Genomic DNA, 57,671 nt, shown 5'->3' on the forward strand with positions numbered 1-57,671 from the left:
ACGATCAACACGATGGTGGATCAGCTCAGTTCATTCGCCTCCGAGGTTACGCGTGTAGCCCGAGAGGTAGGAACCGACGGTAAGCTGGGCGGCCAGGCGCATGTGAACGGGGTCGGCGGAATCTGGAAAGACTTGACCGACAACGTTAACATCATGGCGACCAACCTCACCAACCAGGTGCGCGGCATCGCCAAGGTCGTAACGGCCGTCGCCAACGGTAACCTGAAGCAGAAGCTGATGGTAGACGCGGCGGGCGAGATCTACGATTTGAGCGAAACAATCAATAACATGATCGATACACTCGATACGTTTGCTGACCAGGTTACGACCGTGGCCCGCGAGGTAGGGGCCGAAGGAAAGCTGGGCGGTCAGGCACATGTGCCGGGGGCTTCCGGCACGTGGCGTGACTTGACCGATAACGTAAACTACATGGCGTCCACGCTGACGACTCAGGTGCGCCAGATTACAAACGTCGCGACCGCGGTGACGAAGGGTGACTTGTCGCGGACTATCGATGTCATCGCGGCGGGCGAAGTCGGAACACTCAAAGATAACATCAACGAGATGATCCGCAACCTCAAGGAAACGACGCGGATCAATACGGAGCAGGATTGGCTTAAAACCAACCTGGCCCGGTTCAGCCGCCTCCTGCAGGGTCAGCGCGACCTGTACGAAGTGTGCCGCATGATCATGTCGGAGCTGGCTCCGCTCGTTTCCATGCAGCACGGCGTGTTCTACATGAACGAAGCGAACGGCGAGGAGCAGGTGCTCCGCATGTTCTCCAGCTATGCTTATCAGCAGCGCAAGCACTTGTCCAACGAATTCCGTCTGGGCGAAGGCCTGGTCGGCCAATGCCTCATCGAGAAGCAGCGCATTCTGCTGACGAACGTGCCGGAGGATTACGTGGTAATCGGCTCGGGCCTCGGCGAAGCCGCACCGCTTAACATCGTGCTTCTGCCGATCATGTTCGAGGACCAGGTGCTTGCCGTAATGGAGCTGGCTTCCTTCCGCCGCTTCACGGAGATCGACATCGCGTTCCTCGACCAGCTGACCGAGAGTATCGGAATCGTGCTGAATACGATGCAGGCGAACATGAGAACCGAAGAGCTGCTGTCCCAGTCGCAGTCTCTCGCGGAAGAGCTTAAGAAGCAGCAGGAAGAGCTCCAGAACACGAACGACGAGCTGGAAGACAAAGCGAAGCTGCTTGTTATTCAGAAAGCGGAAGTCGAAAGCAAGAACAACGAGGTCGAGCAGGCGAAACGTTTCCTCGAAGAGAAGGCGGAGCAGCTTGCACTGACGTCCCGGTACAAATCGGAGTTCCTGGCCAATATGTCTCATGAGCTGCGGACACCGCTGAACAGCCTGCTTCTGCTGGCCGAGCAGCTTTCCGAGAATCCGGACCATAACCTGACCGACGATCAGGTGAAATTCGCGCGTACGATCCATGATTCGGGTCTTGACCTGCTCAACTTGATTAACGATATTCTCGATTTGAGCAAAATCGAATCCGGTACGATTACGCCGGACTTCACCGAAATCAAGCTTACCGAGATTACCGACAATATGGAGCGGACTTTCCGGCATATTGCTCAGGACAAGAAAATCGATTTCAAAATCAAGCAGGAAAAAGCGCTGCCGGAATCCATTATTTCCGACTCCAAGCGCCTGCAGCAAATATTGAAAAATCTGTTATCCAACGCCTTCAAGTTCACCGAGAAGGGCGAAGTCGTTCTCCTTATGCGCCGGGCGAGCAGCGGCTGGAGCCAGGACAATGAATCGCTGAACCGCGCCCGAATGGTGCTGGCCTTCTCCGTCGGGGATACCGGAATCGGCATCTCCGAGGACAAGCAGCAGATTATTTTCGAAGCGTTCCAGCAGGCGGACGGCAGCACGAACCGCGAATACGGCGGAACGGGCCTCGGTCTTGCGATTTCCCGCGAAATCGCGGGCATGCTCGGCGGTGAGATCACGCTGTTCAGCGTAGTGAACGTCGGCAGCACCTTTACGCTCTTCCTGCCGGTCGATCTCGATCCGGCCATGCTGGAAGCGGCCGCCGCTTATGTGCCTGAAGTGATCGACGTACCGGCGCCGCAGCCTAAGAAGTACGAATACGACCGGTTCGATACGACACAGCTCGTAGATGACCGTGCGAACATTGAAGCGGGCGACCGCGTGTTCCTGATCGTGGAAGACGACATGAAATTCAATGAGATTCTGCTGGATATGCTTCACAGAAAAGGCTTGAAAGCCATTATCACGCCGAAAGGCAACAAGGCGGTCGCTCTCGCCAAGAGGTACAAGCCGGTTGCCATTACGCTTGATCTGCGTCTGGAAGATATGAACGGGTCCTCCGTTCTGGATCAGCTGAAAGACGACATTGAGCTGCGTCATATCCCGGTAACGGTGATGACGATCGAAGACGACGCGACCGAGCTTCTGCAGAAAGGCGTGTTCGACTTCCTCTGCAAGCCGATCAAGAACGAAGATCTGGAGAATGCGATCGATAAGCTCAATGATTTCGGCAGCAAACCGTTCCAGCAGCTTCTGGTCGGAATGTCCGATTCGGAGCGCCGCAGACAGACGGTGGATCTCGTGAAGAACAGCGACATTAAGGTCAGCGCGACCGATACCGGCCGCAAGGCGCTGAACCAGCTGAAAACCAAGGACTTCGACTGCGTGCTCGTCGATACGGACCTGCCGGACATGGGCCCGGCCCAGTTCGTGCGAGAAATGCAGAAGAACGCCAAAAACAAATACAAGCCGGTTCTGATCAACCGGACCGAGAAGCTGACCAAAGAGGAAGAGGACGACCTGGAGGAGCTGCGTTCCATCGCAGTCATCAAGGAAGTGAAGTCGCCGATTCAGATTGTGGACGAAACGATGTTGTTCCTTCACCGCAAGCTGGAAAACCTCAATGACGGCCAGAGAGATATTCTGATTAAAAAGCACCAGTCCAACGAAATGATCGATTCGAAAAAGGTGCTCATCGTCGACGACGATATCCGCAACATTTTCGCTCTGACGACCATTCTGGAACGCCAGAACATGAAGGTTATATCCGCAGAGAACGGTCATGACGCCATCGAGATTCTTGAGCAAATGCCGGACATTAATATCGTTCTGATGGATATCATGATGCCGGTTATGGACGGATACGAAACGATGCGGGAAATCCGCCGCAGACCTCAGTTCCAAGACCTGCCGATCATTGCGCTCACGGCGAAAGCGATGAAAGGTGACCGCGAACAGTGTCTGGAAGCGGGAGCCTCGGATTACATTACCAAGCCGGTGAACAGCGCCCAGCTTCTCGCGATGCTGCGGGATTGGTTCCTGGCCCAGGACGGGCTGCAGCCGAGTCCGGCCGAGCTTCCGGGTTCCGAGCCTTTCGGATGGATGAAAGGGCAGTAACGTCAGTAAACGTCAAGTAAAGCCGTTTTAAGCCTTGTGCGTAAGCACAGGGCTTTTTTTATTTGCCGGAGCTTGGAGAGGCGGGTGGTGCTTTACTGAAAGACTCTGAACCTTAAGACCGCTCGGGGTTAGCTTCAAGGCTGCGGCTGTTGTAAGGAAGGCCGGCTGATTCTTTGGTCCGCTTCTCTTAAGTAGAAAAAGTCAAAAAACAGCGGATTATGTAACTTTTTGTTGGAAATATGTGTCTATAAAAGTAGATACTTTAGAAATTTAAGGTCCAAAGTCTTGTTTCAGATTGTGAGAGGAATCCGATGAATTTAAGAATAAAGAAAAATTGCTCCAAAATTAAGTTGAATTACGGATAATTACTTCATATAATAAAGTGACGGGTTTTCTTATAAATGCCGGCAGCGGTGCCGGACGGTCTTATAACTAACGGAGGTACAGCGATGGAAAAACACAGCCTGTTGGAAGCAGTCAAGGGAGGAATTATCGTATCCTGCCAGGCATTGCCGGACGAACCATTGTTCGGAAGCGAAATGATGGTCAGGATGGCGCTGGCCGCGGAGGCCGGGGGAGCAGTCGGCATAAGAGCCAATACGCCGGTCGATATCGCCGCGATTAAATCGAGAGTAAAACTGCCGCTTGTCGGGCTCTGGAAGCGTGACTATGAAGGCAGCGATGTATATATTACGCCTACCTTGGAAGAAGTGGAGGCCGTTTGGCGGGCGGGGGCGGATATTATCGCGCTGGATGCGACGATGAGGCCGCGGCCCAAAGGAGAGACGCTGAAGGAAATCGTGTCCGGGATCAAAAAACGGGCCGATGTTCTTCTCATGGCGGATATCTCCACCGTTGAAGAAGGGCTCTATGCCCAGGAAGCCGGCTTCGATATCTTGTCTACGACGATGTCCGGGTACACGCCGTACAGCCCGCAGCAGGAAGGTCCGGATTTCAAGCTGATCCGCGAAATGGCCGCCCGGGCCGACATCCCGGTATTCGCCGAAGGTCGTATTCATACCCGGGAAGATGCAACCGAATGCTTCCGCAGCGGAGCGCATACCGTCGTTATTGGAGGCGCTATCACGAGGCCTCAGCAGATCACAAAACGTTTTGTCGACTTTGTGCGTATACACGTTTAGACCGGTTCTGCCGGACGATTGCGCATTATCACTTTTTCTGATCAGGGGAGATCAATGGGATGACGAAAATCGTATTTGTACCGCTCGACGAGCGGCCGTGTAATCTGGAATATCCGAAGCGTTTGGCCGAAATGACCGATTTGGAGCTTGCCGCTCCACCCGTGTCCATCCTGGGCCGCAAGAAAACACCGGGGGATACGGAGGCTCTTAAAAACTGGCTGCTCCAGGAAGCGGAAGAGGCGGACTATGCCCTGGTGTCGCTGGATATGCTCGTTTACGGAGGGATCGTACCTTCCCGGCTGCACTATTTGACCCGTGAGGATGCGCTTAAGCGTCTTGAAGTGCTGCGTGAACTCAAAAGAACTAAGCCGGACCTGCGGATTCACGCTTTTAATCTGATTATGAGAGTGCCGGCCTACTCCAGCAGCGAAGAGGAGCCGGATTATTACGCGGATTACGGCCGCGAGCTGTTCTTGTACGGCTGGTATACGGACAAGAAGGAGCAGGAAGCGCTGACAGACGAAGAAGAGCTGATTTTCGCCGGCATTCTGGGCAAAGTTCCGAAGGATGTGCTGGAGGATTTCACCGGACGGCGCGAAATCAACGCTTTCGTCAACCGGACGGCGCTGGAGCTCGCGGAGGAAGGCATTATCGATTATTTGATCATCCCGCTCGACGATAATTCCCAGTACGGCTTCTCCCCGCTGGAGCAGAGAGCGCTAGCGGTCCTCTCGGAAGAGCTGGACCTGACGGACCGCGTTGCCATATATCCCGGTGCGGACGAAATCGGCTGTACGCTGTTTGCCCGGATTTTCTGCGAGAGCAAAGGCTATCTTCCGAAGCTGTTCGTCCGCTATTCCTCCACGAGGGGGCCTTTCTGCATTCCGAAGTACGAAGACCGCAGTCTGAACGAGAGCATTAAGGCGCACCTGACGAGTGCAGGCGCTTTTATGGCGGACAGCTCGCAGGGAGCCGACGCCGTGCTGATGGTCAATTCGCCGCCTGTAGGCGAATCGGACATGGCGGAAACGTCGCAGGCGTGGAGCCAGCGGCACTGGTCCTACTTCTCCGAGGTGAATTTGCGCGAGTTCGCCCAGGCGATGCGCGTGTATCTCGGAGAAGGGCGGACCGTAGCCCTGGCCGATGTGGCGGTCTGCAACGGCGGCGATACCGTGCTGCTCAAGCTGCTTGCCCGTCAGGGCCAGCTTGAGGGGCTGGCCGCGTATGCCGGGTGGAACACCTCCGGCAATACGCTGGGCACCGTCATCGCGCACGCCGTCATCGAGGCGTATTACGCGGGCGCGCGGGAAACTGCCGGCGGCACCGATGCTGACGGGGTGCCGGAAGGCCGTTTGCGGAGCGAAGCCCAGAAGCGGAGCAGCAGGGCCTTCTACTTCTACCGGCTGGTAGAAGACTGGGGGTATCAGGCCCTCATCCGCAAGGATGTGACGGCGAACGTGCTTCCGGCGTTCGGAGCGGGCTATTTCGGCATGGCGGGCAAGCAGCCGGAAATCGAAGCCGTCGTCGCGGAGAAGCTCCGTTCGTTTGCCGACGAGCGTCTTGCCGGGCTGACGCCCGGGCGGATCGAGCTCACCAACGTCCATCTGCCGTGGAACCGGATGTTCGAGGTGGGTTTTGATCTGCAGCTGGTGGGGGACAGCGGCTCCGATCCATCCCGTGAAATTAAAGCGACCGCCGGGAACTGACGGGAACCGGGCTTTTTTTGCAAAAATTTTCTGTATCACATATCGGATACGAACATCGGATGGGAGAATACGGCAAGCGTCTCGACCTTAAGGCCGGGGCGCTTTTTCGTACAGACCGACACACCGCCGTCATGCAGGAAAAACCGTACGCCGGCACTGCGGGATGCGAAGGGAAAGCAGGGAAGGGGCGCCGTAAACTTTGCAAAAGGATACCGGCTGACGGCCGTTTTCGAAGAAATATGGCTCATCTGCATACACAGTCTGTCCGTCCTCCGGCCGATGGCCTGCGCCAACTATCAGCCCGGTCTCGCCCTTCAAGCTGCCACCTAATCGAACCCGGATATTTCAAGGAATTTCTTAAATTACGGGGCAAAGCGGAATTGGTGTCCTTTTTTCCGGAACGGGCCCATACACTGTAACGAGGCCGAAATTCGCGCATCCAGCGGGAAACGGGTATAATGGGGGTATTAAAAAAGTCAGATTGTGCCCATGCAATCTTAACATCAAGGAGGTACCCTATGTCCGGATTTATCGGGAAGATTAAACAGGGCGCAGCCGAAGCGGGGAAAAAAGCGCAGCAGACGATCGAAGTTAACCGGTTGAAGCTGCAAATTGCGGCTAAGCAGAGAGATATGCAGAAACTGTATACGCAGATCGGCGAATTCGTCTACGAAGCGGGCAAGAAGCAGCAGCCTTATCCGGAGACGCAGGTCGCGGCCGTAACGGCTGAGCTCCAGGCTATCGAAGATGAGATCAAGGCGATGCAGGACCGCATCTACAGTCTGTACGACGAAAAATCGTGCGAATGCGGACACGTGGTCGCGGTGGATACCCGGTTTTGCCCGAACTGCGGGCGGAAATTCGAACCGGTTCAGGAGCAGGCGGATTTTACGGCGATTATGGAATTGAAGCCTTTCTGCCCCCAGTGCAAAGAAGACATCGAACCCGGTATGCAGTTCTGCACAACCTGCGGATACCGGCTGACGGAAGAAGAAAGCTAGGCTTGCCGGCAACCTGCGGCGGGCGTTACACATGCCACATGTTAAAGACGATACAGGCGACATGCCAAAAAGGATGAAGGGATTCTTTACGAATGCCTCATCCTTTTTTTATGCTTTTTTACTTCTCATCTTCGCAATCGTCCGCGGGATCTTTCGGCTGAGCGTTTCCCGTCCTGCGGGTGTCGGAACTGTTTCCGTATTCTTCTACCGTTTTCCAGGCGTCCACGTCGTCGATTTCGGAGCGGCCCGTATCGTCATCGTTCGGAGACTCCAGAATCGGTTCGAGAATTTCTTCTTCTACCGGTCGGTTTACGGAATCGTCTTCCGTACGTGTCTGCGAATGTTCAACGCAGGTAGAAGCCCACGGAATCGCCTCCAGCCGCTCGAACGGAATCGGCTCCTTGCATACTTCGCATACGCCGTAGGAACCGGATTCAAGCCGGCCGATCGCATGTTTAACGTCTGTAAGCTGCTGTTCCATATTTTCATCCACCGCCTGATCCCGGCCTCGTTCGAACGCTTCGGTTGCGATGTCGGCAGGGTGATTGTCGTATGAGGATAATTCTCCGGTAGAGTCTCTCAGGGAGTCTTCCTCCCGGTCGGACTCAAGCACGTGCTCCAGCTCGCTTTTTTCCTTGTAAAGCCGCTGCTCCAGCTTGTTTCTTTCTTCCTCGGTCAGTGCTGCCATCGGACATTCCTCCCCTTCGGATACGGTATATGGGCCGGTTCCCCTTGATGAGATGAACACCGCCCGATCGTATTTTTTTATTACCCGAAGACCCCTTTCTTTGACGCAAAAGGAGAGGATGGTAACATACGGGAGCGGACAGACGAAGCTTGCCGGAAGAAAAAAATTTCGGTTTCGTACGGTTCTTCGAGAGAAAATTTAGCTTGTAATTGGAAAATGGATAGGGTAAGGTAAAGATAACCTTATATGTTTCGGGAGCTGGATGAAGTCCGGCTGAGAGTGTGACCGCGAATGTCACTAACCGTATCTGATCTGGGTAATGCCAGCGTAGAGAGAATAACCCTGCCGACCAAGGCCGCACGGTATATTCCGTCCGGTCTTTTTTAGTTCACTGCAAACCTGAAGTTCTGCCGGTTGTTCCGGAAAATCTTGCCGACTTACGAACCGCCCGGCGGCGTAAGTGCGGGAAGACCGGATGAAACGAAGCGGCTCCGGCCGTTTCCGCCGATAGGCGGAGCGGCGTTCAGGCTCGCGTGTGCAGCGGTATATGGGAAACCACTTTCTGCGGAAAGTGGTTTTTTTGCGTCTATTGCGTCTGTTTGCGTTTCTTCCGCAGGGAGGCCATTCTCTTCGGGAATATAAGTTAGCCCGTACATAAAGCGAAAGGAGACAACCGAGATGATCCTATATCCCGCCGGACCGGAGCTTCACGCCATCTCGACCGGAAGGCAGAAGCCGGAGGTGCTTATACGGATCGCCTCCGCTATCCATCCTTATGTAACGGCCATTCATGTGCGTGAAAAAAACAAGTCTCCGCGGGAACTGTGGGCGCTGCTCGCCGGCCTGTCCTCCTGCGGGGTTCCGCCGGGGAAAATTGTCGTCAACGACCGGGCTGATGCGGCCTGGTTGTCGGGAGCGGGAGGAGTTCAGCTTCCGGGAAGCGGCCTGCCCGCCTCCGCCGTGAAAAAGGGATTCCCCGGCCTGCGAGTCGGCGTTTCCGTTCACGGGCCTCAGGAAGGAGGCGGCGCCGCGGGGGAGGGGGCCGATTATGTGATATTCGGCCATATATTCGCCACAGGCTCCAAACCCGGTGCGGCCCCGCGCGGCACGGAGACTCTCCGGGAGACGGTGCTGGCTTGCGCAGGCCTCCCGGTTATCGCGATCGGAGGAATTGTTCCGGGGAACTGCGCCGAGGTGATGCGTGCGGGAGCGGCGGGGGTGGCGGTCATGAGCGGCATATGGGAAGCGGAGAATCCCGCGGAAGCTGCGAAACGTTACCGGCATGAACTGGATTTTGCCCGGCAGCGGGAGAAAACAGGAGGAGAACTGGGATGAATCGGGATACGGATATTGTCGTAATCGGAGGTGGCGTTATCGGCTGCTCGATCGCCTACCAGCTGGCGAAGCGGGGAGTCCGTGTGACTCTGCTGGAAAAAGAGCGTATTGCCGGCCAGGCGTCAGGCGCGGCAGCCGGGATGCTCGGGGCCCAATCCGAAATGCACGAAGCGGGGCCGATGTTTGATTTTGCCCGCCGGAGCCGGGATATGTTCCCCGATCTGGCGGAGGAGCTGAAAGAGCTGACGGGCCTGGATATCGGCCTCACACGCCGGGGTATGCTCAAAGCCGCCTGGACCGATGGCGAAGCGGCTGCGCTCAAAGCGGACGCCCGTTTCCACCAGGAGGCCGGCGGCCGGGCGGAATGGCTCAGTTCGTGCGAGACAGGCTGGCTGGAGCCCGGGCTGAGCAAGGAGCTCCGGGGCGCGCTTCACCTGCCCGAAGAGGGACACGTGCTGGCGTCGGAGCTGTCGGCCGCTCTGGCCGCCGGTGCGGCACGGCTTGGAGCGCGGATCGTGGAGCACGCCGACGTGACCGGACTCCTGACGGAGTCGGGCCGGGTGATCGGCGTGCAGACCCGCGAAGGGAAAATCCGCTGCGCCGGTGCGGTGCTGGCTTCCTCGCTCTGGAGCGCCCAGATTCTGGCGCCCTTGGGCGTGGAGCTGCCCGTGTATCCGGTGAAGGGAGAATGCTTCTCCCTCACGGTGCGGCAGCCTCTTTTCGCGAGGACGATCGCCTCGGGCGGCTGTTACATCGTGCCCAAGCCGGGCGGCCGAATCATCGTGGGAGCCACGGCCCAGCCCGGCTCCTTCGACCGTAGCCCGCGCCTCGGCAGCCTGCTTTCGCTGGCCGCGCAGGCACAGCGGCTCGTCCCGGCGCTTGCGGATGCCGAGTGGGAGCGCGCCTGGGCGGGGCTGCGTCCCCAGACGCCCGACGGAATGCCGTACATCGGCGAAATAACGGCCTGCCAAGGGCTTTTCGCCGCTCTGGGGCATTACCGCAACGGCATTTTACTGTCGCAGGCGACAGGGGTGCTTGCCGCTTCGGTGCTCACGGGTGGGGCCGCCGCTGCCGAAGAAGCTCTGCCGGGCGCGGGCAGGCTGCTCCAAGCGTTCCGGCCGGACAGACGGGCGGCAGTGGAAGCCGTAAGACAGTAGGCCCCTCCTTTGGCTGGGAGCATAGCTCCGTATGCCAGTCCGGAGGCTGCATTTTGCAAGTGAAGGAGGCATTTGACGGATGAAGCTGCGCATAAACGGTGACGACATTACGGTGCCGGAAACGGTACATACCGTAGAAGGACTGATCTCGCACCTCGGTTTAAAACGCAATCTGCTTATCGTGGAAACCAACGGGCATATTTTGCAGGGGGAAGACCATGCGGATGCCCCGGTGGCGGACGGCGACCGGATCGAAATCGTTCATTTTGTAGGAGGAGGCTGACAAGATGCTGAAAATCGGACCTTACGAATTCAACTCAAGGCTGCTGCTTGGAACGGGAAAATTCCCGGATTTTACGATTCAGAAAAAGGCGGTCGAGGTTTCCGGAGCGCAGATATTAACTTTTGCCGTCCGGCGGATGAATATTTATGACCCGGAGCAGCCGAATTTTTTGTCCATGCTGGACGTAAGCAAATTTAAACTGCTGCCGAATACGGCGGGAGCCAAAACGGCCCAAGAAGCGGTCCGCATCGCCAAGCTGGCGAAAGCTTCCGGACTCTGCGACATGATCAAGGTGGAAGTGATCGGCTGTGACAAGACCTTGCTGCCGGACCCGGTAGAAACGCTGAAGGCTTCCGAAATGCTGCTGGCCGAAGGGTTTCTTGTCCTGCCGTATACGTCGGATGATGTCGTGCTGGCCCGCCGTTTGCAGGAGATGGGCGTACATGCGATCATGCCGGGGGCTTCGCCGATCGGTACGGGGCAGGGGATTATCAACCCGCTGAATCTCGGCTTCATTATCGAAGAAGCGCGCGTGCCCGTCATCGTGGACGCAGGCATAGGGGCTCCTTCGGACGCGGCGCTGGCCATGGAAATGGGAGCGGACGGAGTGCTGCTGAACACGGCGGTTTCCGGTGCGGAAGACCCCGTGCGGATGGCGTATGCGATGAAGCTGGCTTTGGAAGCGGGCAGAGCCGGATATGAAGCCGGGCGCATCCCCCGCAAGCGTTATGCTTCTGCGAGCAGTCCTTTGGAGGGAGTCAGCATAGGCTGACGGATTGATACGGGCGGGAGATTGGCATCAGGCCAACCGTTACCAGAAAAAGCACTCGCCTCTGAGATTGAATCCTGCAGCGACTGTGTGACTAACTGCAACTCTATAGTCGTGTAGACCTATACGAAAAAGCGGAATTATGTCGGTAACTGAAAGTATATGGAGGTGCAGCCCGATGAACATGTCCTTAGACAAAAAGCAGCGTCCGCCCGTGCCATCCCTTCAAGCTCCGCTCGTTCCTGCGGCGGCCACGATCGCCGGTTCCGACAGCGGTGGAGGGGCCGGCATACAGGCCGATCTGAAAACGTTCCAGGAGCTCGGTGTATTCGGAGCAAGCGCTTTAACGGCCGTAACGGCACAAAACACGCGGGGTGTTCACGGTGTGCACCCGATTCCTCCTTCCATGGTGACGGCTCAGATCGACGCGGTTGCCGGAGATATCGGGCCCGCCGCCTGGAAGACAGGCATGCTGTTCAGTGCGGAGATCATTGAAGCCGTAGCGGACCGCGCATCTTTCTACAAATGGTCGCGTCTGGTCGTGGACCCTGTCATGATCGCCAAAGGCGGAGCAAGCCTGCTGCAGGAGAATGCCGTGCAGGCGCTCAGGAGCCTGCTGCTGCCCTTGGCCCAAATTGTAACGCCGAATATCCCGGAGGCGGAAGCGCTGACGGGAAGGCGGATCGCTACGATGGCGGACCGCAAGGAAGCCGCCCGCCGAATTCATGCGTGGGGCGTAAATTACGTCGTGTTGAAAGGCGGCCACGGAGGAGACCGCGCCCAGTCGCTGGACCTGCTGTACGACGGCCGCGTGTTTACGGAATTTGCGGCTCCCTGGATAGAGACGAGGCATACGCACGGCACCGGCTGTACCTTCGCCGCGGCTTTGACAGCGGGGCTTGCCGCGGATCTTCCGGTGGACGAAGCGGTGCTGCTCGCCAAACGCTTTATCCAGGCGGCTCTCGCTAATCCGCTGAACATAGGAGCCGGACACGGGCCGACCAATCATTGGGGATACAACAGACCCGGACCCGCAAGTGATATCCTTAAACCGGTACCGGCTGCGGCGGGAGAAAGCGAGGGATGGCGCTTATGACCGAAAAGGCTGCCGATGAACGCTATGCCGGCAATCTGAGGGAAGCGTTGAACGTTTACTTCGTGATGGGAAGCCCCAACTGCGGCGGCAGAAATCCCGCTGCCGTTTTGCGGGCGGCTATAGAAGGCGGCGTCACGCTGTTCCAGTTCAGGGAGAAAGGCCCTGGCGCCCTGCAGGGCCAAGAACGGACGGAGCTGGGCAGGAAGCTCCTCGGCGTCTGCCGCCAGGCGGGAGTCCCGTTCATCGTAAACGACGACCTCCGCCTGGCGGAAGAGCTGGAGGCCGACGGAATACACGTCGGCCAGGAAGACCTGGCGCAGTTGGACCGGACCGGACTGCGCCAAAGATTTAAGGGGCGGATACTCGGCATATCCGCCCATAACCCCGCCGAGGCGCGGGAGGCGGTCCGCTGCGGCGCCGATTATATCGGCGCGGGCCCGATGTACGCCACGGCGACGAAGCCGGATGCCCGTGCCGTGCAGGGCCCGGGCATTATTGCCGCCATGCGGGCGGATGGCATTACGCTGCCGCTGGCGGGCATCGGCGGCATCACGCCGGAGGGCGCGGCCGCCGTACTGGCGGCCGGAGCCGACGGCGTGGCCGTCATCTCGGCCATCGGCGGCGCCGGCGATCCGCGCGAGGCGGCACGGAGATTTTCGCGCCTGTTTGCGGGATAAGCCACCGTATGCGGCGGTACGGGCATCATTGCGGCACACAAGGCTGCTTGACCGGGAAACGTGATTTTTTTAGCCGGATCTAAACGCATTCATTCAGGTGTAACAATTAAACCGCCGTTGAAGTCATAAATTCCTATAAAACGTGCAGAAGAAGCCAATAAAGTTCGGGAGGGATTTTTAAAATGACCAAGAGTACAGAAATCCAGGAGCCTAACGTATCCGCTTTTCCGGGGAGCCGCAAAGTTTATGTGGAAGGCTCTCGTCCGGACGTGCGCGTAGCGATGAGGGAAATTAAGTTAAGCCCGTCCTCCGGGCGGTTCGGCGAAGAAGAGAATGCCCCGGTCCGTGTCTATGACACGAGCGGTTTGTACACGGATACCGAAGAGGCGACCGATATCCGCAGGGGTCTGCCTGCGAACCGATACGGCTGGATTGTGGAGCGCGGCGATGTCGAAGCTTACGAAGGCCGTACCGTAAAGCCGGAGGACAACGGGCTGCGCAGCGAGGAAGCGCTGGCCAATACGGAAGTGTTCCCCGGACTCAGCCGGAAGCCCCTTCGCGCCAAGCCGGGGAGTAATGTGACCCAGATGCACTATGCGCGCCAGGGGATCGTTACGCCGGAAATGGAGTACATCGCCATCCGTGAAAATGTGGCGCCGGAATTTGTCCGGGATGAAGTGGCCCGGGGACGTGCCGTTATTCCTTCGAATATCAACCACCCGGAAAGCGAACCGATGATCATCGGGCGCAATTTCCTTGTGAAGGTGAATGCGAACATCGGCAACTCCGCCGTAGCATCTTCGATTGAGGAAGAGGTGGAAAAAATGACGTGGGCGACCCGCTGGGGGGCCGATACGGTCATGGACCTGTCCACGGGCAAAAATATCCACACGACCCGCGAATGGATCGTACGGAATTCACCTGTGCCGATCGGAACGGTGCCGATTTATCAGGCGCTGGAGAAAGTGGGAGGCAAGGCCGAGGAACTGACGTGGGAAATCTACCGCGACACGCTTATTGAACAGGCGGAACAAGGCGTTGATTATTTTACCATTCATGCGGGCGTGCTCCTCCGCTATATTCCTTTGACGGCCCAAAGAACGACGGGAATCGTTTCCCGTGGAGGCTCGATTATGGCAGCCTGGTGCCTGGCGCATCATAAGGAAAACTTCCTGTACACTCATTTCGAAGATATTTGCGAAATTATGAAAGCCTATGATATTTCGTTTTCGCTTGGTGACGGCCTGCGTCCCGGTTCGATTGCCGATGCGAACGACGAAGCGCAGTTCGCCGAACTGGATACGCTCGGAGAGCTTACACGGATTGCCTGGAAGCATGACGTCCAGGTCATTATCGAGGGACCCGGTCACGTTCCGATGCATCTCATCAAAGAAAACGTCGACCGGCAGATGGAGGTTTGCCAGGAGGCGCCGTTCTACACTCTCGGTCCGCTGACAACGGATATCGCCCCGGGTTACGACCACATCACGTCCGCTATTGGCGCGGCGATGATCGGCTCGTTCGGCACGGCGATGCTCTGCTATGTAACGCCGAAGGAACACTTGGGTCTGCCGAATAAAAACGACGTGCGCGAAGGCGTAATCGCCTATAAAATCGCCGCGCATGCGGCCGACCTGGCCAAAGGTCATCCGGGAGCGCAGGACCGCGATAACGCCCTGTCCAAAGCGCGGTTCGAATTCCGCTGGCGCGACCAGTTCAACCTTTCGCTTGATCCGGAACGGGCGATGGAGTATCACGACGAAACCCTCCCTGCGGAAGGGGCCAAAACCGCCCACTTCTGCTCCATGTGCGGGCCGAAATTCTGCTCGATGAGGATCACGCAGGACATCCGCGAATACGCACGTGAGAACGGACTCGGCGAACAGGAAGCGGCGGAAGCGGGGATGGCCGGCAAGGCTGCCGAATTCCGGCGTGAAGGCAGCGTAATTTACAAGTAGGCCGAGATTCGGCCCGGGATAGAAAAGCCGGCGCATGAAAGCCGGCCCACCGCACCTGCCAAGCTTGGGGAGCGGCTTCAGCCGAAAAAGCCAAAAAACGTATTCCTCCTTCCATCGGAGGAATACGTTTTTTCATAGGAGCGAGCGAAATCTCAGGTGAGTGATCATCCAGTCTGAATCTTGGTGACCTCTCCAAAACGGGGGCAAGCGGATTAAAGCAGACTAAAGCGAGCACTAGCCGCTCGGCTGCTTCTCTTCCGAAGCCTCCGCAGCGGCGCGCAGTTGAACAGGCTGACGGCTGTGTATGCCGCCCGTCCGTATGCTTTCTTCTTCCGGAGTCGCCCATTCCTTAACGGAGGCGCTGTCCGGTCCCGGCTCCGCCATCCACTCATGATGAGCTTCGTCCGTATGCTCCTCCTCTTCATAATCAAACGAGGATACGCCGTATTGATCCCGGGCCCCTTGGATACTTTTTATGAAAACGGTTACAACTAAAAAGCCGAAAATGAGCAAAGTTAATGTTCCCCATAAGGCTGTCATTTTGAGCTGCCTCCTTGAACGTACGAATCGACTGCGGAATAAAACAGTCTTCCTATCTTATGTACGCGTAAGTTTCGAAGAAGTTTCTGCTCCCGCACAGGAAATTAAAACCTTTTTTTGAGACCATAATTTTGCGTGCCGTATAAAGAGGCTAAAGAAACGAATTATTATTTTATATATAGGTTATAAATAAATTATTTTGAGAGAGAATCCGTTATTTCGTTAAATATACGATAGATACTTTTACGTATTCTCTAATTTCATTATGGAGTAAATAGGAAATAAATCACTTGTATAAAAAGATCATTGATTTCGCCGCAGCTTACCGGAGGATATCGGAGAAGCATGAGCTTTACCGGTCCGAAAACGAAGAAGCCTCCTCCCGTCGGGGAAGTGGCTTCTTCGTTTTGTTTTTCGAGCGTCATCAAGGTACGTACAGTCGCCCATTCCTCGTTGAACTTGCTTGACTTGCGTGCAAATGTGGCTGGCTCATGTCGATTTATCTTGTTTATTTTCACTTTCGGGTTCCGTTCAGGGAGAAGGAGCCGGCCGTTTTTTTTCGCTAGGCCCCATCTTCCGTATTGTTAGCTCGTGTAAAGCTGCTGTGCTTGTCCCGCCTGATTGTAGGGAGGCTGTATGTAAGAGTATACTGGGTGCTGGCCGCCGGAAGACAGGTAAGGATTCACGCGCTGCTGGGTTTGTTGTCCCGATTGCTGGGAATGCTGAATTTGTTTGTCGATATCCTGACGCAGAGCGGGAGAAGGAGTGGAATACATGTTGTTTTGTTTCATAAACGCGTACAGTTCCCCTTGCAGGAGGAGAGTATTCAAGGTCAGGTGATTAAACAGCTGGCGAATCTCCGGGCAGGTGGACTCCGTCGCGGCGGTTGCATATTCTCTGACCACGCGCTTATGATCGGCAAGAATCGTGTAGAGGAGATCCTTATCGCTCAGAGGAGAGCCATTTTGGGGGTTTTGCTGCTGCTGGTTTTGCTGTTGTTGCTGTTGTAGCTGCTGTTGCTGTTGCTGTTGTAGTTGCTGTTGCTGCAGTTGTTGCAGTTGCTGTTGCTGTTGTGGTTGCTGGAAAGCTTGCGCGAACGGATACGCAGACTGGTCCTGCAGGAAAAGCTGCTCCAACTGCTGCTGACGCTGGTCATGCTTTTGCTGCTGCTGTTGCTGATAAGAAAGCTGCCGGTTTTGGTTGTTTGGCTGCTGGGTCACAGGAAATCCCTCCTTTTGTCGGGTTTGAGTAAGTTATTGCTGCTGTTGCTGGTAGGGAGCAAGCTGGGCATGCTGCTGGAGCGTGGACAAAATTTGAACATAATGCTGCTGGTGGCTCTGGATCAGATGCTCCGCGATCTGCCGGATAGCCGGGTTTTGGCTGTTGGCGATGGCGTTCGCCGCCTGTTTGATCAGCAAGTCCTCATTGGTCATGGAATCGGCCAAATAGTTCAGTTCTTTGCCGGTTATCGGTTGCATGGAAATCCTCCTTTCCGTTCGTTAGTAATGTACCCCTCTTTTATGGAATTATTCGGAAAAAATAATTTTTAGGAAATGACAGATGACCGGCCGGTTCCGCGCAGCAAAAAGAACCCCGCTTCTTGGAAGGGGGCTTGAGAAAGTATAGGAATGTTTACTTGCGGGGAGGGCGCTTGGCGATTTCTTCCGTCACCACAAAAGCAAGTTCTTCATTGCCGAACATGGACAGTACGCCGAGCAGGGTGTCGTCGGGGATTTCTCCGGCTTCATCCTTGGAAACCGTAAGTTCCAGCGCCTGCTGAAGCTCGGTGTTGTTCCCCTGCTGGGGATAAGCCTGCGCGTACAGGGCGGCCGGGTCCAGGCCGTGATTAATACACCACTGGGCAAAAATAAGAATCATCATTCGCTCGTCCCGCTGGTAGTTCTCAATGATGCGTTTTTCCATTTCCTGCTGATTCATGTCCATAAGGTAGTGCCTGCTCCCTTCGATCGTGTGAATTCGTAATCATTTCGTACCTGAAATTAAAAGCCGCCGGGAAGTTTCATCGCCCGGTTGTGAAGTTTGCCGAGAAGCAGCAAAGAGAGGACGGCGCCGATCAGAGCGCACACCATGTCCCACTGGGTGTCCCACACATCGCCTTGAGTGCCGAGGAAAGATTCGGCCGCCGTTCCGGTCAGCTTGGCAACCGTAAATTCCAGAAGCTCATAGAAAGCGCTGAAGCCGAGGCAGACGCTGAGCGTAAGGAACGTAAGCCAGCCTCCGGGCCGTACGGGAACTTTGCGGATCAGAATCTCGCGTGTGAGGATAGCGGGCACAAAGCCCTGCATAAAATGACCGAGCCGGTCGTAATAATTCCGCTCCAGATCGAAGGTGTCCCGAAGCCAGTTGAAGAGGGGGACTTCCGCATACGTGTAGTGCCCGCCTATAAACAATAGGATGACATGCGCCCAGACCAGCGTGTACGTGAGAAGAGTAAGCGGAGTCCGCCGGTAAATTCCGATTAATACCGCTATCAGAATGAGCCCGGGCGTCACTTCCAGCATCCAGGTGAAATAATCGTGAGGCCGTATGCCTGACCAGACGAAGACGGCCGCCAGGCTGCCCAGCAGAGCGGAATAGCTCCGGACGGGAACACGTGAAGATTTCATGGGGCGGAAGAACCTCCTGAGAATTATTTTTTGCTTACTGCCTGCGTTTCGTCAGGTTAATGCGCCTGATTCGCGCGCATCCTCTATCCGGAACCGGAGCGGTAAGCTATACTGGCTCTATCGTACCATGAAAGCGGGAAAGGGAGGTAGACCATGTCAACTTTGAACCGAAAGATACGGTGGGGCATTCTTGGGTGCGCTTCCATTGCTCTGAGGGCAATCGTGCCTGCCATTCAGGCATCTGCTACAGGAGAGCTGGCGGCTATTGCCAGCCGCGACGGATCCAAGGCCCGGGAAACGGCCCGGCTTCACGGAATTCCGGCAGCTTACGGAAGCTACGAGGAGCTGCTAGCCGATCCGACCCTGGATGCGGTGTATATTCCGCTTCCGAATCATCTGCACTTCGAATGGACGATCAAAGCCGCAAGAGCAGGGAAGCACGTGCTCTGTGAAAAGCCGCTCGCCCTTACAGCCGCCCAGGCACATGATATGGTCGCAGCCTGCCGGGAAGCGGGCGTACTGCTCTCTGAAGCGTTTATGTACCGGCACCATCCCCGGTACGACCGTATCCGCGAAATTCTAGCGGCCGGAGAGCTGGGCGTTATACGAGCGATGCGCGCCTCCTTTACCTTCGATAACTCCGCGGATACGCAAAATGTCCGCTGCCGCAAAGAGTGGGGCGGCGGTTCGCTGTACGATATCGGCTGCTATACGCTCAGTGCGGCACGCTATCTGCTTGGCGGAGAGCCGGAAGCCGTTACTGCGCACGCTTTCTTCTCGCCCGGACACGGCGGCGTGGACATGATGGCATCGGGGCTTGCGGAGTTTCCGGACGGCGTCGCTCTGACGTTCGACTGCGGCATGTGGTCGGCCCCACGTAATACGATCGAAATTGTCGGCACGGCGGGAATGATCGAAGTGCCGAGCGCTTTCGTCGCACCCGAAGGGAGAGGAGCGGATTTTACGGTTTCGGTAAACGGCGTCCGCCGGACGGAAACCGCGCCTTCGGTGAACCAGTATGTCCTGCAGATCGACGACTTCGGACGGGCTGTTTCGGGCCGGGAGACCTACCGTTTTCCGGCCGATGACGCCGTTCAGGGCATGAAGGTCCTGGAGGCCTGCCTTCTTTCTGCGGAAACCCGGGCCCGAATAAGCATTTAATTAGCAAAAAAAGGATGGCGTCCGGGAACGTTTTGTACTATGATGGTACTACCAGGGACTTGGAGACTAGTCGGCTAGTCTTACATCCCGAAAACCAAGCCAGGCGCCTCTCTTTACGATTGCGGCGCACAGTGGAGCGAAGAAGTCACATGGGGTCTGTGACCGCGACACTGCTATGAGCTTGGTTTTTTTGCGTTTTTTGCACTCGGGCGCGGCGGTTCGTACAATAAGAGACAAAGGGACAACGAGCGGCCGCAAGACCGGCTGGGAAAATGGAGGAGCATGCGATGAGCAGGAAAAGATATACGAATATGGACCCCGCGGCGGGACTAAGCACATTCTCGGATCTCCGCAAGTGGCGTAAGGAAAGAAGCGGCAAAGTGAAGGATCTTTCCTTCGTAGTAAAAACAAGTCCGGATAAAGATCCCGGTTATCTGAAAGCCAACCGGAGCGAGACGACAATTACGTGGATCGGCCATTCTACCTTTCTGCTGCAGAAGAACGGCGTGAACCTGGTCACGGATCCGGTATGGGCGGGCCGTATGGGGTTCGACAAGCGGTTGGCCGAACCGGGACTCGCTCTGACCGAACTGCCTCCGGTAGATGTGGTCCTGCTCTCGCACGGGCACTACGATCATCTTCATATCGGTTCCCTGCGTGCTCTTCCCGGTAAACCCAGGCTGCTGGTCCCGGAAGGGCTCGGGAAGACGCTTAGGCGCAAGGGCTTCGACGATATACATGAGCTTTCCTGGTGGGGAAGCCATGAGTTCGGCGGCCTGCGCCTCCACTTCGTGCCTGCGCAGCACTGGACCCGCCGTTCTCTCACGGATACGAACACCTCCCACTGGGGAGGCTGGATCGTAGAAGATGCCGGCAAACCGGGGGCGGACCCGGACAGCCTTTACTTTGCGGGCGACAGCGGGTACTTTCAAGGCTTCCGGATGATCGGGGAACGATTCCGCATCGGTTACGCCTTGATGCCTATAGGGGCCTACGAGCCCGAGTGGTTTATGTCCACTCAGCACGTTTCGCCGGAAGAAGCCGTGCAGGCTTTTCTGGATACGCAGGCGGATATTTTCGTGCCGATGCATTACGGCTCGTTCCGCCTGGCCGACGATACGCCGCGGGAAGCGCTGGACAGACTGCAGCTGAACTGGGAGCGGCGGGAGCTTGATCCTCGGCGTCTGCAGGTGCTACTGCATGGGCAAACGCTAAAAACCGCCTTAAGCGGCGAGATAAATAAATTGTCCGCCGAATAAGGACAAACCTGTCTTTTTCCGCTTCCGGACGGCATATACATCATGAGGGACCCTGCATGTACGATGAGGTCCGGACGAATACCGAGGAAGCGGGGGAGGAAGATGAAGAACGGGAAAGTCATGCTGATCCTCGGTTTTGCCGTATACGCGGCTGCGGTAGGATTTTATTTCGGCAGAGGGGACATCTACAGTCTGCCGCCCGGTTCGGCGGGGAGCAGCATCGATCCGCACACGTTTATGAGTGAAGGAGCGATCGGCCGGGCGGAGGGGCTGTCCCGCATCCGCTCGATTATGTACTTTTTGCAGACTCCGCTGCAGCTTGTTCTGTTGATTCTGCTTGTGGGCACGGCTGTCCGGTTCAGGGACCGCGTTGAAGGCTGGAGCCGCCGCTATCTGCTGCGGACAGGCTTGTTTGTTTTTTTGTTCCTGCTTGTCGTCTATGTCCTTATGCTGCCGTTCGATTACTTTATGCTTAGTGTGGAAAGGCATTACGGAGTTTCCAATGTAGGCTTGGACACCTGGCTGGTTGACCATGCGAAGAATCTCGGGATCGAATGGCTGACCACGACGTTCGTTCTCCTGCTTGTCCTTGCTTTGATAAAAAGGAGCCCCCGGAAATGGTGGCTGTGGCTGTGGACTTTTTCCGTGCCGCTCATGCTGTTTCTCCAGTTTATCCAGCCGGTCATTATCGAACCCCTCTACAATGATTTTACGCCTCTGCGGGCGGGGGAGCTGAAGAAAGAGCTGCTGCACCTGGCTTCGCAGGCCGGAATCCCGGCGGACGACATATACGAGGTCAACATGTCCGAGAGAACGAATCAGCTTAACGCCTACGTGTCCGGAATCGGGTCCAATGCGAGAGTCGTCCTGTGGGATACGCTTCTGCAAAAAATGGACACCCGCGAAATTCTGGTCGTCATGGCGCACGAGATGGGACATTATGCGGAGCGTCATGTCTTCTGGGGGAGCGGTTGGGGACTTGTCGTGAGCTTCGGTCTTCTCTGGGGAGGGAGCCGGATTTACGAGATTACGGTACGCAATTGGGGCAGAGCGAGAGGACTTCGCGGTCCCCGGGATATGGCGGGGCTCCCCCTGCTTCTGGCTATTGTCTCCCTGTTGACGCTTGCGGTGGCTCCGATAAACAACGCCGTTTCCAGGCTGATGGAAGTCAGGGCGGATTCGTATGCGATGAAAGTGACCCGCGACGGCGAGGCGGGAGTGAGTGCTTTTCAAAAGCTCGCCGAGGCGAATTTGAGTCCGGTCACACAGCCGGCGGCGATACAATGGTTTCTCGGTACTCATCCGACCATAGAGAAACGGATCCGTTATTTCGGCGAGTTTGCTCCGCAAAAAGCCCGTTAAATTAAAAAGCGTGCCGTATTCCGATTTGCAAAAAGGTTTTGCGAATCAAGGAAAAGGCACGCTTTTTTTATAGGGAAGAACTGCAGGGTCTGCGCTCATGCCGGGCTATCTTCACATATCCGCACCGCGTGAAGCTCCCGGCGTGGGGTGCTTGGCCTCAGATGACGGTGGTCAACCAGGACTCCAGGATCCGCTTCAGTCCTGCTGAGGCGCGTCGTTTCCCTGCCGGCTCCGTGTCATTTGCTGCCAGACCGAGCCTTCCGCCGCATGGCCGCCTTCGATACGGGCAATCGCCATCTGGACCTGCATGCTGATCTCGAATTCCGGGTCGTCCGCCGCTTCGCGCAAAGCCTCGAGACAGGTATCGTCACCGACCTCGTACAGAAAACGGGCGGCACGCCAGCGGACCAGCTTGTTGGGATCTTTCAGCGCTTTGGACATGGCCGGGACGGCTGCCGGATCGCCGAGATCGGACAACGTGTCTCCCGCCGTACGGCGGACTGCCGGGGTGCGGTCCTCCAGAGCCTGGAACAGATAAGGAAGCACTTCCGGCTCCTTGATATCCCCGAGATAAACCGTCGCAAGTCTGCGGACGGACGTTTTCTCGTCGCCGAGCGCCTTGGCGAGCAGTGACAGCGTTTGAGGCGTAGCTTTAACGCTCTGCAAAGCGGCATACCGCTTTTTCCAATCGGGATCGTCCAGAAGCACTTGAATTTCCTCTTCGGTCAGCTCGGCCGGGCGCTGGGCTTCCGCATAGTCCGCCTCGGAAAGGCCCTGAGCGGCCTGTTCGGTCAGCAGGCTCAGCCGTTTATCGTCGTAAGACGCGTCGACTTCCTGCACAACTTCGTTTAGCACGTCCTGAAGCTCACCGTACCGGACGTCTAGCTCTTGCAGCTTCCGCTCTTTGAGCAGGTGAGGGGAGTTCTCGGTCGCTTTCATCGCAGCTTGTGTAAAACGTTCCGGCAGAGCCGCCCGAGCCTCTTCGCCGCCCGCGTTTACCCGGATTTGCATGGGGATGCCGCGGAAAGTCTGGAGCAGCACCTTAACTTCTCCGAAACCGGACCCCGCTTCGTCTTCGCCGGGAAGAGAAGCCTGAGGACCGCCGCTGCCCAGCAGTTCCCGGGCTTGTGTCAGAATCTGCTTCCAGTCTCCCTTGGGAGAGCGGTCAAGCGCAATAAAATCGGCCACCTGAAAAACGCTTGTCACTCCGGGGATATCCAGGAGTTGTTGAATATAACCCGGCGCGTTGTCCCGCTGTTTCCGGGTAAAAGTCAGGCTGCGGCCTTTAGGCAGCGCCTTATCTAAGTTAAGCTTCATGGTATTGGGACTAGGGGTTGGTTCAATCGATATTAAATTCACTGGATACACCCTCCTTTGTTCCTCTTTATGATACCACATTTCTGCTAAAAGACCTTTCGGACAGGGCTTTGTGAGGAAAGTCACTGCACGAAGGAAGGAATTACCTATAATTAACTAAAATGGAAACAGATAATTTTCGTTTTGCAGAGTTTCTTCTATATAATAAGCGGCTTATGATCTCTGATGAAACCAGGTAAAAAAGAAAACCGGAACAAAGAGTTCCGGTTTGTTGTCAAACATGATGTCCACACAGCTTCTTTCCGCAAGGCGGAAGGGCTGCCTGCAGCGAAGTTTAAAACGGTGGTGTTAGCCGGCCGTCACCCAACCGCTGAAAAAATCGGCCGGCTAAACGCGCGTCGGCTGCCTATCTGCCGCGCTTGGAACCGCCGCGCGGATTCGATCCGCCGCTGCGCGGTCCGCCTCCGCGCGAGCCTGTTCCGCGGCCGTTTGAGCCGCCGCTGCGCGGTCCGCGTCCGGTGCCGCCGCTGCGTGATCCGCCGAAGTCGCCGCGGCCTGAACCGCCTCCGCGTGCTCCGCGGGAATCGGCGCCTCCGCGTCCGCGGCTGCTGCGGGCTTCCGCCTCTTCACGCTGCTTGGCGCTTACGCCCCAGCCGGCTTCGCCGAACGGGCCCGCCACGCTGTCGCGTGTGCCGCGTCCGCCGTCGCGCGCGCTATCGCCGCGCGGTCCGCGTCCGGCACTGCCGCCGCGTGCGCCGCCGAAGTCGTCGCGGCCCGAGCCGCCACGCGGCCCGGCGAAACCGCCGCGCTCCGCGCCGCTGCGTCCGCGGGAGTCCGCTCCGCCGCGCCCGCCGCGGTCATTGCCTTCGCGGCGTTCCGCGCTGTCTCCGCGGAAGCCGCCGTCGCTGCGTGTGCCTCGCCCGGCGCCGCCGGAATCCCCACGGCCCGAGCCGCTGCGTGCGCCGCCGAAGCCGCCTCCGCGCGGTCCGCCCGCATCGCGCGAATCCGCGCGGCCGCGGCCCCGGCCGCCCGTACCGTCGCGAGGTGCGTCGGCGCGGTGCTCCCAGCGGCCTTCGGAGCGTCCCGCTCCGTCGCCGCCGCGGGAACGCCCGCCGCCTTTGCCCGCGGGCTTGGCTCTGCCGTCGCCGCTCCGCTCGCCGCGTGGACTGCGACCGCCACGTTCGCGGCGGTCGTCGGTTTCCTCGCCGCGTTCACGGCGCGGCGCGTCCTGCCGCCGGAGCTGCTGGCGGATGCCCTGCTCGATCTGGTCGACATAGACCTGATCGCGGGGGCTGGCGAACGTAACGGCGACACCGGTCTGGCCCGCCCGTCCCGTCCGGCCGATGCGGTGGATGTAGCTTTGCGCATCGTGCGGGATGTCATAGTTGAAGACGTGTGTTACGCCTTCCACATCGATCCCGCGCGCAGCCACATCCGTGGCGATCAGCAGCTGGATGCTGGCGTCGCGGAACCGCTTCATGACCTGCTCGCGCTTGGCTTGCGACAGGTCGCCGTGAAGCTCGTCCGACTTGTAGCCGCGTTCCTGCAGGTCGGCGTTCAAGGAAGCCGCTCTCCGCTTCGTGCGGCAGAAAATCATCGCGAGATAAGGCTTATCCGTGTCGATCGCTCTGCACAAGGCGTCGAGCTTACCGCGATCCGATACACGCACTACGGACTGGTCGATCTCGGTAAGGGTGACCTGTTTCGCTTTTACGCGGATTTCCTCCGGATTGACCATATAACGCTTGGCCAGGTTCCGGATCGGGTCCGGCATCGTCGCGGAAAAGAGCATCGTCTGCCGTCTTTGTGGAGTCTGGGCAATAATTTCTTCGACCTCATTCAAGAATCCCATATGAAGCATTTGATCCGCTTCGTCGAGAACGAGCATGGAAATCTTGTATAGAGCGACGGATCCTCTGCGCAGGTGATCGAGCAGGCGTCCCGGTGTGGCGACGATCAGATGGACACCGCCCGTGGAGGAAAGCTTGCGGAGCTGTTTCTCCACATCCTGTCCGCCGTATGCGGCAAGTACGTTAATGCCGAGAGCGGGTGCCAGCTTGGCGGCCTCCGCCGCAATCTGTATGGCAAGCTCCCGTGTAGGGGTAAGAATAAGCCCCTGCACTTCGGCGCGTGTAGGATTAGTCCGCTCCAGCATGGGGAGCAGGAAGGCGAGTGTCTTGCCGGTTCCGGTCTGTGCCTGGGCAATCACATCGCCGCCGCGGAAAACGACGGGCAGCGCCTGCTGCTGGATGGGAGTCGGCTCGGATACGCCGCTTCGAGCCAGCAGTTTAGCCAGCTCAGGACGAACGCCGAGGTCTATAAATGGAAAAGACATATTGGTGTAAGCTCCTTCGAATGTAGGGATGCTTCCCATTCTACCCTAACGGCCGCACGATGGAAAGCTATGGCTGGTTTCCTCTGTCTACTTATTTAATAAGAATCGTGTTTTCGCATGACTTTCTTCCTATAAAATGGAGAATTTCCTGACATGAATCTCCTTTTCCGGTTACGGCTGCGGTTTCGTCCCGAATATCCGTGTTACTCCTTGATTGAACTCATTCACATAAGGCTTGAGTGAAGCTCCCGACAGGGCATCCAGTTTATAGTGATTAAGCTGGTTGATGAATTCGCGGTTAGCCGAGATATACACATCATGGACGGTCGGATCAAGCTGCCTGATTTTAAGGGCGATCTCCTGCTTGAAGTTGTGAGATAAATTTTTGTGATCCTGGACCGTCACGTACCCGAGGAAGTCAGAGGCAAGTTCGTTCGTGTACAGGTTCTCGTAATAGGGCTGGGGCAGCTCGTTTTTCTTGTCCAGAGGTCCGTGCGTTTTGGTTTCCTTGCGGCCCGCCTTCGTTCCGGAAGCGGAGTTGTCCACCATGACGGCAGCGTAGGCATTACGGTCTGTTCTCATGACGATGGCGCCCATTACCCCGTGCATCGCCGCGATTTGCGTGGATAGCTCATGATCGTAAGCGAAGAAAGTGTTGGTGTGAGAAACGGGGCTGACCTGCTGCTGGGTCTGGTAAGCCCGGCTCTGGCCCTCTTCCTGAATTCGCTGCTTGGGATGCCCGTAACTGGTTTCCTTCGGATACGTATTATAGCATCCCGATACAGTTACAATAATGAAGCCGGCCGCGGAAAGGACCGGGATGAAACGGCGCATGATCTTTTTCATGATTGCTCCTCCTTGTTGAAGACTAACATAATTTTAGGATGAAGCCGGGAGGCGTGAATTATACGGGACACAATGATGCATCCTAATGCTAAAAACCGAGCAGGAAGGAAATCAATGCAAGACAAATCAACAAAAAAATCGCAAAATGTAACAGCTTTTAGAACAATTTGTGAACTTTCCAAGAAGAATTGACAAAAAAGTTTTACCTAATTATAGTTAATTAAGTGATAAGGTTGATTGACATAGGCCTGTCGTTCGTGGTAAAAATATTGGTTTACAAAGTGGGGTTGATAAGCAATGAGTCGATGGAAAAAGAATTGGCGTCTAGTCCCCCTATTTGCGGTGATGACGTTCCTCCTTGCGGGTTGTGGTGACCCGACGCTTTCCGCTTTGCGACCTAGAGGGCCGGTGGCATCAGAACAGCTGTTTCTGATGAAGATCTCGATCGCCATCATGCTTCTGGTTGTAGTAGTGGTATTTGCATTGTATTTGTTCGTAATCATCCGTTTCCGTAAACGGAAGGGACAAGAAGGCATTCCGAAGCAAGTGGAAGGTAACCACGTGCTGGAGATTGTCTGGACGGTTATTCCGATTCTGCTGCTTATCGTGCTGGCCGTACCGACGGTTTACTATACGTTCAAGCACACTACGAACTATGTGCAGGATAAGGATGCTATCCATGTTAAAGTAACCGCTCACCAATTCTGGTGGCAGTTCGAGTATCCCGAGCTCGGCATTTCGACCGCTCAGGATCTTGTAATCCCTACAGGAAAGAACATCGCGCTTGAGCTTACTTCCGCGGATGTGACTCACTCCTTCTGGGTTCCGTCTCTCGGCGGTAAGATGGATACGAACACGAATATGACGAACGTGTATTATTTGAAAGCTGACGAAGTCGATGTCTTCAAAGGGAAATGTGCGGAGCTTTGCGGCGCGTCCCACTCTTTGATGGACTTTAAAGTGAAATCGCTCGCACAAGGTGACTTTGACGCTTGGGTGACGAATATGCAAACTCCTGCCGCTGTTCCTGCAGATGCGAAGCAAGGCGAAGAGCTGTTCAAACAGAAATGCCTGCAGTGCCATGCGATCGATCCGAAAGGACTCGGTTTCGGTCCTAACCTGAACGGTTATGCGGACCGTGAAATGCTCGCCGGTGTTCTGGAACACAACGACGAGAATTTGAAGAAATGGATCAAAGATCCGCAAGCCGAGAAGCCGGGAACTTTAATGCCTAAAGTACCGCTCGAGGATAATCAGGTTAACGAGCTTGTTAAATATCTGAACAGCTTGAAGTAAGACTTCTCAGGATAAAGGAGGTTAATACGTTGGCACAAGCACACGCCCACGCGCATGCGCAAGCACACCATCAAGTGAAGCGGTACACCGGCTTGATGGATTGGCTGACCACCGTGGATCATAAGAAGATCGGTATTTTGTACTACATGGCCGGCGGACTGTTCTTCCTGATCGGTGGACTGGAAGCCATTCTCATCCGGATTCAGCTTATGAATCCAGGATTGAAAATTTTTATCGGTGATACGTTCAACCAGCTGACAACCATGCACGGTACGACGATGATCTTCTTCGCGGCCATGCCTATGATTTTCGGATTTATGAACGCGATAATCCCCTTGCAGATAGGGGCCCGGGACGTTGCGTTTCCGTTTCTGAACTCCCTTGGATTCTGGCTTTTCTTATTCGGGGGCATCCTTCTGAACCTGTCCTGGTTCCTGGGCGGCGGAGCGAATGCCGGTTGGACGGCATACACTCCACTATCTACTATAATGGATAGTACGCAGGGCGTGACGATTGGTGGCAACTTGACCGGGGTCGATTTCTATGTACTCGGTTTGCAGATTGCCGGTCTTGGAACACTCCTCGGGGGGATTAACTTCCTCGTAACGATTATCAACATGCGTGCACCCGGCATGACCTACATGCGTATGCCGATGTTTACCTGGGCGTCGTTTATCACGTCCGCACTGATCTTGTTCGCTTTCCCTGCGATTACCGTAGGTTTGGTTGAACTGATGTTTGACCGTATCTTCGACGGAGCCTTCTTTGATCCGGCCCGCGGCGGCAGTACCGTACTTTGGGAGCATCTTTTCTGGATCTTCGGGCACCCCGAAGTTTACATTCTGATTCTTCCTGCGTTCGGTATCATTTCCGAGATCGTAAGTACCTTCTCCAGCAAACGCCTTTTCGGTTACAGCTCGATGGTATTCGCTACGGCTCTGATCGGTTTCTTGGGCTTCATGGTTTGGGTTCACCATATGTTTACCGTAGGCTTGGGTCCGGTCGCGAACTCGATTTTCTCTATCGCCACGATGGCGATCGCCGTTCCGACAGGGATCAAAATTTTCAACTGGCTGTTCACCCTCTGGGGAGGACAAATCCGCTTTACGACGTCCAGCCTTTTCGCAACGGCTTTCATTCCGACGTTCGTAATGGGCGGGGTAACCGGTGTTATGCTTTCCGTACCGGCTGCCGACTTCCAGTATCATGACACTTATTTCGTTGTCGCTCACTTCCACTACGTTATCGTCGGTGGTCTGATTCTTGGCTTGTTCGCCGGTTCTTACTACTGGTGGCCAAAAATGTTCGGCCGCGTGCTGAACGAAACTTTGGGTAAAATACATTTCTGGACCTTCTTTATCGGGTTCCACCTGACATTCTTCCCGCAGCATTTCCTTGGTCTGATGGGTATGCCTCGCCGCGTATTCACTTACGATCCGGGCCTTACTGCCGGTAACCTTGTCAGTACGGTAGGCGCATTCCTGATGGGTATCGGTACCCTCGTGTTCATCATCAACATGATCGCGACGAACAGAAAACCTCAAGATGCTCCGAACGACCCGTGGGATGGCCGTACGCTGGAGTGGACGATTCCTTCTCCGGCACCGGAATACAACTTTAAACAAACTCCGCTTGTTCGCGGTCTTGATGCTCTGTGGAAAGAAAAAATGGCTGGCAACAAAGAGATGACTCCGGCTGAACCGGTTGGTTCGATTCATATGCCTTCGCCGTCGATCCTGCCGCTGTTCATGGCTCTCGGGCTGTTCATCTCCGCATTCGGCTTCATGTACCACATCTATGCGATCTGTATCGCGGGCATCGGCATTACGCTCGTTTGCATGCTGCTTCGTTCCGTCTTTGACGACCACGGTTGGCATATCGAACCGGAGGAGCTTAACGACAAGGGGGTTAAACGATGAGCGCGCATACGCACGACGCGGGTACGCTGCCGCTGGAGCCCGAGAAGGCGACGCTGGAAGGCAAGAATAAAGTTCTTGGCTTCTGGCTCTTCCTCGGCGGCGAGATGGTTTTGTTCGGTACGCTGTTTGCCACCTACATCGCACTCCGGAACCAGATTCCGGACGGTCCGACTCCGATGGAGCTGTTCAAGCTTTCTACGGTTGCCTGGGCCACGTTCATTCTGTTGACATCCAGTTTGACCAGTGTATTTGCCATCATGGCGATGCACAAAAACAACGTAAAAGGTTTGCTGCTTTGGTTAACCATTACGGTATTGCTCGGTCTTGGCTTCCTGGGGCTTGAGGTGTATGAGTTCTACGAATATGTACATGAAGGACACGGGTTTACGACCAGTGCGTTCTCAACCTCCTTCTATACGCTCGTAGGCTTCCACGGCGGCCACGTTGCTTTCGGGGTTCTATGGATCGCTCTTCTGATCATCCAGGGAACACGCAAAGGTCTCACGGTCGTCACCGCACCGAAATTTTATGTCGCCAGCTTGTACTGGCACTTTATCGACGTAGTTTGGGTATTTATCTTTACGGTCGTTTATCTGATGGGGAAGGTAGGTCCTTAAGATGAGCACAAACGAAACAACTTCACCAAGTAAACGTTACAAGAAGGAAAGCCCGGCTAACCATTACTTTTCGTATATTGCTTCGATTCTCCTGACCATGATTGCTTTCGCGCTTGTCATGTACGGCGGATTGGATAAGTCTTTCCTGTATGCATTCCTTATTTTCATGGCGCTGATCCAAATTGCCCTTCAACTGGCTTATTGGATGCACATGAAGGAAAAAGGCCATTTGTTCCCGATCGTGGGAATCATCTTTGGAGGCATAGTCGCCTTAACGGCCGTAGCCGCTGGGGTTTACTGGACCTGGTGGTAAGATAAAAAGAAGAAGAGCGGCTTCGTTGGCTATTGTTGCAACAAGCCGCTCCTTTTTTTCATCCGGGCAAGAAAATAAAAGGTAAAGGAGCTGACACAGCAATGGGTTTTTTCGAGTTGTGGAACCCTGTTGTTCTGCTGTTCGTTGTCGTTGTCGGTCTCGTCTATCGCAGTTTGACCTCTCCTTCCAAAGCTGCCGCCGCGGGAGAAGAACCTGTAAGCTCGAAGGTCAAGCTTTCCTTCTACACAGGTATCGCCTTGTTCTATATCGGACAGGGAAGTCCGATTAACTATCTCGGTCATCACTATCTGTTCAGCGTTCATATGCTGCAGCAGTCCCTCTTGTATCTGATCATGCCGATCTTTATCTTGAACGGGCTGCCTGCCTGGTTGATCCGTCCTCTTTTCAAAGGGGCCGTCATGAACCGCCTGCTGCGTTTTTTCACCCATCCGCTAATTTCGGTTCTTGCGTTTAACCTGCTTTTCTCGGTTTACCATTTGCCGCTGGTTATGGATACCCTGATGGAAAACGAATGGATGCTGCTCGGTTATCATGGGGTTCTGCTTTTTACGGCTTTCGCCATGTGGTTCCCGGTCTTCACTCCGCTGCCGGAGCATGAAAAGATGTCCAGTTTGATGAAATTGGCTTATATTGCGGTAAACGGCATTTTGCTTACTCCGGCCTGTGCGCTCATTATTTTCGCCAGCGAACCGATTTATGCGATGTATGCGAATGCGGTGGTGCCGTTCAACGCCCTGCCTTTGCTTGATGATCAGCAGCTCGGCGGAGTTTTGATGAAAGTTATTCAAGAAATTGTTTACGGTTCTGCCCTTGCTATGATTTTCTTCAAGTGGTATCGTACGGAGAGAGCCCAAGAGGAAGAATTGTCGGACGACCCTCAGGATAACAGCGGTCTGACGACGGCTTAAGCATTCGGCTACTGACTCTGCGTCTCAATATAGGGAATGGATGGGATTTAAATCATGCATGTACTGCCGACGATCAGCACGATGTTCATCGTGATCAGCGCCATCTTCGTCGCTTTCGGTTGGTATCAGATTCGTAAGGGCAACCGGGAGACTCATACGAAATTGATGATTGCGGGGGCAATCTCTGCGCTGATCTTTTTCACCATTTATATGTCGCGTACCATCTTTCAGGGCAATACTTCATTTGACGGACCGGAAAGCCTTAAGCTTGCGTACCATATCTTTTTGTTTTTCCACATTACGCTTGCTACGGTGGGAGCCGTATTCGGTATCGTCACCCTGATTCTGGCTTACAAAAAGAACTGGATACGTCACCGGAAAGTAGGGCCTATTACGGCAACCATTTGGTTGTTCGTGGCACCTACGGGCGTAGTCGTTTATATTCTGTTGTACATTCTCTTTCCTGGCGGGGAGACAAAACCTCTTATCGATGCGATTTTTGGTTTGTAGAGGTACTACTGCGTTACACACGGCCGTGCAGGCAAACAGCCTTTTGTTTTCTAACGAAAACAGGGGGCTGTTTTTTTTGTGGCAACCGTCTGTGGAGAGTGGGTGAATGATGCGGGAAGAAAAAGTTGGAAAAAGGCTTGCACAGGTGTGTGCTTACTGTTAATATAAATATACACAGTAATCACAGCAAGCACAGTAAGCGGTAGATAGGGGGGATCATATGACTGTATGGAAAAACGTATGGTGGCTGATCAAACAGGACTTTAGTATGGTTCGTTACGGATATATATGGAGCCTGCTTTATTATTTGAACGCGATATTTGTCCTGTTTGTTTTCATGAATCCCAATACTTCGTCGGAAGCGGGAGCGAGCGGTTTTCTGACGGTGATATTCAATTTTTTCGTTCTGACGATCATTCAAGTGGTCGGGTATCCGATTGATTCGCGAAATATGTATTACTGGAAAAACGATACGTATACAAAACGGATTCTGCAGCTGAAATTGCTGCCGGTAAAAAATAAGGAAATCGTCATGAGCCGGTTTTTGGCGTATGTCCTGTATGCCAGCATTTTTATTTTGCTGCTGCTTAGCGGAATTCGCATCATGATGTCCTTGGATTGGATGGAGCCGGTCGGCTGGGGTACCTGGCTGGGCATGGTTTTTTTCTGGTGGGGAATGGTGCTGGCGGTCGGCTCGGCCTACCTGTACGGAGAGATGCTGATGCGCGGCAAGGGTTTCTTCCGGCTAAGCCTGCTGTGCATTGCGGCGGCTCTCGTTATCTCCATTCTGCTGTGGTGGTGCGGCAATTATATGCTTTGGCCGCTTGTGATCCGTCTCATTGAACAGCACGGAATGATCGTACCGGCTGCTTCGGTGCTAGTCGGGGCCGGCGCATTAGCAACTTCCTGGAAAATTGTTGAGCGGAAATTCGGCGACCGGGATTTGTTCGCATCATGAGAAACATGCCTTTTTCTTCCTACGATGAAAGCTTGAAAGAAGGTGATGCGGGTGCATATTCCGATCCAAATTTCGCCGGATAATCCGGAGCCGTTGTACCATCAGATCCAAGTACAGCTCAAAGAGCTGATCCTCAGCGGGCATTTGCCCGAGGGTACGCTGCTGCCTTCCATCCGGGAGTTTGCGAAGGATTTGTCCTGCAGCGTCATTACGATTCGACGTGTATACCAGGACCTTGAGAACGAAGGGATTTTGCGGACCCGTCAGGGTACCGGCACTTTCGTCGCCAAGGTAGGGACTACGGTCAGGGAGCAATACCGAAAGGAAGCGGTGGTGGAAGCGATGAAGGATGCTCTGCGCAGCGGACTGCGTGTCGGCTGCACCATTGAGGAACTTAAGCAGCTGTTCGAGGAAGCTTTGGCGGAAATTACGAGCGAGGGGAAGCTGGTGCAGGGGGCTTATGAGCCGGATTCGAATCTCGGAGGCATAGCTAAACGGGATACCATCCATACCGAGAATACGACTGAAAATACGAAAGCCGCGGCTTTGCTCAAGCCTGATGCGGAACCGGGTGAAGGGGGAAACGCTAATGAGTAGAGAGGCTGCGCGCTGCGAAGACTTTGCCATTCGACTGTCCGGAGTGGAAAAGACGCTGGGAGACATGCGTCTCGGACCGCTGGAGCTTGTGGTGGAAACGGGTACGGTAGTGGCGCTGGTCGGACAGAACGGTTCCGGCAAAAGCACGCTTTTCCGCATGCTGATGAATTTGACGAAGGCGGACAGCGGCAAAGTGGAGCTGCTCGGCAGCGCCTATGGAGAAGACGAAGCGGAAACCGATATTAAGAGACGGGTCGGATATGTTCCCGAGGAATCCAGCTGGGAACAGCTCGGCTGCACGACGATCGGCGAGCTCCACGATTTCCTCTGCCGCTGGTATCCGACATGGAACGAAGCGTTATACCTCGGCATGCTGGAAGAGTTTGAGCTGACCGGCAAGCTGAAGCTGAAGACGCTGTCGAAGGGGATGAAGCGTAAGCTGAGCTACATCCTGGCGGCCGCTTACGAGCCCGAGCTGCTGCTGCTCGACGAAGCGACGTCCGGTCTGGACCCATTTGCGGCCAAACGGATGATCGAGCATCTCGTGAAATTTATGGACCGGGAAGGCCGGAGCATTTTCTTCTCCACTCATGTCATGGAGGAAGTGCGGCGGCTTGCCGACTACATCGTCTATATCAACCGGGGCCGGCTTATCGGTGTGTACGAGAAGGATCAGCTGCTCGATGATTGGAAACGCATCTGGGTGCGCGAAGCTCCGCAGCCTGCTTCGGGCCCTCTGCCCGGTATCGTGTCTGTAGGCGTCGGGGAGCACGGAGGATTGATCCCGATCGTCACCCGGTCTTCTAGTGAAACGGAAGCGGCGCTTGCCTCGCAGGGAAACGTACCGGTGAGGACGACGGCGATGGAGCTGGAAGATATTTTGGAGCTTTTGGCCCGGGAGCAGATATGAAAAGGGAAGTAAACAAAGAGAGTTAAAGAGAGAACAAGTGAAATCCGATAAAGAAGGGAGCAATCACCATGTTGCCGCTGGAACTGGAGCACGTGACGAAACAATATGGAGAAAAAACGGCCGTAAACGGAATTTCCCTGCAGGTGAAGCCGGGTGAAATTTACGGTTTGCTGGGAGGAAACGGCGCGGGGAAAACGACGACGATGCGTATGTCGCTCGGGCTCATTTATCCCGACGGGGGAACCATCCGCTGGAACGGAAAGGGATACGGTGACGAGCTGCGCAGATTGATGGGGTATCTTCCCGAGGAGCGGGGACTTTACCCGAAATACAAAGTATCGGAGCAGCTTATTTACCTCGCGGAGCTTCGGGGCATTAAGCGGAAGCAGGCGGACCGGACGCTGAAGGAGTGGCTGGACAAATTCGACGTGCCCGAATACTACGATAAGCGGGTAGAGGAGCTGTCCAAAGGAAACCAGCAGAAAATCCAGTTTATCGCGTCCGTCCTGCATGATCCTTCGATCATTATCATGGATGAAACGTTCAGCGGTCTGGACCCGGTTAACGTCGAGCTACTGAAAGGAACGGTCAAAGAGCTCCGGGATAACGGGAAAGCGATTTTGTTCTCCAGCCACCGGATGGATCATGTCGAGGAGCTTTGCGAAAATATTTGCATCCTGCATAAATCGAACACGGTGCTGCAGGGCAATCTGCGCGAGATCAAGCAGTCGTTCCCGAAAGAGCGTGTTCTTCTGGAAACGAAGGATGCGGTCACGGGATTGGAGTCGATCGAAGGAGTCGCTTCCGTGGAAAAGCATCTGAACGGCTACGAGATCCGTATCCGGGAAGCCGGAGCCGCACAGCGCATCTTGGCTCACGCCGCCGCAGCGACGGATATTTACCGCTATCAGCTCATGGAGCCGACACTGAACGAAATCTTTATCGCAAAGGTGGGATCGTCTCATGAATAGTATGATGACTGTGATCCGGTTTACCCTTTTGAACCGGTTAAAAACGAAATCGTTCAAAATTACGACGCTGATTTTCGTGCTGCTCATCTCGGCCGTCGTGAATCTTCCTGCAATCATTCAGCAATTTTCCGGCGGAGAAGGCAAGGACGCCGTTAAAATCGGGGTTATGGCCGAGGGCACCGATATTCAGCAGAAGCTGACCGATTATTTTGCCGCTGCCAAGACAGGCACTAGTGCCGTTGAAATTGTTCCGCTGGAAAGCAAAGGCGGTGCGGACGCGGATGCCGCTCTGATCCGTGAAAAGCTCAAAAACGAGGAAGTCAAAGGCGTATTGACTGCTAAACCGGCAGGCGCGGGGGAATTCCCGCAGCTTCTCTATCAAACGGGAGCAAGCGGATTCTCGATAAATCCGGGCACCGATGAGACGGCCGGCCTCCTGAAAGCGGCTCTCCAGACAATCAAGACGAACAGCGCGATTGTTCAAGCAGGCATAGAGCCCGCCGTGCTGGCGAAGATCCAGGAGCCCGTCAATCTGACGACGGAAACGGTAGCCTTGAAGGAAGCGGAAACGCCGGCTAAATCCAAGGAAGAGCTGGGAATCGCCTTTATCCTGGTCTATGCGCTGCTGTTCCTGCTTTACATGAGCGTGATCGGCTACGGAAGCATGGTTTCTACGGAAATCACCGCTGAAAAAAGCTCGCGTGTGATGGAAATTCTGATCTCGAGCGGTTCGCCGCTTAAGCAGATGTTCGGCAAAATCATCGGCATCTGTCTGATGGGACTGGTGCAAAATGTGCTGTTCGGCGTCGTGGTCGCCGTAAATCTGATGCTTCCGTGGAACGGGGCAGCCCTGAAGTCCATGGATCTGGATTTATCCCTGATCCCTTATGATTTGCTCGGATACTTCCTTCTGTTCTATCTGGGCGGATTCTTTATCTACGCGACTATTTTCGCGGCGATCGGTTCGCTGGTCAGCCGGAGTGAGGAAGTACAGCAAGCCGTTATGCCGGTCACGCTGCTTATCATTATCGCGTTCATGACGGCTATGTTCGGGCTGCAAAACCCCGAGGCGCCTTTCGTTATCGCGATGTCGTATGTGCCGTTCTTCTCGCCGCTCATTATGTTCCTGCGTATCGGTCTAGGAAGCCCGGCTTGGTGGGAAATCGTCATCTCAATCACGATTATGATCGGTTCGATTTTCGTGCTGGGCTGGCTGTCCGCGAAAATTTACCGCACGGGCGTGCTGATGTACGGCAAACGTCCGTCCTGGAAGGAACTGCGTAAGGCGATGAAGGCTTTTCAGGCGTAAAACGCCTCCCAACAGCCGCCGTCGTCGTAGTTAGTTGCAGCAGTAACGGGTTAACACCCGATTTAAACTGTTTTTCTCATTTAAGTCTAGGAGGCACAATGAACATGAAAGTCAATCTATGGAGCAACAAGTGGAGCCGCAAGATGGCGGCGGGTGTATTAGGAGTTACGATGCTGCTTGGAGGAACCAATCTAACCGTAAGGGCAGAGCAGCCTGCCGTCCCGACCCCGTCGATCAGCACGTGGTCCCTCTCTACTCTTAACGAGGGAGAGAAATACGGCATTTATCCGATGGGCTGGTATTATGACGGTAAATTTCAGCAAGCGATTGATGAGACAAAATTCAAATCGTTAATTAAAAGCACGGCGGCCAAGCTGGATGGGCTCGGTTTCAGTAAAAAAGACATGCCTCTTCCGGCATCGGAAAATAAAGTGATCACGAGAGACACGGTTATGCGCGCGATGCACGGGCTGCTGGCCCGTTACGAGCTGCCGGCCGCTTTCGGGATCGAGTCTTCTTCTCCGATTGAGTACCTTCAGCAGAAGGGTATCGTACAGGGATCAAACGAAGGATTGGAGCTCGATCAGCCTTGTACGGCCGAACAAGCCGCCGTGCTCGCCTCGAGATTGGTGGAATTCAGTTACGATACGGCCGGACAGGGAGCGAAGGGCGTATTCTGGAAGGTGAAGCACAACAATAACACCCTGTACCTGCTTGGGTCGGTCCACCTGGGAATCCCCGAGATGTATCCGCTCCAGAAAAACATTAAGGAAGCATTCGCAGCCTCGGACGATCTGTGGGTGGAAGCCGATACGTTGTCCGGCGATATGAGCTATTTCACCAATCTGATGACGTATGACGACGGTACGAAGATCCAGGATCACGTGTCGAAGGAAACGTATGAGAAATTGCAAAAAGTACTTAAGAAAATGGAGCTTCCGGAGCAGGCGCTCGACGCATACAAGCCCTTTGCGGTCTCCAGCAACTTATCGATGCTTTCTTTGTTCGAGAACTCCGATCAAATTGCCCCGGCATCGGCAGCCGGAATTGATCACTATTTTCTCACTAAAGCGCTGTTGACGGGTAAACCGGTCCATGAGCTGGAAGGAATCAAGCTGCAAGCGAATGTGTTCAACTCCCTGACTCCCGAAGCCCAGGAGAAAGATCTGAACAGCCTGCTGGATCAGCTTCTCGCGGACGGAGGCAAGGAAGGGGCCGCCTCCTTCAAACAGCTTCAACTGGATTGGAGCAAGGGCGATGCGAAAGGCGTTGCGGACGGTCTTGTCCGGGGCGGCTTGATGGAAGGCGAGCTGAACAAGAAACTGATCGGCGAGCGCGACAAAAACATGGCCAAGAAGATCGCGGATCTTCTGGAGCAAGACGGGGAAAGAACTTCTTTCGTAGTCGTCGGCTCCGCGCATTATGTGGTGAAGGACATGGTCATCGACCAGTTGAAAGCGAAAGGTTATGACGTACAGCCGGTGAAATAAGCGGAACTCCTAACCGTAAAACGACATGAGTATGGGCATGGCAGCAGGCTTCTTTCAAATAGCATGGGGATGAATTTCATTCATGGCTTGCTGACGGGGATCGGATTGTTCTAACGGATTCCGGCTTGTATAAGTTGGGAGTCGTAAGGTCGTAATCTGTCTTCCTATAAAAGAAACAAAGAAACCGGGCGGCAGCTGCTGTCCGGTTTCTTTGCTATGTTCATTTTATTTATTTTTTCAAACACAACCATGCGAATTTGGCCCAATCCCGGAAAGTTCAGATAAACGTCAAGCTTTAAAGGTATTTCCGTTCTTGACGTGCAAATTTACCGTTTGCCTGCGGAACCGTCAAGGATGGTTCGTTAAAAAGGGCAGCAAAACCATATTATTAAACTGTTTATGTTTCGTTTCAATGGTCATATGACCGCCGTATTTATCGCAGATTCTCGCGATATTGGTTAGGCCGATCCCGTGAAATTCAGGATTCGGTTTTTGGCTGCGCAAAGGGAGGGATTCACTCTCCATATGATTCAGGATGTGAATGAGCAGGGCGGACTCGGTCGTATGTATCTTGATCAGGATGTACCTGTCTTCCGCGACCTTTAACTGTTTGGAAGCTTCAATCGCGTTATCCAGCATATTCCCCATCACCACACATAAATCATAACGGTCAACGGGGATTTTATGTGCACGAAGGTTAAGTCTGGTATCGATTCGGATTCCGTTGGCCTGCCCGATATCGAGCGTATTGGTGACAAGGGCATCTATAACGAGATTTCCCGTGTTCACCCGCTGATAAGCTCCTTCGACTTTGTTTAGAGTCGTTTTAATATGTTCCAACGCCGCCCCCAGTTCATTGCGCTTAATGCATTCTTCGATATACAAAAACTGCTGATTCGTATCGTGAATGATTCTTTTGATGGATTTAAAGCTGTGAACGACTTTCTCGTAGTTCGCATCCTGATAGTCCATTTGCTGCTGGAGCTGAGCGTTTTCATGCATAAATTTAAAATTGTCCGTAATTGTATCGAAAATATACACAATCATGACGTTTAAGAAAAGAAAGCCGATGGCGGAAAGGAAGGAATAGAAACTTTTATACGTTAAAATATTCAGATGATATAAGCTTACAACGGGAATAACCAAAATCAGGGCATAGTAGCGGTAGGGCAGAGAGAAGCTTCTGCGTTTGGCCACGAGCCTTATGATCAGAATGACGGCAAACATGATCATGCAGCTCAGAAAAATAAGTTTGGTGTAGGAAATATGATCAAATTGTTTGATAAGGTCCATATTTTCAAAATCAATCGAATCCAGCGTATATAGTATATAGAAGGAGATCGAACTGGCGAGAGACATCAATACGGCATAAAGCAGTGAAAAAATGAGTTTAATTTTAAATTCTACCTGATAAGAATGTGCGATAGTAAAAATGACAAGCAAGGATATGATGGAAGATAGAATAGGCGAGAAGGAAGTAAAGATTAAGGTGTAGTCGAGCAGCCCGAAGATAAGAAAGTAAATAAAACGGTTGTTTTTTCTCGTCGATTTATCGAAGACCGAGTTGAAGAAAAAATTGATTTGAACGGCCATGACTACCACAATGCATAGAATGACAGGCAGATTATTTTGTATCATAGGCATCGACCTTCATAATCATAAATTTGGTATATACATCTTTAACCTCTTTAATTTTAGAACGGCCTATGGGTAATTCCGACCCGTTGGACATCAGTACAACTCCGGCAGCAAATTTTCTCACATGATGCAGGTTGATGATAATGGACCGGTGGATTTGCAGAAATTTGTGGTCTTTTAAGGCCAGGGCGTAATCCGAAATGATTCCCTTGCTTTCATACGTTTGATTAACGGTCGTAAAATGAAGCTTGCTTTTGATGGTCAAGCTTTTGGCGGCTTCAATACTGATGAGGTCATCGTATTTGATAACGACTTCTTCGTAAGCCGATTTGATGATCATAAACTTTTTATCAAGTGCCTGAAAGTATTGGCACAGCTTGATGATTTTCTCCTCCAGGACAGAGGGGGCGACGGGCTTTATCAAGTACTGGAAGGTTATAACGTCAAAACTCTCCACCATATACTCGGGGTAGCTTGTCAGAAAAATAATTTGTTCGTCCAGGCGGTTCATCCCTCTTATTCTTGCAGCGGTTCGAATTCCGTTAATCCCGCCCATTTCAACATCCAAGAGTAAAATATGAAACGGAGTTTCCTTCCGCTCATAGTAGGATACCAGCTCCTCTCCCGAGCCGAACGATTCGATTTCAAATTCTATGTTGGTCTTGACCGATAAAGTAATCAGGATGTTTTTAACAAATTCCCGCTGTTTTTCCTCATCGTCGCAAATCGCCACTCTGTACATAAGACACCCCTCAGTTCCGTTCCATTATTTGGGACCCCATCTAAGCATCATATAATTTTTTGTGTTTGCATAGTTCATTTTCGGATGAAATGCATTTTTGAATCCCTCAAATCACTTCGTAAGCCTGCGGAAAAAAATACAGCCGGAACCAGCTTCGTCAGCGAGTAAGCGGAAAGCCCCTCAGGCAAACGAAACAGGCTCACAAGGTGGCTTGAAATGTTAACTATAATGTTATTTTCTTCATAGCTATTCTTAATATTTAAGTTACAAATCGTTAAGAAGAGGAAGCTAACATGAAAGAAACGGAGAAAACTGCCGCTTCACGGAGTCTTCTATACAGTTTGGGCCAAAGCGGAGGAAGCCGTTGGTTGAGGGGGATTTAAACGAAAGACGAGCCCGGCAAAAACGCCGCCGTTTCCATCGGATATGCGGACGGTATGCCGGGAGGCTTTCGAAGAACGGCGGAACGGTTCTCCTAAGAGGGCGGCAGCCGCCTATCCGTTCTCCGCATACGCGAGCAGGAAGCGGGTATCCGTGTAGACGCCGCCCGAGCTCGAATGAAGCACGACGCCGATCACCTTCTTTCCGTTCAAGACGGCCGAGGATACGAGACAATAGCCGGCCTCGTCGGTAAAGCCGGTCTTCACCCCGTTCACCCCCTGGATATAAAATTCGCTTTCTATCTGAAGAAGCTGATTGCGGTTCACGTAAGTCCGGGAACCGGACGATACGGTGACGGCCTGCTTAGGCTCACTGACGATGGAGCTGAACGTTTTGTTTTTCATGGCTTCGCGGCCCAATAGAGCCATATCGCCCGCAGTCGTGTAATGATCGGGATCGTGCAGTCCGTGCGGATTTGTAAAATGGCTCTTTTTGGCGCCGAGCTTGGAAGCCTTCGCGTTCATCAGCCCGGCAAAATAATCGATGCTCTGCTGAGCGGAGAGCTTCCGGCCCTTGTCCTTCTCCGCAATATAACGGGCGACCGTTCTGGCGGCGTCATTGCCTGAGGGCAGCATCATGGCAACGATCAAGTCCCGGAGCGTCAGGCTCTGGCCTTCCTGCAATCCCGCCGTGCTTTCTCCCTTCGTCTTCAAGCGGATTTCGTCACCGACCGTGATCCGGTCTTGTAAGCCGCCTTTTTCAAGCGCAACCAACGCCGTTACGATTTTGGTCGTGCTTGCCGGATAGAGGCGAAGGTCTTTATTTTTCTTGAACAAAAAAGTTCCGGTTTCCGCATCCATCAGGACGGCGGCTTCCCCCTCTATCGATTCATTAAAAGGCTGCTCCTTATCCGATTTGCCGGAAGCCGGCTGTAATGCAGCGGGCTCGGATGCAGCCGAATCAGGTACGGGCAAGGCCTCGCGGTGCCGGGTAAGAGTCAGGGTATTCCAGGCTATGAGCAGTACAACTGCGGCGGTAATTCCACCCAGTAGGATCGTTTTCAAATTCATAAGGATGTTTCTCCTCTCAATTGTTGCGAGGCTTCAGCTGTCTACTAGTATGGGGCCTAAATTTTAATTTCTTCCTAAGAAAAACTTTCAAAATAGTTACAATTCTCTCCGAAAGCTTCCGTTGTGCTTAGACTGTCTAGGTTTACTGGTAAAAATAGGTATTACGGTCGGCGGGATTGCTCAAGAAAGCCCGGTTGAAATCGATTTGCCGCTTATCAAACGTTGAATGGATACGGGAGTGGATCGCATGAAGCGCATTACCATACTGATAGCCGATGATGAAGTAGAAATTGCGGATTTAATAGACATGCATCTGAGAAAAGAAGGGTATGACTGCCTCAAAGTACATAACGGACAGGACGCCCTGCAGGCCGTTCAGGCCCACTCGGTAGATTTGGCGATTCTGGACATCATGATGCCGAAAATGGACGGGTATGAGGTGACTCATCAAATCCGGGAGAAACACAATATGCCGATCCTTTTTTTGAGCGCCAAGACAACGGATCTCGATAAAATTTCGGGTCTCGTAAGAGGCGCGGACGACTATATCACGAAACCGTTTAACCCGATGGAGCTGGTCGCCCGCGTGAATGCCCATCTGCGCCGGTTTCTGCAGCTGAATCAGGCGGCCGCCGCCGACAAGCCGATCCTGGAGACGGGAGGCTTGGTTATATACCCGGAGCAGCGTACCGTCAGCTTGTACGGAAATCCGGTCGAATTGACCCCGAAGGAATTCGATATTTTGTATCTTCTGGCGAAATACCCGAAGAAGGTGTTCAGCGTGGAAAACATATTCCAGCAGGTATGGGGAGGCGCGTACTATGAAGGCGGGAATACGGTCATGGTCCATATCCGCACCCTCCGCAAAAAGCTCGGGGAAGATGTAAACAAGAACAAACTGATCAAAACCATCTGGGGAGTAGGGTACACGTTCAATGCCTAATATGCTGCGGAGTTTCCGGACCAAAATGATACTGCTGCTCGGCGTAAGCATGCTTCTGGCCGGCCTTATTACTTATCTGATCTATAAAGCTCTTCAAATCTATTATCGTACCCGGGTCAAGTTTGAAGACCCGCTCGCTTATTTCCGCCTGTTTCTGCACAAGATCGGGGATATCAACTTTTTTCTGCTGTTTTTTATCCCGATGGCGATCTTGTTTTTCTTCTTCTTTACGCGGTCGTATGCGGTCTATTTCCGGGAAATATCGGACGGTATCCACCGGCTTGCGGGCGGCGACTTCAATAGCCGGGTTCATGTGGCTTCCAACGACGAATTCGGAGACATCGCCAAGGACATTAACCTTGCAAGCGAGAAGCTGCAGGAAGCCGTGAACCGGGGGGATTTTGCGGAAAGCAGCAAAGATCAGCTTGTGCTCAATCTGGCGCACGATTTGCGTACGCCGCTTACTTCCGTGCTGGGCTATCTGGATTTTATACTGCGGGACAAGGAGTTGTCTCCCGAGCAGGTCAGGCATTTTACTCAGATCGCGTTCACCAAGTCGCAGAGACTGGAGAAGCTTGTGGACGAACTGTTTGAAATTACCCGGATGAATTACGGCATGCTCAAGGTCGAGAGAAACCGGATCGATCTCGGCGAGCTGCTTATCCAGCTTAACGAGGAATTGTACCCTATGTTCGAGAAAAATCAGCTCGCGCTGAGATTAAATGCGGATCAGCCCCTTCATATATGGGGGGACGGGGAGCTTCTTGCGCGCGTGTTCGAAAATCTTCTGACGAACGCGATCCGCTACGGCGGCGACGGCCGGTATGTCGACATTATCGCGGCATCCGAAGGAGATGAAGCGGTCGTTCAAGTCATCAATTACGGGGACAGCATTCCGCCGGAGGAGCTGCCGCGTATTTTCGATATGTTTTATACGGCGGATGAGGCCCGCAGCCACCGGACGGGAAGTACCGGACTCGGCCTGTTCATTACGAAGAATATTGTGGAGCGTCATAACGGCACGGTAACGGTGCAGAGCAATCCCGTCCGGACGCTGTTCGAGGTGCGGCTGCCGCAAAATGAACCGGAACACGAAGACGCGGCCCCCTTTGAGCAAACGATTTAAGAAAAATTTTAATTTTACCCTACTTGTTCTTTAAAGTTTTTGTCCTATTCTGGGAACTGGCGGGGACAATCTCCGCTTATCCGAAAAACAGGAAAGGACCGGTCCAAGTATGAAACCACGACAGTTCGTGTACCAGGTGGAAGCCGCGGATGTTTAGACGCGTCCGCTCGGATAAGGCGGCCGTTCTGATGTTCCTGGCGCCGAGCGCGTTGGGATTTATGATGTTCTATCTCATCCCGTTTGCCATAGGCGTGTATGATTCATTCGTGGAAAGTACGGCCGACCGCCGGTTCGTCGGTTTCGAGCATTACCGCGAGCTTCTAGCGAGTGAATCGTTCCTCAAGGCTGCCCGGAATACCGCTTCTTTTACGCTGGTCAGTGTTCCGCTGATGATTCTTTTGTCGCTAAGCCTGGCGATGCTGCTTAATCAGAACCTGTATATCCGGAAATGGCTCCGGACCGCGTTCGTGCTGCCGCTTGCCGTTCCCGCGGCTTCGATCATTCTCGTATGGCAGATTCTGCTGGACTGGAACGGATCGGTTAACGCCTGGCTGAGCCATTTCCACTGGGCGCGTGTGGATTGGATGAAGACCGATGCCGCCCGGAGCGTCGTGATCGCCGTCTATCTGTGGAAGAATATCGGGTATAACATTATTTTGTTCCTGGCGGGGCTTCAGCAAATCCCCCATGACTATTACGAGACGGCCAGAATCGAAGGAGCGGGCCAGTTGCGCCAATTCCGCAGCATTACGCTGGTCTACTTAACCTCGACGCTGTTTTTCGTCACGATCATGTCCGTCATCAATTCATTCAAGGTGTTCCGAGAAACGTACCTGATAGCGGGAGATTATCCGCAAGACAGCATCTATATGCTGCAGCACTATATGAACAACATGTTCATGTCCCTGGATGTTCCCAAGCTGACGGCAGCGGCCACACTGATGACGGGCTGTATTTTGCTTCTGGTTTTAGTACTTTTTGCGCTGGAACGCCGTTTCCGGAGTTTTCTTGAATAGCGGGGGAAGACCATTGCAACTGTTCAAGCTGTTGAAAAAAGGGACGATAACGGCCATGCTGGCGGTTATCGCGGGAATCCTCCTGGCACCGGTCGTGATAACTTTCACAAACTCTCTCATGACCGAGCGGGAAATCGGGATCAACTACGGGCTCATCGGCCAGATGACCGAAGCCGGTTTGGGAGCGGACGCCTTCGTTAATCTGAAGCTGCTGCCCGATCTGGTTACGCTGGAACAGTACGGCGAAGTGCTGATTCATAGTCCGAGATTTATGAGGATGTTCTGGAACTCGGTCTTCCTGGTAGTTCCCATCATCGTGGGGCAGACGGCCGTAGCCGCACTGGCTGCGTACGCGTTCTCCAAGCTGCGTTTCCGCGGCCGGGAGCCCCTGTTTCTCATTTATGTCCTGACGATGCTCATGCCGTTCCAGGTGACGCTCGTGCCTAATTACATCATGGCGGATAAACTGGGGCTGCTCCATAGTCCCGGAGCCATCATACTGCCCGGAGTTTTCGCCGCTTTCGGCGTCTTCATGCTCCGGCAGTACATGCTGCACATCCCGTACACTTATATCGAAGCGGCCAAGATAGACGGAGCCGGGCATTGGCGGATTTTCTCCACGATTATTATCCCGATGGTTAAACCGGGAATATCCGCTTTAGTGGTGCTGTTGTTCGTCGATTATTGGAACATGGTGGAGCAGCCGCTTATTTTTCTGGACGATCCGTTCAAGCAGCCGCTCTCCGTTTACTTATCCAGGGTGAATCAAGGGGAGAGAGGGATCGCTTTCGCCGCATCCATGCTTTATATGACACCGATGGTGCTGCTGTTTCTGTACGCGGAAACGAATTTTATCGAAGGCATTCAATTGTCCGGCATCAAAGGGTAGCTTCTGCAAGGGGAGGAAAGCTCGGGAATGGAGCAGGAAGCGATTAAAGATCTTAAGCGTAAAAGAAATATCCGGATCATTGCCGGTTTGTTCATCGGGGGACTTATTTTATTTACCTTATTCGGCAATACGCTGCAGGCGCTGACTTTACCCAAAGTGAGAACGGAAAGCGCGACGTACGGAAGTCTTGTACATACGCTCGAAGGAGCCGGGGTTCTGCGTCCGCTTGCGGAAGAGAAGCTGAGCAGCCCGGCAGGCTGGAAGGTCAAAGCGGTTCTCGTCAAAGAGGGAGACCGTGTGAAAAAAGGACAGAAGCTGGTTACCTATGACAGCAAGTCCGCCGAGCGGGAGCTGCTGGACGAAACCACGCAGCTGGAAAAGCTGAAGATCGAGCTGCAAAACGCGCAGGACCAGTTCATTGCGGCATCCACGGAGGGCGACGAAATGAAGGTCCGGAGCGTCAGCCGGGAGCTGGAGACGCGCAAGCTCGATATCCGCATCCAGGAGCGTAAAATCCAAGGTCTGCGGGAAGAACTGGCAGACCGGAAAGATCTGGCCGCTCCGTTCGAAGGCGCGATCACGAAAGTGAACGCCAGCGCCGGATCTAAAACGGCGGGAGAGCCCGAAATCGTGATCACGGACAGCGCCAAGGGATACCGGCTCGAATTCGCCGCCGATGCCGCACTGCTGACCAGCCTCGGAATTACTGCCGGGACGAAGCTGGAGGTAGGACTCGGCACGCCGGATCAGCAGCCCCGGCTTATCGAGGGCACCGTTGAAGAGGCGGGGGATGCGGAACCGCTGACAACGGCGGCGGGCTCTCCCGGCGGGGAGGCGGAGGAAAGCAGGGTCCTCACGGTGACGCGGAAAACGCTGCGCGTTAAAGTGGAGGACCCCGAGCTGAAAGGCGGGGAGCGTGCCTTCGTCAAGCTCACGAAGCGTTCCGTGCAGCAGGGATTTAAGGTTTCAAGCGACGCGGTCCATCAAGAGCGCGACGGCAGGTTCATTTATAAGATCGAAGAGCAGAAGGGCGCCCTGGGCAATATTTTCGTAGTCCGGAGAGTCCCTGTCCGTTTCAGCGAAGCCAACGATTCGGAGACCGTGATTCAAACCGACAGCCTGAATGAAAAAGATCTCATTATTCTCAAAAGCAGCGAGCCCTTGCAGGATAACAACCGGGTTCGTCTGCAATAGCAAGGGATTCCTGCGTAAGACGATAACGAACGACGACAACCGATAGAGGAGAGGATTACGAATGATGAAAAAACCTGTGTGGGCCGTGTTCATTTTTGCGGCGCTTGCAACCAGCGCTTGCGGAGCCGGAGGAAGAGGGGAGGCCGGCGGGACTCCGTCTAAAGATAAGCCGAAAAGCAAAGACGGGAAAACCGTCGTGACCTTATCCTTAAAAAATCCCGATCCGTTCTTCCAGACGGTCGAGAAGAAGTTCGAGGAGAAATACCCGGATATCGATTTGCAGATTCAATCCTATAAGCAGGCAGGCGAAAAATGGGGAGCCGGGGATTTCGAGAAATACGTGAAGACAACGAATACGGCCTTACTGTCGGGTAAGGGGGCGGATATTGTCGAATTAAGCGATCTGCCCGTCGATAAATATGTGCACGGCAAGCTTCTCGCTAACCTGAACGAGATGTTCGACCAAGACAAAGCGTTGAAGAAGGAAGAATTAAACCTGAACATTTTGAACGGGATGAAGAAAAAGGACGGCGGGTTATATACGCTTCCCACCTCGTTCTACTTGAGAACCTACATAGGAGACGGCGATTCGATCAAGAAGGCGAATGTCCAGATCGACGATGCCAAGTGGACGTGGAGCCAGTTTGAAGAAACGGCGAAAAAGGTGATGGAGAAGGAGGGGGGAGGCGGCAAAGCGAAGCGGCCCGTTTTTACGGAAGACCCGGGAGTAACCCTGCAGGAGATCATTATGGACCGTTACGGGGAGCTTGTCGATCCGGCCACGATGAAAGCGAAATTCGATTCGCCTGCTTTCACGGATCTGCTGAAATCCATCAAGAAAATGTACGACGAAAAAATAATGAAAAGCGAAACTGCAGAAGGAGAAACCGCCCTGTTTTATTCGGCCGCTTTTCTCACGCCTCAGGATATGGTCGTAAATCCGCATGGGCAGTACTCCAACCCTAAGCTGCTCCAGAAGCCGCATGCCGAGGGCGCAAAGGGAGGAATCCGGATCATCCCGGCCGATGAGTTTGCGGTACAGGCCAAATCCTCCGTCAAGGCGGAAGCGTGGACGTTCCTTTCCTTCCTTTACTCTAAAGACGTGCAGTCACTGCAGGATTTGAAAGGTTTTTCCCTGCTTAAAGAAGTGAACGATAAAAAGCTGGATGAGATCCAAAAGCAGCTAAAGGGCGGAACATTTAAGCTCCCGACAGGAACAAAAGCGAACGTATCCGACGATCAATTTAATCTCTATAAAGAATTTATACGAAAAGCCGAAAGCTTTTCCGCTTTTGATATGAAAGTGCTCTCCATTATTAACGAGGAAACACCGGCCTATTTCAGCGGGCAGAAGCCGGCGGAAGAAGTGGCGAAACTGATTCAGAACAGGGTGACGACCTATTTAAACGAGTGACCAGGAGGGCTTGTTTTCAAATCCGATAAAGAAAGGCCGGTCTTTTTGAAAAAAATTATCGCAGCGGGAGCGCTCGGCTTATTGGCTTTAATGAGCATACTGGCTTACGCGTTAAGCTTCAGCCTGGACTTTCTGAGCTCTCAGAAATTCGTTATAAACGGGAGACAAATGGAGTTCCCTGTCATTGACTATAACGGACACGTGTATGTTCCCCTCCGCTTTGTAGCTGAAAATATGGCTTCCGACGTCGGATATAACGCGAGTACGGGAATAACCAGCATCGACCAGCACAGTGTAAGGTTCGACGATGTCGTGGCCGCCCCGAAGCCTGAGGTCGTCTATGAGAAAAGGCTCGGAAACGGGTCCGTATGGATGCAGGATATTCCCCTGCTGCAGGGGAATTCCTGCTGGGCAGGCTGTATCCAGGATCCCCGGTCCGACCTCACCATGCTTAAGCAGGCGGAATATCCTGCAGTCGACGTTAAACCCGGGGCGTACATCGGAATCCGTTATCCGAAAGGAATGGAGCCGAAGCGGATGGAGAGCTCTTTTATCACAAACGTGGGCGGAAAGGAAAAATTTATGGTCATAAACATGGATCAAGGCAGAATCCGCCTGCCGGGAGAGCCCGGAATTTATTCCATTTTGCTGCGCTCCTATTGGGATCAGGGCGATACGACGTATTTGTTTGCCGTAAAAATAAGTTAGGACATCACCCGGCGGTTCGGAAAGTTTGGCAAGAATCATAGGTGAAATGTATGAAGATCACATTGTTAGCTTATGGTAAGCCGGAAGCGGTGCAGCCTTTTGCCGCACTCGCTTCCGCGCTTAAATCGGGCGGGTATGAAGCGGGAGTGGCGGTATCTGCGGGTTCGGACCTTTGTCCGGCACATTCCGGCACAGGCCGCGCCTGGATGCACCAGCGCCTCTGGAGATATCTCGGGTCGGGAGAGGGCGGATTGGAGGGGGGAAATCCCGGCGGCAGAACCGGGAATTTGCGTGAAGTCTGCGCGGAATCGGATTTGATTGTTTCCGATTTGCGCATGCTTGATCACGCCTTGGCCGTTTCAAGCGAGCTTAACAGCAAACTTATGGCGGCCGCCCTGACTCCTCCTTGCCCCGTGTCCCGTAATGCCGCGCTCTTATCGGGAATTCTTCGGAAGCTTCCCTTCTTCTATGGGGCAGCAGGCAAACGGGAACCGGGGTATGCATGGCCGCTAGCGTGGGAATCGGCCCTTAACAAGACGGTTTCCCGGGACATTCCTGTTCTGCACGCATACAGCGCATGTTTCCTGGAGAGACGCGGCGAATCGGGAGGGCCGGCCGGACAGATCGTAACAGGGGAGTGGAGAATGGCGGCGGGCACCGGCGGCTCCAACTGTTCAAGCAAATCCCGTGAAGATACGGGACAATGGCTGGATAAGGGAGAGACTCCTCTTTATTTCGGATTTAGCGGGCTGCCCTTGCAGGTACAGGTACATTGTATCCAGAACGCTTTGGATGCTTCAAGGGAGCTATCATGCAGAGCGGTCATCGAGGCCGACTGGCAGGCACTGGGCGGGCTCCGACATGAGCTGCCCGTAAATGCGCTGCCCGTGGAGCAGGCGGACTATGACCGGCTTTTTCCCCGCTGCCGGAGCGTCCTGCACCGGGGTTCTTCCGCTGCCGCCCACGCAAGCTTGAGAGCGGGAATTCCCGCTCTCGTGTGTCCGGCTGCCGAGGAAGAGCAGGTGTGGGGCAGGCTGACCGTCGCAGCGGGAGCGGGAGGCTGCCTGCCCTTGAACAAGGTAACGCGGAAGAAACTGACGCAAAGGTTAAAGGCCCTTGAAGATAAACGAGTGAGAAACAAAACGGCCGAGCTCGGCGCAAGCTTGAGGGAGGAGAACGGCATAGAGACAGCTATCCCTTTTATTGACCGCTATTTAAGCTGGACGCAGTACCGGAAATTTTAAACGGGCCAGGGGGGCTCGGCGTTCAAGAGGAGGAGCCGTCAGGAAAGACAAGAATTCATGGGAGCATAGTGATCCTGTGAATTCTTTTTTTATTTTACAAAAAGTTAATAGAGGAAAACTTCGAAAGATGACGAATAGAATAAGTGAAATTAATAAATCCAATAGATATATAAATTAAATGTGGAGAAGAAGCGTGTAACTGTGGTTGTATTTTGCCAGTAAAAAAGGAGATGAGTTGAAAAGTGAACAAGAAACTGTTTACCAGCTGCTTCACCTGTTTCATGGCCATCCAGTTGGCGGCAAGTTCATCGCTTGCCTTCGTCCGTCCCGCGGCCGCGGAAGAAGCGGGAACGTCTGCCGCTGTTTCATCTGCCGCGCCCGGAATGTTGATTACGGAAATCGTGCCCGATTCGGGAGGGGATACGGAGGCGGGAGAAGATCCGTACGAGTATCTGGAAGTGTACAACAATAGCGATCAGCCGATTGATTTCAAAGATTATTCGATTCTGTACCGGTATCCGGGAGAGCCGGGAAAAGACTTGTTTTGGCGCCCCTACACGGATGAGCAGATAGTGATTCAGCCCGGGAAAGCGATGGTTTTCTGGGCCGTCACACCCGCCGCGGAAACGAAAACCGCAGCCGATTTCAATGCGCACTTCGGGACCTCCCTCACGGAAAACAAAGATATCGTCCGCATTCCCGGCGGTCTGAACAATTTGCGGGAAAGAACGATCGTCGTCGCGACCAACACGGGCCGGGACATCGTACGGGCCAGTTATAACCAGGGCGTCCTGGAAACCGCGGCGGATATGAGTATCGAGTACGGCACACCGGATGCGGGAAGCCTGGATATGAAGAAGCTGAGCGTGCTTCAGGCAAAAGCGACCCCGGGCACGTTCGATCCCGCCCATGTTCCCGCGGAGCCTGTCCGCACCGCTGCCGATTCCGTCGCACCGACCGTAAGGGATGTTACCGATACGTCCGGCATAGATCTGGTCAGTCCTATTGAGCTGACCGCCGAAGCGGAGGACGACCGGCTGCTGGCGTCGGTCAATCTGTATTACAAGTCCAACAAGAGCGCGGATTATAAAAAGGTGGCGATTCCCCCCGGAAAGGACGGCAAATTCCGCTATTCCGTCGAAATGATGGAATGGTTCGGCAGTCCGTCTCTGCAGTATTATTTCGAGGCATCCGACACCTTCAACACGTCGGCTACCGCGCCTCGCACCCTCAGCCTTGCGGGGAGCGAGAAAAGTCCGGCGCTGAACGTGCGCGACGGGGAGACGCTGTCGGGAAGCCGCGTCTTGATCGGCTCTTCGGCCGCGGGGACCGGGCCGATGACGCTGACCGTCGACGGCCAAGCGGTTGCACCGACGGCCAAAGCGCTGGAGAAAACCGCCTATTTCGTCTTCGAGGCGGACGATATCGACAAAGGGCAGAACGTCGTGACGATGGGGGCGGATACGCTCCATCTCATTCCGTTCGGAACGCAGGATTACAAAACGATGGTCGTACCCGTCCGCCCCGAGCTTTTCAAATACGGGCAGGCCAACCCGATCGCCATCCGCGCCGGTTCCGTCAACCGTCCTTATTACGAGGACAAGCCCGAAACGGGACTGGACGATTTTAATATCCGCAACGTCCGGCTTGTTCTTGCCGACGGCACGGTTGTGAAAGACCCCAAATACGCCAATCCGGCGACGATCTTGGATATGGGGGACAACGGGCGCTTCCTGCCGGTCGTCACGTTTAATTTTGCGGTACCGGAGTCTTACTGGAAAGGCGTTTCTTACCGCTGGGACACGACAGCTTCGGCCGACGGCGCCCATAAGGTGGAAGTGAGGCTTCCGGACGGAAGCAAAGCTTCGGCCGATGTGACGGTGGATAACCAGGGGCCTGTCGTTACAACGAACATAGAGGAAGGCAAATCCTATAAAGGATCGTTCGACATCCAGGCAAGCGCCTCAGACGCGGCTTCCGGTGTGAAGTCCTTTGAAGTCAAGCTGGACGGCATGCCCATCCGGGTACCGTACGCGGCTTCATCGGCTTCGCTTCCGCCGGGCGGGCATACCCTTCTTCTCAAGGCGGCCGACGCGGGCGGCAAGACGACGGAGAAGACCGTCAAGTTCACGACGCCCGAAGAGCTGCCGCATAAGCCGGTCCTCTTGTCTCCGGCCGAGGGGACGCAGGATGTGGACGGGAACGTTTCGCTGGAAGTATCCGTCTCCGACCCGGCAGGCGATCCGCTGAACGTGAAGTTCTTTAAAGGGAAGCGGATCACGGCAGGCGACCCCGGGATGACGGCCTATTCGCACGCTGCGGACATTGAGCCTCCGGCGTTGTTATCCTTACCGGGAGAGACCCCGTTCTCTCCGGAGGACATGGCTTCGGCTGAAACGTCCGACGACCGTTACGTGACGACCGACTCCGACGGCCAGTTCCCTTACCAACGGTTCGAGGTCGAGGTCGGCGGGGAAACCGGCGCGGGCGACCGGATCGAGCTGAACTGGGAAGGCCACAGCCTGAAAGGGCGGAAGGTCAGCCTTTACGCGTGGAACTACGGGACGCAGAAGTGGGATTCCCTTGCTTCGATGGTGGCCCCGTCCGAGGAAGATTTTACACTTTCCGCGGCGGCAGACGCTTTTTCTTATGTGCGCAGCGGTAAAGTACAGGCAATGGTTCAGGATGAAATTCCACGCCGGGACCAGTACGATTTTACATTCGTGTCCATGCCGGATACGCAAATTTATGCAGAAATTTTGCCCCAGTATTTCGAATCCCAAGTGAATTTTATCCGGGACGCCAAGGATGACATGAACATCAAATACGTCATGCAGGTAGGAGATATCGTCAATTCCGCGGGGATTAAAGGGCAGTGGGAACGGGTGGACAAGTTCATGAACGTGCTGGACGAAGCGGAAATCCCCTACGGGGTGGCAGCGGGCAACCACGACGTATTTGACGGAGGGGCCGATTCGGAGCCGGATTACTCGGAATTCTCGAAATACTTCGGGGAAAGCCGCTTTAAGGACAAGCCTTATTACGGCGGTTCTTATAAAGACAACCGGGGCCATTACGACCTCATTTCCGCTGAAGGCAACGACTTTATTTTCGTCTATATGGGCTGGGATATGAGCGACGAGGATTACGCCTGGATGAACGGGGTGCTCAAGGAGCATTCGGACCGTAAAGCGATCATCGTGGTGCACGAATATTTGCAGAACAACGGAAACCGCTCGGCGGCCGGCAATCGGATTTACGAGAACGTGGTGGTGCCGAATCCGAATGTGAAAATGGTGATGAGCGGGCACTTTACCGGCAGCGCCCTACGGACCGACCAGATTGACGATGATAAGGACGGTACGCCTGACCGCAAAGTGTACCAGATTCTTAACGACTATCAGGGCATTCCCAACGGTGGCGACGGATACCTCAAGCTGCTTCATTTCGATACAAGCACCGATACCGTCTATGTGAACACGTACTCTCCTTATCTGGACGATTATAATTATTACGATCCCGCCAAGGATGAATTCAAGCTGTCGATGGATTTGAAACCGATGAAGAAGCGGGTGGCCACGGACAAGCTCGAAGTAAACGTATACTCGGATGAGCTGATCGGAGAGGCCGAAGCCGTTAGCGGTTCGACGGCCAAAACCGCCTGGGGTCCTCTGAGCGGGAATACCGTCTACCAGTGGTATGCGACCGCGGAGGATGCCTTCGGAGGCCGGACCTATTCGGATATCGGCACCTTCCGTACCCGGCTTGCCCTGTCCGCTCCGCAGGAAGTGAAGGCTTCCGGCGTGACGGCCGATTCCGCGCGGATCAGCTGGAATCCGGTAGCGGTGCCCGGCGGTTCCTCGTCGGTCACTTACGAGGTATACGGCCCGCAGGGCTTGGCGGCGACCGTGACCGGCTCCGTATACGCATTTACCGGCCTGGAGCCGGATACATCGTATACGTTCACCGTCCGGGCCGTGCACGAGTCGGGAGCCGTCTCGGACATGAGCCTGCCGGTGACGTTCACGACAAGTATGGACCTGCCCGCTCTGCAGGCCGGCTTGCAGCGGTTTGCCGCGGCCGGTCAGGTCACTTCGCCTTTGACGAACCAGCTCGACAATGCGCTGAGGCAGGCGGCCGGTCATCTGCAGAGAGGACAGAGCAGCCAGGCTGCGAAGAAAATAGAAGACTTTGTGAAGCATCTCGGCAACAAAGCGCATGAGGATGCGGCCGCTCCGGAAGCCCGGCAGTGGCTGCTTCTTAAAGCACAGGCGCTTCTGCGTGCCTGGGCGGCGGAATAGATGTGGCTGGCCGCCGCCATTTGGCGCCAAGCCCCGCGCAGCGGAAGCTTCACGCGGTGCAGAAGCGGCCGTCCAAGCGGCGGACAAGAGGCCGCCGGCATTGACCGCGCGGATTGCCGGGCCGGCCAAACAGCGCAGGCCGATTAACCGCGCGGATTGACCGGACCGGCCTTTCAGCGGCGGGCGCCGATCAGCCCCGAAGCCGGACACAAAAAAAGCCCCCGGAAGCGAGTTCAACACACGCTTCCGGGGGCTTTTCCGTTTTATAAAGACAAGCTGTCCAGAGGAATCTTGAACAGGTTCTGGAGAACGCGCTCGATAGCTAGAACAGTATCGTCCTCGGTCGTCCGGAGATGCACGAATTCGAGGTTGCGGCACGTCTGCGGCACGTTGGCGAGAACACGTTCCTTCAGCTCGTCCAGGAACGAATCGCCGAATACCGGCAGCATCGTGCCCGTCAGCGCGATATGATCCGGGTTGAGCATCGTAACGATGTTGGACAGGGCGGAAACGATAGCCGTCTTGACCGCTTCGCGCAGCTCCACGGCTTGAAGCTCTTCCGCGAGGAGAGCGCTGCGGAACTGGTCGACGGTTAAGCCGAGCGTCCTCTTGAGGCCGTGGGCGGAAGCCAGCGTAGTCAGGCAGCCTTTGCCGCCGCAATAACATTCGTGAAGGTGCGGCGGCAGGAACGCTTTGTAGTGGCCGAGCTCGCCCGCTACGGAGCCGGAGCCCGTGACGAGCGTCTTGTCCACGAAAATGGCGCCTCCGATGCCCCTGCCGAGCTTGAGCGTGACATTGTTCCGGGAGGAGACGAGGCGGCCGCTTATATTTTCGTTCAGCGCGAGAAGATTGGTGTCGTTCTCCAGGTAAACGGGCAGTCCGTATTCCTCTTCCAGTATCCGGCCTAGAGGAATCCGCTTCCAGCCCATGCCGGGTGAACGGAGAAGGATGCCCTCGCTGGAGTCGACCAGCCCATGTACGCTGAAGGAGATGCCCTTAATCCCGTCCGGTTCGGGAATCTCTTTGATGAGAGCGCCGATTACCCCGCGGATCACCCGCAGCATATCCTCCTCCGTCTCGTATGAATCGGCGCGCATTTCCGCTTCCGCCAGGCGCTCTTTGCGCAGGTTGTAAGCCGCTCCTCTGGCGTAGGTGCCGGACAGCTCGATGCCGATGGCGGAGAAGCGGGAGCCGTTGAGCAGCAAAGGGACACGCTTGCGGCCGCTGCCGCTTTCGAGCGACTGGGGCTCCCCTTCCAGGATGACTTCGTCTTCCAGCAGGCGGTTCACGATGTTCGTCACCGTCTGCTGGCTCAATCCCGTCTTCTGTGCAAGTTCAACGCGAGAGATCGGGGAATCGGAATAAATAAGATGCAGCACCTTCTGCTGGTTAATGGATTTAAGCAGCGTATGGCTCGCATGCTTGGAAGTGGACATAGAATAACCTCTTTCTTAAAACGAAGACGAAATGGATGTTATCCATAGTTTACCATTCCCGAATAGACGAGGGAAGGAAAGCTGGGAGAAGATTGAAGTTTCACCATTTTCGCCGGTTTATAGGGAATAGGGACGAATCGTTTTACAAATCTTTAAAAGAAAAACTGTGTTTTTTCTAAATATTTGTATTGAATCCTCCGGAAAAACAAGGTAGGATATTAATTAATAAAATTGATTTATTTATTATTATACCACAGGATGCGTACATCGGAAAACATTTCGCCGATCCCCGCCTCCACCTATTTTCCGGTTTTCCCGATCGGATCCAAACCATTTTAGCAAACATGAAAGGGGTTTCAAAAATGAGACCAAACATGAAAAGGCTTACATCTTTAAGCTTGGCGGTGGCACTGTCGGGTTCGCTGCTTGCGGGCTGCGCGGGCGGTTCCGATCCGAAAAATGCGGGAGGGCAGGCGAGTCCCCAATCATCGGGAGAGGTGTACGATAACGGGCTCCCTAAAAATGAGAAAGTGACGCTTAAAGTGGGCTTTTTTATGGGAGGCTACGGTCGGGAATGGTTTGATTACGCCGTGAAGTCCTTCAAGGAGAAGTACCCGAACGTATCCTTCGATGTCACCGCATCGGCAGACATGAAGAATATGATCCAGACGAAGGTTTCGGCCAATAACGACGCCGATATGTTTGATATCTTCAACACCACACCCCCGGCCGGAGCGCAGGGAATCGTGTCTCTTGCGGAAGCCGGGAAGCTGGAACCCTGGGATGAACTCTTCGACAAGAAGCTGCCGGACGCGCCGGACAAAACCGTTAAGGAGCTCATTCTGCCGGGCATGTACGAGTCGTTCACGCGGGTGAACGGGAAGGTGTACGAGTTTGCGTCTTCGAGCTCTTTCGGCGGGCTGTTTTATAACAAAACGTTATTCGAGAAAAACGGCTGGAACCAGAATCCGAAAACATGGGCGGAGTTTACCAAGCTTCTGGCCGACATCAAGGCGTCGGGAATCGCCCCGATTACGTTCCCGGGCGTTCATCCGAACTATTACGATTGGGCCTTCGGACCGG

General features: G+C 54.3%; 49 protein-coding genes and 1 riboswitch (1 of these 50 only partly in view). Of the genes, 36 read left to right on the forward strand and 13 right to left on the reverse strand.

The window, feature by feature from the left end:
* The 4 genes from C4S74_RS16170 to C4S74_RS16190 all read left to right on the forward strand — a co-directional run.
* A partial coding sequence (locus C4S74_RS16170; RefSeq protein WP_146065509.1) for a response regulator occupies positions 1-3,408 on the forward strand: 3,408 nt, incomplete at its 5' end.
* Positions 3,409-3,857: 449 nt separating this feature from the next.
* Positions 3,858-4,550 (forward strand): N-acetylmannosamine-6-phosphate 2-epimerase, encoded by a 693-nt coding sequence (locus C4S74_RS16175; RefSeq protein WP_103996334.1) that lies wholly within the window; start codon positions 3,858-3,860, stop codon positions 4,548-4,550.
* 59 nt (positions 4,551-4,609) lie between these two features.
* A complete protein-coding gene (locus C4S74_RS16180) occupies positions 4,610-6,256 on the forward strand; it encodes a DUF4127 family protein (RefSeq protein ID WP_103996335.1) in 1,647 nt (548 codons plus the stop codon).
* 518 nt (positions 6,257-6,774) lie between these two features.
* The gene (locus C4S74_RS16190; RefSeq protein WP_103996337.1) at positions 6,775-7,257 is read left to right on the forward strand and encodes a zinc ribbon domain-containing protein; all 483 of its coding nucleotides are present in this window, start codon (positions 6,775-6,777) and stop codon (positions 7,255-7,257) included.
* Between the two features lie 118 nt (positions 7,258-7,375).
* Here the strand turns inward: C4S74_RS16190 and C4S74_RS16195 are convergent, their stop codons facing one another.
* A complete protein-coding gene (locus tag C4S74_RS16195; RefSeq protein ID WP_103996338.1) occupies positions 7,376-7,945 on the reverse strand; it encodes a TraR/DksA C4-type zinc finger protein in 570 nt (189 codons plus the stop codon).
* 241 nt (positions 7,946-8,186) lie between these two features.
* Positions 8,187-8,297, forward strand: a riboswitch (TPP riboswitch).
* Between the two features lie 326 nt (positions 8,298-8,623).
* Between C4S74_RS16195 and C4S74_RS16200 the strand changes: the two genes are divergently transcribed.
* The 7 genes from C4S74_RS16200 to thiC all read left to right on the forward strand — a co-directional run bounded on the left by C4S74_RS16200 (position 8,624) and on the right by thiC (position 15,220).
* A complete protein-coding gene (locus C4S74_RS16200; protein WP_103996339.1) occupies positions 8,624-9,280 on the forward strand; it encodes a thiamine phosphate synthase in 657 nt (218 codons plus the stop codon).
* Positions 9,277-10,437 (forward strand): glycine oxidase ThiO, encoded by a 1,161-nt coding sequence (thiO, locus tag C4S74_RS16205; protein ID WP_103996340.1) that lies wholly within the window; start codon positions 9,277-9,279, stop codon positions 10,435-10,437. The genes C4S74_RS16200 and thiO overlap by 4 nt, the downstream gene beginning before the upstream one ends.
* Before the next feature lie 79 nt (positions 10,438-10,516).
* Positions 10,517-10,720 (forward strand): sulfur carrier protein ThiS, encoded by a 204-nt coding sequence (gene thiS / locus C4S74_RS16210; RefSeq protein ID WP_103996341.1) that lies wholly within the window; start codon positions 10,517-10,519, stop codon positions 10,718-10,720.
* 4 nt (positions 10,721-10,724) lie between these two features.
* Positions 10,725-11,492, forward strand: coding sequence for a thiazole synthase (locus C4S74_RS16215; protein WP_103996342.1), 768 nt, complete (start codon positions 10,725-10,727; stop codon positions 11,490-11,492).
* A gap of 175 nt (positions 11,493-11,667) precedes the next feature.
* A complete protein-coding gene (thiD, locus tag C4S74_RS16220) occupies positions 11,668-12,585 on the forward strand; it encodes a bifunctional hydroxymethylpyrimidine kinase/phosphomethylpyrimidine kinase (RefSeq protein ID WP_103996343.1) in 918 nt (305 codons plus the stop codon).
* Positions 12,573-13,262 carry a thiamine phosphate synthase gene (thiE, locus tag C4S74_RS16225; protein WP_103996344.1) on the forward strand — a complete coding sequence of 230 codons (690 nt, stop codon included), beginning with the start codon at positions 12,573-12,575 and terminating at the stop codon, positions 13,260-13,262. Before thiD ends, thiE begins: the two co-directional genes overlap by 13 nt.
* 182 nt (positions 13,263-13,444) lie before the next feature.
* The gene (gene thiC / locus C4S74_RS16230; protein WP_103996345.1) at positions 13,445-15,220 is read left to right on the forward strand and encodes a phosphomethylpyrimidine synthase ThiC; all 1,776 of its coding nucleotides are present in this window, start codon (positions 13,445-13,447) and stop codon (positions 15,218-15,220) included.
* 234 nt (positions 15,221-15,454) lie between these two features.
* On the opposite strand, the gene C4S74_RS16235 is transcribed toward thiC, so the two are convergent.
* The 5 genes from C4S74_RS16235 to C4S74_RS16255 form a co-directional block, all read right to left on the reverse strand.
* A complete protein-coding gene (locus C4S74_RS16235) occupies positions 15,455-15,760 on the reverse strand; it encodes a hypothetical protein (protein WP_103996346.1) in 306 nt (101 codons plus the stop codon).
* A 584-nt stretch (positions 15,761-16,344) separates the two neighbouring features.
* Positions 16,345-16,980 (reverse strand): spore coat protein, encoded by a 636-nt coding sequence (locus tag C4S74_RS16240; RefSeq protein ID WP_103996347.1) that lies wholly within the window; start codon positions 16,978-16,980, stop codon positions 16,345-16,347.
* Positions 16,981-17,013: 33 nt separating this feature from the next.
* The gene (locus C4S74_RS16245; RefSeq protein ID WP_103996348.1) at positions 17,014-17,238 is read right to left on the reverse strand and encodes a hypothetical protein; all 225 of its coding nucleotides are present in this window, start codon (positions 17,236-17,238) and stop codon (positions 17,014-17,016) included.
* A gap of 154 nt (positions 17,239-17,392) precedes the next feature.
* The gene (locus tag C4S74_RS16250) at positions 17,393-17,698 is read right to left on the reverse strand and encodes a hypothetical protein (RefSeq protein ID WP_181024458.1); all 306 of its coding nucleotides are present in this window, start codon (positions 17,696-17,698) and stop codon (positions 17,393-17,395) included.
* A gap of 62 nt (positions 17,699-17,760) precedes the next feature.
* Positions 17,761-18,387, reverse strand: a complete 627-nt coding sequence (locus C4S74_RS16255; RefSeq protein ID WP_103996350.1) for a DUF2238 domain-containing protein — start codon at positions 18,385-18,387, stop codon at positions 17,761-17,763.
* Positions 18,388-18,540: 153 nt separating this feature from the next.
* Between C4S74_RS16255 and C4S74_RS16260 the strand changes: the two genes are divergently transcribed.
* The 3 genes from C4S74_RS16260 (at position 18,541) to C4S74_RS16270 (ending at position 22,169) form a co-directional block, all read left to right on the forward strand.
* Positions 18,541-19,548 (forward strand): Gfo/Idh/MocA family protein, encoded by a 1,008-nt coding sequence (locus tag C4S74_RS16260; protein WP_103996351.1) that lies wholly within the window; start codon positions 18,541-18,543, stop codon positions 19,546-19,548.
* Positions 19,549-19,835: 287 nt separating this feature from the next.
* The gene (locus C4S74_RS16265) at positions 19,836-20,807 is read left to right on the forward strand and encodes an MBL fold metallo-hydrolase (RefSeq protein ID WP_103996352.1); all 972 of its coding nucleotides are present in this window, start codon (positions 19,836-19,838) and stop codon (positions 20,805-20,807) included.
* Positions 20,808-20,909: 102 nt separating this feature from the next.
* The gene (locus C4S74_RS16270; RefSeq protein ID WP_103996353.1) at positions 20,910-22,169 is read left to right on the forward strand and encodes a M48 family metallopeptidase; all 1,260 of its coding nucleotides are present in this window, start codon (positions 20,910-20,912) and stop codon (positions 22,167-22,169) included.
* Between the two features lie 195 nt (positions 22,170-22,364).
* On the opposite strand, the gene C4S74_RS16275 is transcribed toward C4S74_RS16270, so the two are convergent.
* The 3 genes from C4S74_RS16275 to C4S74_RS16285 all read right to left on the reverse strand — a co-directional run bounded on the left by C4S74_RS16275 (position 22,365) and on the right by C4S74_RS16285 (position 26,667).
* Entirely contained in the window at positions 22,365-23,528 is a 1,164-nt protein-coding gene (locus C4S74_RS16275; protein ID WP_103996354.1) for a conserved virulence factor C family protein, read from the reverse strand.
* 364 nt (positions 23,529-23,892) lie between these two features.
* Positions 23,893-25,821 carry a DEAD/DEAH box helicase gene (locus tag C4S74_RS16280; RefSeq protein WP_103996355.1) on the reverse strand — a complete coding sequence of 643 codons (1,929 nt, stop codon included), beginning with the start codon at positions 25,819-25,821 and terminating at the stop codon, positions 23,893-23,895.
* A 171-nt stretch (positions 25,822-25,992) separates the two neighbouring features.
* Positions 25,993-26,667, reverse strand: a complete 675-nt coding sequence (locus tag C4S74_RS16285) for a hypothetical protein (RefSeq protein ID WP_103996356.1) — start codon at positions 26,665-26,667, stop codon at positions 25,993-25,995.
* A gap of 297 nt (positions 26,668-26,964) precedes the next feature.
* Between C4S74_RS16285 and coxB the strand changes: the two genes are divergently transcribed.
* The 12 genes from coxB (at position 26,965) to C4S74_RS16345 (ending at position 38,486) form a co-directional block, all read left to right on the forward strand.
* A complete protein-coding gene (gene coxB / locus C4S74_RS16290) occupies positions 26,965-27,963 on the forward strand; it encodes a cytochrome c oxidase subunit II (RefSeq protein ID WP_103996357.1) in 999 nt (332 codons plus the stop codon).
* 95 nt (positions 27,964-28,058) lie between these two features.
* Positions 28,059-29,882 (forward strand): cytochrome c oxidase subunit I, encoded by a 1,824-nt coding sequence (gene ctaD / locus C4S74_RS16295; RefSeq protein ID WP_103996519.1) that lies wholly within the window; start codon positions 28,059-28,061, stop codon positions 29,880-29,882.
* Positions 29,879-30,499 carry a cytochrome (ubi)quinol oxidase subunit III gene (locus tag C4S74_RS16300; protein ID WP_103996358.1) on the forward strand — a complete coding sequence of 207 codons (621 nt, stop codon included), beginning with the start codon at positions 29,879-29,881 and terminating at the stop codon, positions 30,497-30,499. Before ctaD ends, C4S74_RS16300 begins: the two co-directional genes overlap by 4 nt.
* 1 nt (position 30,500) lies before the next feature.
* Entirely contained in the window at positions 30,501-30,812 is a 312-nt protein-coding gene (locus C4S74_RS16305; protein WP_009671683.1) for a cytochrome C oxidase subunit IV family protein, read from the forward strand.
* Between the two features lie 101 nt (positions 30,813-30,913).
* Positions 30,914-31,741 carry a cytochrome c oxidase assembly protein gene (locus C4S74_RS16310; protein ID WP_103996359.1) on the forward strand — a complete coding sequence of 276 codons (828 nt, stop codon included), beginning with the start codon at positions 30,914-30,916 and terminating at the stop codon, positions 31,739-31,741.
* Between the two features lie 54 nt (positions 31,742-31,795).
* The gene (locus C4S74_RS16315; RefSeq protein ID WP_103996360.1) at positions 31,796-32,251 is read left to right on the forward strand and encodes a DUF420 domain-containing protein; all 456 of its coding nucleotides are present in this window, start codon (positions 31,796-31,798) and stop codon (positions 32,249-32,251) included.
* Between the two features lie 220 nt (positions 32,252-32,471).
* The gene (locus tag C4S74_RS16320; protein WP_103996361.1) at positions 32,472-33,209 is read left to right on the forward strand and encodes a hypothetical protein; all 738 of its coding nucleotides are present in this window, start codon (positions 32,472-32,474) and stop codon (positions 33,207-33,209) included.
* 51 nt (positions 33,210-33,260) lie between these two features.
* Positions 33,261-33,806, forward strand: a complete 546-nt coding sequence (locus C4S74_RS16325; RefSeq protein WP_308458024.1) for a GntR family transcriptional regulator — start codon at positions 33,261-33,263, stop codon at positions 33,804-33,806.
* Positions 33,799-34,716 carry an ABC transporter ATP-binding protein gene (locus tag C4S74_RS16330; RefSeq protein ID WP_103996362.1) on the forward strand — a complete coding sequence of 306 codons (918 nt, stop codon included), beginning with the start codon at positions 33,799-33,801 and terminating at the stop codon, positions 34,714-34,716. Before C4S74_RS16325 ends, C4S74_RS16330 begins: the two co-directional genes overlap by 8 nt.
* A gap of 68 nt (positions 34,717-34,784) precedes the next feature.
* The gene (locus C4S74_RS16335; RefSeq protein ID WP_103996363.1) at positions 34,785-35,687 is read left to right on the forward strand and encodes an ABC transporter ATP-binding protein; all 903 of its coding nucleotides are present in this window, start codon (positions 34,785-34,787) and stop codon (positions 35,685-35,687) included.
* The gene (locus tag C4S74_RS16340; protein WP_103996364.1) at positions 35,680-36,996 is read left to right on the forward strand and encodes an ABC transporter permease; all 1,317 of its coding nucleotides are present in this window, start codon (positions 35,680-35,682) and stop codon (positions 36,994-36,996) included. Before C4S74_RS16335 ends, C4S74_RS16340 begins: the two co-directional genes overlap by 8 nt.
* Before the next feature lie 104 nt (positions 36,997-37,100).
* Entirely contained in the window at positions 37,101-38,486 is a 1,386-nt protein-coding gene (locus tag C4S74_RS16345; RefSeq protein ID WP_181024448.1) for a TraB/GumN family protein, read from the forward strand.
* A gap of 348 nt (positions 38,487-38,834) precedes the next feature.
* Here the strand turns inward: C4S74_RS16345 and C4S74_RS16350 are convergent, their stop codons facing one another.
* From C4S74_RS16350 to C4S74_RS16360, 3 genes are all read right to left on the reverse strand, one after another.
* Complete coding sequence (locus tag C4S74_RS16350; protein ID WP_103996366.1) at positions 38,835-40,124, reverse strand: ATP-binding protein; 1,290 nt, start codon at positions 40,122-40,124, stop codon at positions 38,835-38,837.
* Positions 40,111-40,866 (reverse strand): LytTR family DNA-binding domain-containing protein, encoded by a 756-nt coding sequence (locus C4S74_RS16355; RefSeq protein WP_103996367.1) that lies wholly within the window; start codon positions 40,864-40,866, stop codon positions 40,111-40,113. Before C4S74_RS16355 ends, C4S74_RS16350 begins: the two co-directional genes overlap by 14 nt.
* 494 nt (positions 40,867-41,360) lie before the next feature.
* The gene (locus tag C4S74_RS16360; RefSeq protein WP_103996368.1) at positions 41,361-42,317 is read right to left on the reverse strand and encodes a D-alanyl-D-alanine carboxypeptidase family protein; all 957 of its coding nucleotides are present in this window, start codon (positions 42,315-42,317) and stop codon (positions 41,361-41,363) included.
* A gap of 247 nt (positions 42,318-42,564) precedes the next feature.
* Between C4S74_RS16360 and C4S74_RS16365 the strand changes: the two genes are divergently transcribed.
* The 9 genes from C4S74_RS16365 (at position 42,565) to C4S74_RS16405 (ending at position 55,152) form a co-directional block, all read left to right on the forward strand.
* Entirely contained in the window at positions 42,565-43,260 is a 696-nt protein-coding gene (locus C4S74_RS16365; RefSeq protein WP_103996369.1) for a response regulator transcription factor, read from the forward strand.
* Positions 43,253-44,386: a cell wall metabolism sensor histidine kinase WalK gene (locus C4S74_RS16370; RefSeq protein WP_103996370.1), complete on the forward strand. Its 1,134-nt coding sequence runs from the start codon at positions 43,253-43,255 to the stop codon at positions 44,384-44,386. Before C4S74_RS16365 ends, C4S74_RS16370 begins: the two co-directional genes overlap by 8 nt.
* Before the next feature lie 149 nt (positions 44,387-44,535).
* On the forward strand, positions 44,536-45,402 hold the full coding sequence (locus tag C4S74_RS16375; protein WP_103996371.1) for a carbohydrate ABC transporter permease: 867 nt from the start codon (positions 44,536-44,538) through the stop codon (positions 45,400-45,402).
* Positions 45,403-45,457: 55 nt separating this feature from the next.
* Positions 45,458-46,291, forward strand: a complete 834-nt coding sequence (locus tag C4S74_RS16380; RefSeq protein ID WP_103996520.1) for a carbohydrate ABC transporter permease — start codon at positions 45,458-45,460, stop codon at positions 46,289-46,291.
* 27 nt (positions 46,292-46,318) lie between these two features.
* Positions 46,319-47,485 (forward strand): efflux RND transporter periplasmic adaptor subunit, encoded by a 1,167-nt coding sequence (locus C4S74_RS16385; RefSeq protein WP_103996372.1) that lies wholly within the window; start codon positions 46,319-46,321, stop codon positions 47,483-47,485.
* A 61-nt stretch (positions 47,486-47,546) separates the two neighbouring features.
* Positions 47,547-48,899, forward strand: coding sequence for an ABC transporter substrate-binding protein (locus C4S74_RS16390; protein ID WP_103996373.1), 1,353 nt, complete (start codon positions 47,547-47,549; stop codon positions 48,897-48,899).
* A gap of 45 nt (positions 48,900-48,944) precedes the next feature.
* On the forward strand, positions 48,945-49,607 hold the full coding sequence (locus C4S74_RS16395; RefSeq protein ID WP_103996374.1) for a stalk domain-containing protein: 663 nt from the start codon (positions 48,945-48,947) through the stop codon (positions 49,605-49,607).
* A 50-nt stretch (positions 49,608-49,657) separates the two neighbouring features.
* Entirely contained in the window at positions 49,658-50,851 is a 1,194-nt protein-coding gene (locus C4S74_RS16400; RefSeq protein ID WP_103996375.1) for a nucleotide disphospho-sugar-binding domain-containing protein, read from the forward strand.
* Between the two features lie 242 nt (positions 50,852-51,093).
* Positions 51,094-55,152 carry a fibronectin type III domain-containing protein gene (locus C4S74_RS16405; RefSeq protein WP_103996376.1) on the forward strand — a complete coding sequence of 1,353 codons (4,059 nt, stop codon included), beginning with the start codon at positions 51,094-51,096 and terminating at the stop codon, positions 55,150-55,152.
* Positions 55,153-55,415: 263 nt separating this feature from the next.
* Here C4S74_RS16405 and C4S74_RS16410 read toward each other — a convergent pair whose 3' ends face one another.
* The gene (locus C4S74_RS16410) at positions 55,416-56,588 is read right to left on the reverse strand and encodes an ROK family transcriptional regulator (protein WP_103996377.1); all 1,173 of its coding nucleotides are present in this window, start codon (positions 56,586-56,588) and stop codon (positions 55,416-55,418) included.
* 374 nt (positions 56,589-56,962) lie between these two features.
* Here C4S74_RS16410 and C4S74_RS16415 point away from each other — a divergent pair, with 374 nt between their 5' ends.
* Positions 56,963-57,671 carry the 5' end (the start) of an extracellular solute-binding protein gene (locus tag C4S74_RS16415; RefSeq protein ID WP_103996378.1) on the forward strand. The gene runs 734 nt beyond the window's last position, so only the first 709 of its 1,443 coding nucleotides appear in the window; it begins with the start codon at positions 56,963-56,965; its stop codon lies beyond the right edge, outside the window.

It is taken from the genome of Paenibacillus sp. UNC499MF (assembly GCF_900107975.1).
GTDB lineage: Bacteria > Bacillota > Bacilli > Paenibacillales > NBRC-103111 > Paenibacillus_F.

Coding starts and splice junctions, on each gene's coding strand:
- C4S74_RS16175 (WP_103996334.1), top strand. CDS start 3,858: ATGGAAAAACACAGCCTGTTGGAAGCAGTCAAGGGAGGAATTATCGTA.
- C4S74_RS16180 (WP_103996335.1), top strand. CDS start 4,610: ATGACGAAAATCGTATTTGTACCGCTCGACGAGCGGCCGTGTAATCTG.
- C4S74_RS16190 (WP_103996337.1), top strand. CDS start 6,775: ATGTCCGGATTTATCGGGAAGATTAAACAGGGCGCAGCCGAAGCGGGG.
- C4S74_RS16195 (WP_103996338.1), bottom strand. CDS start 7,945: ATGGCAGCACTGACCGAGGAAGAAAGAAACAAGCTGGAGCAGCGGCTT.
- C4S74_RS16200 (WP_103996339.1), top strand. CDS start 8,624: ATGATCCTATATCCCGCCGGACCGGAGCTTCACGCCATCTCGACCGGA.
- thiO (WP_103996340.1), top strand. CDS start 9,277: ATGAATCGGGATACGGATATTGTCGTAATCGGAGGTGGCGTTATCGGC.
- thiS (WP_103996341.1), top strand. CDS start 10,517: ATGAAGCTGCGCATAAACGGTGACGACATTACGGTGCCGGAAACGGTA.
- C4S74_RS16215 (WP_103996342.1), top strand. CDS start 10,725: ATGCTGAAAATCGGACCTTACGAATTCAACTCAAGGCTGCTGCTTGGA.
- thiD (WP_103996343.1), top strand. CDS start 11,668: ATGAACATGTCCTTAGACAAAAAGCAGCGTCCGCCCGTGCCATCCCTT.
- thiE (WP_103996344.1), top strand. CDS start 12,573: ATGGCGCTTATGACCGAAAAGGCTGCCGATGAACGCTATGCCGGCAAT.
- thiC (WP_103996345.1), top strand. CDS start 13,445: ATGACCAAGAGTACAGAAATCCAGGAGCCTAACGTATCCGCTTTTCCG.
- C4S74_RS16235 (WP_103996346.1), bottom strand. CDS start 15,760: ATGACAGCCTTATGGGGAACATTAACTTTGCTCATTTTCGGCTTTTTA.
- C4S74_RS16245 (WP_103996348.1), bottom strand. CDS start 17,238: ATGCAACCGATAACCGGCAAAGAACTGAACTATTTGGCCGATTCCATG.
- C4S74_RS16250 (WP_181024458.1), bottom strand. CDS start 17,698: ATGAATCAGCAGGAAATGGAAAAACGCATCATTGAGAACTACCAGCGG.
- C4S74_RS16255 (WP_103996350.1), bottom strand. CDS start 18,387: ATGAAATCTTCACGTGTTCCCGTCCGGAGCTATTCCGCTCTGCTGGGC.
- C4S74_RS16260 (WP_103996351.1), top strand. CDS start 18,541: ATGTCAACTTTGAACCGAAAGATACGGTGGGGCATTCTTGGGTGCGCT.
- C4S74_RS16265 (WP_103996352.1), top strand. CDS start 19,836: ATGAGCAGGAAAAGATATACGAATATGGACCCCGCGGCGGGACTAAGC.
- C4S74_RS16270 (WP_103996353.1), top strand. CDS start 20,910: ATGAAGAACGGGAAAGTCATGCTGATCCTCGGTTTTGCCGTATACGCG.
- C4S74_RS16280 (WP_103996355.1), bottom strand. CDS start 25,821: ATGTCTTTTCCATTTATAGACCTCGGCGTTCGTCCTGAGCTGGCTAAA.
- C4S74_RS16285 (WP_103996356.1), bottom strand. CDS start 26,667: ATGAAAAAGATCATGCGCCGTTTCATCCCGGTCCTTTCCGCGGCCGGC.
- coxB (WP_103996357.1), top strand. CDS start 26,965: ATGAGTCGATGGAAAAAGAATTGGCGTCTAGTCCCCCTATTTGCGGTG.
- ctaD (WP_103996519.1), top strand. CDS start 28,059: ATGGATTGGCTGACCACCGTGGATCATAAGAAGATCGGTATTTTGTAC.
- C4S74_RS16300 (WP_103996358.1), top strand. CDS start 29,879: ATGAGCGCGCATACGCACGACGCGGGTACGCTGCCGCTGGAGCCCGAG.
- C4S74_RS16305 (WP_009671683.1), top strand. CDS start 30,501: ATGAGCACAAACGAAACAACTTCACCAAGTAAACGTTACAAGAAGGAA.
- C4S74_RS16310 (WP_103996359.1), top strand. CDS start 30,914: ATGGGTTTTTTCGAGTTGTGGAACCCTGTTGTTCTGCTGTTCGTTGTC.
- C4S74_RS16315 (WP_103996360.1), top strand. CDS start 31,796: ATGCATGTACTGCCGACGATCAGCACGATGTTCATCGTGATCAGCGCC.
- C4S74_RS16320 (WP_103996361.1), top strand. CDS start 32,472: ATGACTGTATGGAAAAACGTATGGTGGCTGATCAAACAGGACTTTAGT.
- C4S74_RS16330 (WP_103996362.1), top strand. CDS start 33,799: ATGAGTAGAGAGGCTGCGCGCTGCGAAGACTTTGCCATTCGACTGTCC.
- C4S74_RS16335 (WP_103996363.1), top strand. CDS start 34,785: ATGTTGCCGCTGGAACTGGAGCACGTGACGAAACAATATGGAGAAAAA.
- C4S74_RS16340 (WP_103996364.1), top strand. CDS start 35,680: ATGAATAGTATGATGACTGTGATCCGGTTTACCCTTTTGAACCGGTTA.
- C4S74_RS16345 (WP_181024448.1), top strand. CDS start 37,101: ATGAAAGTCAATCTATGGAGCAACAAGTGGAGCCGCAAGATGGCGGCG.
- C4S74_RS16350 (WP_103996366.1), bottom strand. CDS start 40,124: ATGATACAAAATAATCTGCCTGTCATTCTATGCATTGTGGTAGTCATG.
- C4S74_RS16355 (WP_103996367.1), bottom strand. CDS start 40,866: ATGTACAGAGTGGCGATTTGCGACGATGAGGAAAAACAGCGGGAATTT.
- C4S74_RS16360 (WP_103996368.1), bottom strand. CDS start 42,317: ATGAATTTGAAAACGATCCTACTGGGTGGAATTACCGCCGCAGTTGTA.
- C4S74_RS16365 (WP_103996369.1), top strand. CDS start 42,565: ATGAAGCGCATTACCATACTGATAGCCGATGATGAAGTAGAAATTGCG.
- C4S74_RS16370 (WP_103996370.1), top strand. CDS start 43,253: ATGCCTAATATGCTGCGGAGTTTCCGGACCAAAATGATACTGCTGCTC.
- C4S74_RS16375 (WP_103996371.1), top strand. CDS start 44,536: ATGTTTAGACGCGTCCGCTCGGATAAGGCGGCCGTTCTGATGTTCCTG.
- C4S74_RS16380 (WP_103996520.1), top strand. CDS start 45,458: ATGCTGGCGGTTATCGCGGGAATCCTCCTGGCACCGGTCGTGATAACT.
- C4S74_RS16385 (WP_103996372.1), top strand. CDS start 46,319: ATGGAGCAGGAAGCGATTAAAGATCTTAAGCGTAAAAGAAATATCCGG.
- C4S74_RS16390 (WP_103996373.1), top strand. CDS start 47,547: ATGATGAAAAAACCTGTGTGGGCCGTGTTCATTTTTGCGGCGCTTGCA.
- C4S74_RS16400 (WP_103996375.1), top strand. CDS start 49,658: ATGAAGATCACATTGTTAGCTTATGGTAAGCCGGAAGCGGTGCAGCCT.
- C4S74_RS16410 (WP_103996377.1), bottom strand. CDS start 56,588: ATGTCCACTTCCAAGCATGCGAGCCATACGCTGCTTAAATCCATTAAC.